This window comes from Nonomuraea sp. NPDC005650 (assembly GCF_040605375.1).
GTDB lineage: Bacteria > Actinomycetota > Actinomycetes > Streptosporangiales > Streptosporangiaceae > Nonomuraea.
In genome coordinates this window covers 1-44,802 of the sequence record NZ_JBEXCR010000074.1, presented here as the reverse complement: position 1 = coordinate 44,802, position 44,802 = coordinate 1, and the positions used below count along the sequence as shown (strand labels likewise).

Below are 44,802 nucleotides of genomic sequence, written 5' to 3'. Positions count from 1 at the left end.
ATCGAACGGGTGCCCAGCATCGCCGCCCGCTGGTCCGCGCCGACCCGGTCAACCCCGGGCAGGCCGTGCAGGAAAGCTCGCAACGCGGCGTCGGACGAAGCGACGTCCGCGAGCGAGGTAGTCAAAGTTGACACCACCACAGCATCGCCGACCAGGGCCGTGAGCTCCAAACCGGACCGCCTTAGGCCGCCGGTGGCCGGGTCCTAGGTATGCCGTAGGGGTCCGCGTACCAGAGATAAGGCATCCACCCGATGTGGCGGGCGGGGCCTTAGCCCGAATCTTGAAGATGTCAGGAAGAAAGCACGAAACAGCAGGAGAAACACCATGCACCCCGAGATCGAGTACGAGCTCATGAAGAACCACGCGAGCGAGCTCCGCAAGGCCGCCGCCGAGCACCGGCGGGTACGCGAGGCCGAGAGGGCCAACAAGTCCGAGCGCCGCTCGGTCTTCGGCAAGCTCCGTTTCTCATGACCATCCCACGAGAGCCCGGCCACCACCTCCCTCGTGGCCGGGCCTCGAAACCCCCGTAAAGGGACCCCCATAAAAGCGTCGAAAGCAACCGATCGGGCATGACATGCTGGATGACATGCGGGGACGTACTGTCAGTCCCGTCTTCGTCGGGCGGGAAGAAGAGCTGGCGGCTCTGTCTGAAAGCTTCGACGAGGCACGAAAAGGCAGGGTGACGGCCGTTCTGCTCGGCGGCGAGGCCGGGGTCGGCAAGACCAGGCTCGTCCACCGCTTCGCCGAGCAGTGCCAGGCGTCCGGCGCCCACGTGCTGTTCGGCGGCTGCGTGGAGCTGTCCACGGAGGGCCTGGCCTACGCGCCGTTCACCGCCGCGCTCAGGCAGCTCGTCAGGGAGCAGGGCCCCGCCGCCGTCGCCGGGCTGCTGCCGGACGGCGCGGAGCGCGATCTCGCGCGGCTGCTGCCCGAGTTCGGCGAGCCGAGCGGCGACGGCGAGACCGACACCGGCCGCGCCCGGCTCTTCGAGCAGTTCCTCACCCTCCTCGAACGCCTGGCCGTCCCTCGTCCCACCATCCTCGTCATCGAGGACATCCACTGGGCCGACAGGTCCAGCCGCGACCTCATCGCCTTCCTCAGCCGCAACCTGCACGCCCCGCAGGTGCTGATCGTCATGACCTACCGCTCCGACGACCTGCACCGCCAGCATCCGCTCCGGCCGGTGCTGGCCGAGCTGGGCCGGGTCAACGGCGTGCACCGGCTCGACCTGCCGCGCCTGTCGCGGGACGAGGTCGAGCAGCAGATGGCCGGCATCCTCGGCGAGGTCCCCCAGTACGCCAAGGTCGAGAAGGTCTACGAGCGCAGCGAGGGCATCCCGCTGTTCGTGGAGGCCATGCTGGAGGGCGGGGAGGACTGCACGTTCCCCGAGTCCATGCAGGACCTCATCCTCAACTCCGTCGAGCGGCTGCCCGAGGAGACCCAGCGCCTGCTGCGCGTCGCCGCCGCCGGCGGCATCCGGGTCAGCCACAAGCTGCTGGCCGCCGTGAGCGGCCTGTCCGACGTCGAGTTGGAGGCCGCGCTGCGCCCCGCCATCGCGGGCAACGTCCTGCAGATCGCCGACAACCGCGCCTACGTCTTCAGGCACTCGCTCATCCGCGAGGCGGTGCACGACGAGTTGCTGCCCGGCGAGCACCAGCGCCTGCACGCCAGGTACGCCGAGGAGATCTCCAAGGACCGCGGGCTGGTCCCGCCCGGGCGCGCCGCCGTGGAGCTGGCACACCACTGGTACGGCGCCCGCAACGACACCTGGGCGCTGATCTCCGCCTGGGAGGCGGCCCGCAAGTCGTTCAAGGCGTTCGCCTACACCGAGGCCGTCCCGCTGCTCGAACGCGTGCTCATGCTCTGGGACCGGGTGCCCGACGCGGCCCAGCTCATCGGCGCCGACCACACCGCCGTGCTCGAACGGGCCTCCGAGGCCGCCTACTCGGGCGGCGACGTGGACAAGGGCATGAAGTTCGTCAAGGCCGCCCTGTCCGAGCTCGACGAGAACGAGGAGCCGGCGCGCGTGGCGCAGCTCATCGTGCAACGGGCCGCGTCCCTCAACTCCAAGGGCCAGCTCGGCGTCATCGACGATCTCAGGCACGCCCTGCGGCTCGTGCCCGGCGACAGCCTCGACCGGGCGGAGGTCCTCACGCCGCTGAGCCGCCACCTCATGCTGCGCGGCGAGATCGCCGAGGCGAACGAGCTCATCGCCAAGGGCCTGCGCCTGGTCAGAGAGCTCGGCGACCGGTGCCTGGAGGCCGACCTGCTGCTCAACCTGGCGCTCGGTCACTCGCTCGACGGCGAGAACGAGTCCACGATCATCGTCAACGAGCAGGCACTCGAGCTCGGCACGGCGGAGAGCTCCGGCCGCCTGATCACCAGGGCGGTCGGCAACAACGTCGACGCGCTGATGGACATGGGCCGCCACGACGAGGCGCTGAGCCTGGCCGCGCACGGCTGGGAGCTGGCCAAGAAGTACGGCCGGCTGCGCGGCGGCGGCCTGTTCATCAAGAACAACTGGGCCGAGGTGCTGGAGGCGGTCGGCCGCTGGGACGAGGCCATCGAGATCATCGAGGGTGCGCTCAGCCACGGGCCCGTCCTGCGGCACAAGTACGCCCTGCTGCGCACGCGTGCCGACATCGCGCTGGCCAGGGGCGAGGTGCAGCTGGTCGAGGGCATCCTGTCCGAGATCGGCGTGCTGAAGGACCGCCCCGAGGAGTTCGTCCAGGACATCATCAGCAACGCCCGCCTGCACATCGGCTGGCACCTGCTCCGGGGCGAGCCGGGGGCCGCGCTGTCCGTGGCCGAGCGCGTGCTCGCCCATCCGCAGCAGCCGAGCAAGGCCATGCTGAGCTGGCGGCTGCTCGCCCTGCTCCGCGTGGTCTGCGACGCCGCGGCGATCACGGAGCCCGGCAGGGCGGCGGCGGTACGCGAGCAGGCCGCCGAGGTGGCGTCCGTGCTGTCGGTCATCGGGCCGGTCGTGGAGGCGTACCGGCTGTCCTACAGCGGCGACTTCGACGCCGCCGCGACGGCCTGGGAGCGGCTCAACCGGCCGCACAACCAGGCCAAGGCCCTGCTGCGGGCGGCCACCGCGGCCGCCCACGGAGGCGACCGCGAGGGGGCGGCGACTCGACTGAGGGTGGCGCTCCCGCTGGCCGAGGCCCTGCGGGCCACTCCGCTGATCGAGGAGATCGAGACGCTGTCGCGCCGGGTGGGCGGGGTTCAGCCCGCCCAGGAGTCCTCCGAGCTGCTGACGCCGCGCGAGCTGGAGGTGCTGCGCCTGGTGACCCAGGGGAGGACCAACCGGGACATCGCGACCGAGCTGTTCATCTCGGCCAAGACGGTGAGCGTGCACGTGTCCAACATTCTGGCCAAGCTCGGCGTCACCACCCGCGGCGAGGCCGCCGCCGCGGCCCACCGCCTGTCGCTGCTGTCCCCGTGATCAGATAAGCGCCTCGGCCAGGAGGACGACGCCGAACACCGCGAACGCCGCCGCGGCGCCGTACCGGATGGCCTTCTCCGGCAGGTGCTTGCCCAGCAGCCGCCCCACCAGGATCGCCAGCGCGTCCGCCGCCACCATGCCGACGGTCGAGCCGATCCAGGTGCCGAACCAGCCGTGCTGCGTCGCCAGCGTGATCGTGGCCAGCATCGTCTTGTCGCCCAGCTCGCTCAGGAAGAACGCCACGGTCACCGCGATCAGGGCGTTCCTGGTGGTGCGCTGGGCCTTCTTCGACTCGTCCTCGGTCAGCTCGTCCCCGCGCAGCGTCCACGCGGCGAACCCGAGGAAGGCCAGCCCCGCCACCAGCGAGATGGCCGTCGTCGGCAACGCGTCGCCGATCAGCCCGCCCACGGCGACGCTGATCAGATGCACGACGGCCGTGGCGATGGTGATGCCCGCGAGCACGGGCCAGGTCTTGAAACGGGTCGCGAACGTCATCGCCATGAGCTGGCTCTTGTCGCCGAGTTCGGCCACGAAGATGACGGCGAGACTGATCCAGAACGCTTCCAACGGTCCCCTTCCGCGCGACCGAGCCGGAAGCGGAGACCCGGGGAGTTTCGGGCACGACTTCGGCCCGGCAGCGTCTCATTGCACAACTGCCAGGCCGAAGGTCTCGTCCGCCCGTAAAGGCCCGCGCGACCGGGCGCGAAAAAGCGCCAGTATGTCGATCACGCGATTGGGACTACTCCCCTTCGGTAATTCCAACACACCATAACAGCCCGTCGGCGGGACCTATTCCCCGAGGGCGCACCCGACGAGCACGGGCTCGTTGACGAGCGTGACCCCGAACTTCTCCCGCACCCCGTCCCGGACCTCCCTGGCCAGCGCGAGCAGGTCGCCGGTGGTGGCGGCCCCGTCGGGGTTGGTCAGCGCGAGCGTGTGCTTGGTGGAGATGCGCACGGGCCCGCGCGCGTACCCCTTCGGGTAGCCCGCCTGCTCGATCAGCCACGCGGCGGGCACCTTGACCGACCCGTCCGGCTGCTGCCAGCGCGGATGCCCCGGGGCGCGGGAGGCCAGCTCCTCGGCCTCCCCGGGCGTGAGGATCGGATTGGTGAAGAACGAGCCGGCGCTGCGGGTGTCGGGATCGTCCGGGTCGAGCACCATGCCCTTGCCGCGCCGCAGCGCCAGCACCGCCTCGCGGGCCCGCGCGAGCGGCACTTTCCCGCCGACCTTGGTCTGGAGCCTGCCGGCCAGCTCCTCGTACGCCACCGGGCCGGACATTTCCGAAATATCCAGCGCGTACGTCACCGCGAGCACCACGTGCCGCGCCAGGTCGCGCTTGAAGGCGCTGTCACGGTAGGAGAACCCGCACTGCCGCGCCTCCAGATCCACCACCTGCCTGGTGCGGCGGTCGTAGGCACGCACGCACCGGATGGTCTGGGCCACCTCCTGGCCGTACGCGCCGACGTTCTGGATGGGGGTCGAGCCGACCAGGCCGGGGATGCCCGACATGCACTCGATGCCCGACCAGCCCTCGGCCACCGCGCGGGCGGCCAGCGAATCCCAGTCCTCCCCCGCCTCGACCGTGAGCAGCACCTGCTCGCCGTCGCGCGAGACCGCCACGCCCTGGGTCGAGACCTTGACGACCAGCCCGTCGAACCCCTCGTCGGACACCACGACGTTGCTGCCCCCGCCGAGCACCAGCGTGGACAGCCCCTTCATGTCGGCCTCGGCCACCAGGGACACGAGGTGCTCCGCCGTGGTCGCTTCGGCGAAGTCACGGGCAGGGCCGCCTAGGCGCAGCGTGGTGTACGGCGCGAGCATCTCCATGGGGCACTAGCTTATGAGGTGCCCAGTATGCGCAGCACGCGGTCGAAGTTCCGCCGCGACTCCCGCACGTCGTAGTCGGGGTCCACGTCGTGCGATCCCAGCCGCAGCACGGGCAGCATGGTGTCGGCCGTGCCGCCGCGCCGCTGGGGGTCACCGGAGAAGCCCAGCTCGGCGGCGGGATCGAACCGGGCGTGCGCCCCGGAGCCGCTCGCCACCTTCTCGACTCGCGCCGGTCGGAGGTGGGCGGGCGGCTTGGCGTCCGTCACAGCGGAGACCGGGATCGATCGGACCGTGGGCCAGACTCGTCGCGCTGCTTCGTTCATGGGCGTCACGCGTACCCGAGACCCGCCCGAACTATCACCCGGCCGGCCGGCGCCTCAGGAGAGCTGGACCACCGCGCGGGCCTTGGACAGCACCCTCTGGTCTCCCGACCTGGCGGTGAGCCCGATGACCACCCGCTTGTCCTCCAGCTTCTCCTCCACGACCCCGCTGACCGTGACCGTCGCCCCGTGATCGTCGTCGGGGACGACCACCATCGACGAGAACCGCACCCCGAAGTCCAGCACCGCCCCGGGATCCCCGGCCCAGTCCGTGACGAACCGCCCGGCCTGCGCCATCGTGAACATCCCGTGCGCGATCACGTCGGGCAGCCCCACCATCTTGGCGAACCGCTCGTTCCAGTGGATCTGGTTGAAGTCCCCGGAAGCCCCGGCGTACATCACCAGGTTGAGCCGGCGCACGTTGTAGTCGGCCTCCGGGAGCTCCTGCCCGACCTCGACCTCGTCGTACTTCACCGTGGCGGTCATCTCAACCGGCCCCTCCGCGCTCGACGATCGTGTTGTAGGTGACGCAGACCGGCTCGCCGTCGACGGTCGTCACGTCGCTCCTGACCGTCAGCAGCTCGTTCCGCCCGGCCGTGCGGATGTCGGTGATCGTCGCGGTCGTGACCAGCCGGTCCCCGGCGCAGACCGGCCGGACGTACTCGAAGCGCTGCTCGCCGTGGACGACCATGGCGAAGTTCAGCCCGAGGCCGGGATCGACGAGCGCCTCGCCGCCGCTCTGCAGGCTGAACACGATGGGGAACGTGGGCGGCGCGATCACATCGGGGTATCCGGCGGCCTGGGCGGCCTCCTTGTCCCGGTAGAGCGGGTTGTTGTCACCGATCGCGGCGGCGAACTCCCTGATCTTCACCCGGCTGACCTCGTACGGCGCGCTGGGCGGATAGGTCCTGCCCACGAAGTCTCGGTTCAAGGCCATCAGTGCTCCCTCGCGTGTTACCAGCCGAGCGCTGCTGAGGCCGACGGTAACAGAACAAGGTTCGGCTGTCGCCGGTGATTATCTTGATTTTGCCCCGCGAACTTTCCCGGCGCACGGGCCTCTCAAAACCCGGCCATAGCCCGTACGGGAACTCCGGGACTTGGACAAGGCCGACCGACCACCGCCATGGCGCCCCGTGGCCACCTCATGGGTGCGACACGGGCGCGAGGAGAGAACCCCGGGACCCTCTGAGGTCTATGCGAAGCCCTGTGCAAAACACGACGAACCGGCGCCCTGTGACAGGACGCCGGTTGCGCGATATGACGAAATGTGGGGCCAGAAGCCCCTGCCCGGATACCCGGAGACCTAGCGGGTCTCGCGGTGCGCGCGGTGGCAGCGGCAGTTGGGGCAGTACTTCTTCAGCTCAAGCCGATCCGGGTCGTTGCGCCGGTTCTTCCGCGTGATGTAGTTGCGGTGCTTGCACTCCTGGCAGGCCAGCGTGATCTTCGGCCTAACGTCGGTGGCAGCCACTTGGGAGTGCCTTTCTACGTTCGGGACATGGACACGCCCGTGCCCAGGCCTGTTGACCTGGGATTGGGCAGTAGCGGAGGCCGGACTTGAACCGGCGACACAACGATTATGAGCCGTTTGCTCTGCCTGACTGAGCTACTCCGCCTTTGAGCCGGTAACGACCCCGGCCCGTAGAGGATACCCGAAGCAGCGAGCACATTCGTAACTCGCCCAATCGGGTGGGGTGCTACCCAGTATGCCTCAGGAACCCCCGACAACCGAAATCCATTACCAATCGGCGATGCTCGCCCCCGAACAGCCGACTCCACATGAAGATCAAGCAGTGGAGGAGGCAAGCGTAGCAGCGACCGGCGCGCGACGCGCAACCCTTGAGGGCTCCCGGATCGCGTCGTGGCGCACAGGCCCCACCCGTCCCCATGACCACGGCGGCCGCCGGGCACGTACCTTGTGAACATGACCTTCGTGGGCACTCCCCGGCCACGTCCGCGCTGGTACCACGCGCACACGGATCTCGAGGACTTCGCGATCGTGAGCTACCGGGTGGACGCCGACGCGCTCGCCCGGCACCTGCCCGAGGGTTTCGCCCCCACGGAGACGACCTTCGGCGACGGCCCCGGAGCCCTGGTCTCCGCCGTCGCCTTCCGCGACCGGGACTTCCACTTCCGGTTCCTGCCGCAGGTGGCGATCGACTGCGGGCAGATCAACTACCGGGCTTACGTCACCGCGTACGGCCAGGCGGGCGTCTGGTTCTTCGGCACCCGCCTGGACCACCCCGTCGTGGCGATCCCGCAGCACCTGTGGGGCATGCCGTGGCGCCGCGACCACATCCGCATCGAGGCCGACTGGCTCAGCACCCCGGCCCACTGGCGCCTGTCGTCCACCGACGCCCGCTGCGAGGCGGCCGAACTCCCCCGGCCTCCGGCGCCGCTGGACGGCTTTCCGGACGATTCGCACTGGCTGGAGCGACTCACCCACCCGACGCAGGGCTGGTACCGGCGCCGGGACGGAAGGGTGGGCGTCTACAGCATCTGGCACCCGGTCATGCGCCCCCGGCACCTGGAGGTCGGCTTCGCCCGGTTCCCCTTCTTCGAACGCCTGGGCCTGATCACGCCGGACACACCCCCGCACTCGGTCCTGGCCCAGGCCCGCATCCCCTTCGACATCCACACCCCACCCCACCGCTTCCACCCGGAGCCGTAACCCCACCCCGCCCCCACAAGGCCGAGCACGGCGCTGCGGGGCTCGCGCGCCGCCGGCACGCGAGCGGGCGGCATCCGGGAGGTGGGCCTGGCGCTGTCGAGGCGAGCCCGGCCCGCAGGGCGCACGCGGCGGCGCTCAAGACCGAGCGCAAGGCGGAGGCGAGGGCCCGGAGCCGAGGGCCAGGCGCAGGGCGGAGGCGAGGGCTGGGGCAGGGCGGCGGGGGGCAGGGCGAAGGGCGGAGGCGGGAGTGGGCGTGGCGGGGCCGGGCGAAGGGTGGGAGGCGGGCGGTGCGGGGCGGGCCATGCGGGGCCGGGTGGGTGCGGAGGTGGGATGTAACGGGTGTTGGGAAATGCGAAACGCCCGGCCCCGCTAGCTGGCGGGTCGGGCGTTGTGGCTGGTCAGAGTAAGAGCCCCCAAACGGAATCGAACCGTTGACCTTCTCCTTACCATGGAGACGCTCTGCCGACTGAGCTATAGGGGCCTGTCCGGCGCTGCGGACAGGTGTAACCATACACGGCACTCACCGATGATGCGAACTCGTTCGGGCCTCCACACGCTCCTCCATCCGCCGCCGCACCGGCAGTTCGATGACTTCGCACAGATCGGCCAGGTCGACGTGTCGGGCCACCTCCGCCACAGAGGTGCAGTCGGCGATCACCCACCCGTGCCGGCGCACCCGCAGCAGCTGCCGCCCGCCGTCCACCACGCCTACGACCTCGTAGCCGTCGAGGCCGACCCATCGCCTGTCCATAGCGGCACAGAGTAGCCGCCAGGTCTCTCAATTTTCGCCACGCCACAGGCGTTACAGGCATACCGAATCAGTTCAGCCGATAGAAGCCAGCGAAGTCCTTGCGCCGGGCGATGTCGTCCACGCGCACCACGGCGCCGGTCTCCGGGGCGTTCATCATCTTCCCTTTACCGAGATAAATGCCGACGTGGTGGGTTTTGACGGCCTTTTCCGTGACCTTTCCGAAGAAGACCAGGTCCCCGGGCATGGCCACCTGCACCCGCCGCATCCGCCGTACATGATCATTGGTGTTCCCCGGCCCCAGCACATCCGACCCGCTCGCCAGCGCGTACACCCACCGCGCGAACCCCGAGCAGTCGAGCCCGCGCGTCCGGGCCGCCGGGCAGGGCTTGATCTTCCCGTGGTAGCCCTTGCAGGTGCCGGTCGACGGGCCGGGCTCCTCGGCGTGGCCGCCTCCCCACGAGTAGACGATCCTGCGCTGCTCGATCTCGTACGCGATCCGCACGACATTCGCCGGCACGTACAGCCCGAGGGGCACGGAGGCCGTGGCGGCCAGCAGGACCAGCGCCGCTGACCCCGCTGCAAGCCGCCACCGCCACCGCCTCATCCTGCCCGCCCCCCGACAAGCTGTTTGGCCCTTTGGAGCCATCCTGCCTTATGGCAGTTTGTGGCGCTTTGTGACTCCGAGCGCCCCGCCCAGGTGTCAGCGGGACTTGAGGGTCATTTTCACAGAGCCCACCGTGACGTACAGCCCGACCGTGCCCTTCGACCTGGACGGCTTCGTGGTGATCGTGAACGTCTTCTTCTGCCCCCGCGCCAGCTCCCCGACCCGGCACACCACCGCCGTGCCGCTGAATGTGCACCCGGACGCCTTCACCACGCGCTGCCCGCCGAACGTCCGCCCCGACACCTTGACGTCCTTGACGGGGTGCGGGCCGGTGTTCGAGACGGTGACCGTGTACGTCTTCCTGCTCCTGGCCGCACCCGAGACCGTCACCTCGGCCGGCGGGTTGGCCAGCTCCTTGAGCTGGGACTCTGAGCCGTTGAACGAGTTCTGCCCGCCGGCCAGCGTGCCCTTCTCCGCCGACTGCCAGAACGTGTGCCGCTTCCAGCTCTTCGGCAGCTCACCGGGGTCGTCGCCCCAGCGGGCGATCCAGAGCGGGTTCGACTTGAACTTGTCGGAGTTCCCCGTGCAGGTCTGCCACCAGCTCGTGGTGGTGTAGATGATCGCGCGGCGGCCGGTCGCCTCGTGGTACTTGGCGGTGAAGTCCTTGAGCCAGGTGACCATGTCCTCGACGGACAGGTCATAGCAGTTGTTCTTGCCGTTCTTGTCCTTGTACGGGTTGTCCTCGATATCGAGCACTCCGGGCAGCGTTTGACCGTCGCTGATCCAGTTGCCGCCGTTCTGCAGGAAATAGTCGGCCTGGGCCGTCCCATCGGATTCGTGCGGTTGCGCAAAGTGATATGCGCCCCGGATCAGCCCCGCTCCGGCGGCGCCGCCGTACTGCGCGTCAAAAACCGGGTTACGGTAGTTCGTACCCTCGGTGGCCTGCACGAACGCGAACTTCCCGCCCCCCGAGGCCACGCTTTCCCAGTCGATCTCACCCGTCCAGTTACTGACGTCGACTCCGGCGATGCCGTCGGCCGCCTCCGCGACTCCGCCCATACCTAAGGCGGCAATTGCCGCAATTACCCACAGACTTTTCACGCGGGAATCATTGCGGAGCCCGACACAACCCCGCAAGTCCCGAAATATCGATTGCTTTTGAGGTGTCGACCCAATAGGTGGTCCCCACTCCCAGCGGCCGTGCCCCCGCCGCCCATTCCGCCCATCGCTCGTCCCCCAGCCGGGTCTCGCCGTGGATCGCATGCCGCACGCGCCGCTCGTACCGGTCCCTGGCCAGCTCGGGCGCTACCTCGCACCAGACCTCGCGCACCTCGGTACGGGCCTCGACCCCGGCCCGATCCAGTCCGGCGAGCACCAGCGGCCGCGTCGGCGCCGGCCAGGGGCTCTCCAGCACCGCGCCCCGCCCGGCGCTCGCCAGCAGCGTCCACAAGCTCTCCACGGCGGCCACGCCCAGCCGCCTGCTCCACTCGCGCTCGCCCATCCCGGGCGGCCGTTCGAGGACGTCGGCCAGCGTCTCCTTGAGATCGTCCTTGCTGAAGACCGGCAGGCCGAGCTCCCGCCCCAGCGCCCGCGCGAGCGTGGTCTTCCCCGCCCCTGGCAACCCGTTCACCAGCACCACCATCCGGCACACGGTCAGCCATGCTGCCAGGCCCCGCCGGGAAAACTTCGCGACACCCGGAAACCCGCACTTCAGCACCCGAAAATCCGCCGTCGCAGAGCGTTGCGGAAAACGGCGTTTCCGCAGGTGAGAGCCGTTTATGAAAGTGACATTCGCGTTTGCCAAACCGGATTGAACCTGCACAAACTTGATTCGATCCTCAATCGCGCCCCCGACCAGGGGTTATTTCGCCATGCCCGGAGGAGGGCGATCATGATCCATGCCCGGGGACTGACCCGAGTGTTCAAAGTCAAGAAGGAGCGGGTGGAAGCCGTACGCGGCATCGACCTGAACGTGGAGGCCGGCCAGCTCGTCGCCTTCCTGGGCCCCAACGGGGCCGGCAAATCCACCACCCTGCGGATGCTCACGACCCTCCTGCCGCCCACCTCGGGCACCGCCATGGTGGCGGGCCACGACGTGGCCAAGGACCCGGCGGGCGTGCGCGCCCGCATCGGCTACGTGGGCCAGCGCAGCAGCGCGGGCGAGAACTACCTCATCCGCGACGAGCTCGTCACCCAGGGCCGCTGCTACGGCCTCGACGCCAGGCAAGCGGCCACCCGCGCCGACGAGCTGCTCGACCTGCTCGACCTCAGAGCGCTGGCCAAGCGGCGCCCCGGCACGCTCTCGGGCGGCCAGCGCCGCCGCCTGGACATCGCGCTCGGCCTCATCCACCGCCCCGACCTGCTCTTCCTCGACGAGCCCTCGACCGGTCTCGACCCGAAGAGCCGGGCCGAGGTCTGGCAGCACATCCTCCGGCTGCGGGAGACGTACGGGACGACGCTGTTCCTGACCACCCACTACCTGGAGGAAGCCGACAACATGGCCGAACGCGTGGTGATCATCGACAACGGCCGGATCATCGCGGACGGCACCGCCGAACAGCTCAAGAACGACCTCGCGGGCGACCACATCACGATCGCCACCAGCACGGAGGAGGAGGCGCGCAGGGCCGCGGAGATCGGCGCCGGCGCCGCCGACGGCACCACCGTGCGCCTGCGCGTCCCCAACGCGCCCACCGCGCTCCCCGACTACCTCAGAACCCTGGACGGCTCCGGCATCAAGGTCACCGCCGCCGAGACCACCCGTCCGACCCTCGACGACGTGTTCCTCGCTCTTACCGGGAGAAGCCTCACCGATGACGACATTCTTTCGTGACACCGCCACCGTTTTCTCGCGCGAGTTCAAGCCGGTCATGCGCGACTCGGTCGGGCTGCTCTTCGACATGGGGCAGCCGCTGCTGTTCCTGTTCCTGTTCGGGTCGCTGCTGGACGGGGCCGTCGGGTCGTCGTGGCAGTGGTTCGTGCCGGGGATCCTGGTCATGATGTGCCTGACGGGCCCCATGTCCTCCGGCTACACCCTGCTGGTCGAGCTGATCGGCGGCTCGCTCGAGCGCCTGATGGTCACCCCGCTCAACCGCACGGCGATGCTGGTGGGCCGGACGCTGAAGACCATGATCGTGCTGCTGGCCCAGGCCGTCCTGATCATCGTGCTGGCCGTCCCCCTGGGGTTCGAGCTGCACCTGGCGGGCGTGCTGGCGGGCCTGGCGCAGCTGGTCGTCTTCGGCGTCGGCCTGGGCTCGCTCTCGTTCGTGCTGGCCATCAAGTCGGCGCCCAGCGGCACGCTCTTCTACATCGTCAGCCAGTCGGTCCTGTTCCCCCTGCTCCTCCTGTCGGGGGTGCTGCTCCCGATGGAGACGGCCCCGGCGTGGCTGCGGGCGGTCGGGTACGCGAATCCGGTCACGTACATCGTCGAGGCTCAACGCGCCCTGTTCTCCGGGAACCTGACGAACCCCTCGATCCTTTACGGGACCGCGGCGGCCTGCGCGATCGCCGCGATCGGCCTGTATCTGGGCAACCGGGCCATGCGCCGGGGTGTCTGAGACCCTTGAGGGATGACTCATCTGACGGTCCCCTGGATCCCCGTACGCCACCGCTTGGACGTGGTCCTGTCCCCAGGCCTCCCGCCTCTGGACAAGACCACGTCGGCGTTCGCGTTCGTCTCGGACCAGACCGGCAGAACCCTCATGACGTGCGTGGACGAGGAGGGCCGCGGGTGGGACATCCCCGGCGGCCACCTCGAACCCGGCGAGACGGCCCTCGACGCCGCGGCCAGGGAGCTGTATGAGGAGACCGGCCTCCGCCTGCCGCCCACCGCGCTGTCCGCCTTCGCCTGGCAGCGCATCGAGCTCCTGGACGCCGCCCCGGCGGATTACCGCTACCCGCCGCTGACGTACATGGCGATGTTCAGGGCCCGCCTCCCGCATCCGGGCCGGCCGACCCAGCCGCCGGCCGGCTCGGAGAGCACCAGGGCCGACTGGCTCCCACCGTCGGAGATCGCCCGCGTCTGCCCTGATCGCACCTGGTTGTCCCTCCTGGACGGGCCCAGCCCGCACTAGCTACTTGGGCGCCTTCTCGGTGAAGAGATAGCCGCCCACGATCACGAACCCGATCTGGAAGAGCCAGAGCCGCACGTCCGCCACCTCGGGCTTCATCTGGGTCCACGCCTGCTCGGGCAGGAAGCCGGGGCCCAGGATGCTGGCCAGGATGACGGTGATCAGCACGCCTAAGTAGACGCCGATGAACCAGCTCCGATGGCGAACCGCGGTCTTCTCCACCAGCTGCACCACCGGCGAGTCCGGGGGCGGCGGGGAGAGATCCACCAGGTCGCTCTTCGGTTGGACGTCCTCGGCCCCCTCGGCCCCGGATCGATCTCCGGCGCCAGACGGCTGACTGGCTCCACTCATGTTTCCTCCATCAGCCCTGTCGTCAGGGCTGACTACGGGGAGGTGCGCTGGACCACCTCAGACTGCGATGGGACTTACCTCGGAGAGCGAGCCACGTGTGCATGCCAGATTTCTGCCGCTTCATGCGGGATTTCTGCCACGCTGCCCGATCGCGCGTCCCTGCGGGATAAGGCACATCCTAGGGGCCTGTGGGATTCGAGCGCGCCTTTAGCCCACATTTCATGATGACGCGACGCGTACCATTTGCCAGAATTACCCGCATATGAGGCGCGGGAGGAGATCTTTCCGCACCGGTATAACGTTCTTGCTTCACGGTGTGACAGGACAACACTCGGTGTGGACCGGACCCGCGCCTCATGGCAAGCCAGCGTGTATAAAAAACATGCACCTACGACGTCGGAGCATCCCCGCCCTCTACTCCACGTGCCCCCTTTCCCCAAAGGGCCAGGAGACATGACCATGACCCGTGAGTCCACCGGCAAGGACAACAGCAATTTCGTGCGGTTGTCCGTCAATCTGAGCCACGAAACCGCGCAGACGTTCAAGACATTGGCCGAGCGCAAGGGCCTGTCGTTCACCGAGGCGATCCGCCGCGCCATCACCATCTGGAAATTCGTCGAGGACCAGCTCGCACAGGGCCACGAGCTGGCCATCGTGGAATCCGACGGAAATCCGCGAAAAATACTCTTCCTCTGACCGACTGTTCACCGGGCCCGCGGCCTCTCCCGTCCCGGCCGCGCCCGGGGTCCCAGAACGCCGTCCGTCGGATCCGGCCCAACCTTTCACCCGTCCCCAAGCGTCGGTACGGGCGAGAGGAGTCATCTTGGACCCCAATGACAGCTTCCGCGAGTTCATGGCCGCCCACCAGCGTTCGCTGATGCGGACGGCGTACCTGCTCACGGGGGACGCCCACCTCGCCGAGGACCTGCTGCAGAGCGTGCTGATCAAGGTACTCGGGCGCTGGCCCAAGCTGGCGCACGTCGCCAGCCCTCAGGCGTACGCGCGCAAGGCGCTGGTCAACCAGTACATCTCCTGGCGCCGGCGGCTGGTCAGGACGGCCGAGTTGCCGAGCGCCGAGCCACCGGAGCGGCCCTACTCCAGCGAGGAGTCCACGATCCTCCGGCTCGCCGTGCGGCAGGCGCTCGCGCAGCTGCCGCCCAGGCAGCGGGCCGTGATCGTGCTGCGCTACTACGAGGACCTCACCGAGCACGAGACCGCGAAGCTGCTGAACTGCTCGATCGGCACGGTCAAGAGCCAGGCCCACGCCGCGCTCGCCCGGTTACGGGCGCTCGCGCCGGAGCTGGCGCCGAAGTTCGCCGCACTGGAGGAGCTGGAGGGGGCACGCCGATGACCTGGCTGCGAGATGTCCTGGACGACCTGGCCGACGACGCGCCCCAGGTGGACCTGACCGAGCGGACGATCGGGGCTCGCGAACGGCGGCGGCGCAGGACCGTGCCGATCGTCGCGACCGCCGCCGTCGTCGTCACCGCGCTCATCGTGACGGCCGTCGTACGGCTGCTGCCGTCGCAACCGGCCCCTGCCACCGTGCCCGGGACGGTGACCGACCTGCCGGCACGCGGGGTGCGGCCGCTGAGCCACGCCTACATGACGTTCTGCGAGCCGGAGGACGGCAAGGCGCCGCCCGGGTGCGTGGACGGCGGGTGGCGGGTCGTCACCCGCGACGGCGTGACCTACCGGGTGGCGCAGGCCCTGCCCGGTCCCGAGAGAGGGCTCCGTACCAGCCCCCTGGCGATCAGCCGGGACGGCGGCAAGATCGCCTACTACGACGCCGCGGCCGGCACCTTCGCGGTGCGCGACCTCGCCTCCGGGGAAGTGCTGACGGCCCCGACGAGGGTGCCCAAGGTCTGGCTCGGGAGCATCGCCCATCTCCTGCTGTCGGACGACGGCCGTTTCCTGGCCTTCACCAAGAGACCGCCGCTGAAGGACCCGGCCATGCTGTTCGACATGCGCGAGCGCATGGTCCGCCCGCTGCCCAACGGCTGGAACCCCATCGGCCTGTCCCCCGACGGGAACACGATCACCCTGGCGGAGTACGCGCCCAAGACCCGGCTGCAGACCATCGGCCGCCTCTGGCAGACGTCCACTGCGGGCAGCGCGAACACCGTCGACGTCACCGGGCGCTACCTGGTCGGCGGGCTCGGCCCCGACGGAAGATCCATCGTCGCGGTGGAGAGCGTGGACGTCCCCGGCACCGACTGCCTGAGAAGCGGCGACGCTCTCGTGCACCTGGACCGGGACACCGGCAAGGTGCTCCGGAGGGTCCCGGTGCGCGGCCTGTCCATGACGAAGAATGACGTCCACCTACGTAGCTGGATCGGCCCTCGGGAGATCATCGCCCTCGCCAAGCCCTTCGTGTGCGGGGACGCGGACACCCCCAAGACCCCGAGAGGAGACCCCCCGTACGTTCCCTTCACGGCCTACGCGGTGGACGTCAGGACCGGCAAGGCCAGGAAGCTCGCCACGTACACCGCCCAGGACTTCTTCCAGCTCGTGCTCCCCGGCTTCCCCGGCACCCTGTGACGCCCGTCAGGGCACGCGGGTGAAGCTCGCGCGGTAGGCCGTGGGGGTGAGGCCGACCCGGCCGACCAGGTGTTTGCGGAGGGAGTCGGCGCTGCCCAGGCCGCTCCGCCCGGCCACCTGGTCCATCGGCAGCCCGGTGGTCTCCAGCAGCTCCCTGGCCCGGTCGACGCGCCGGTGCAGCAGCCACTGGAGCGGGCTCAGCCCGGTCTCGGCGTGGAAGCGCCTGGTCAGGGTGCGCACGCTGATGCTGGCGTGGCCGGCCAGGTCGGCCAGGGTGAGCGGGCGGTCGAGGTGTTCGAGCGCCCAGGCCCGGGTGGGGGCGAGCGAGGTGCCGCGTTCTGGAGGCAGCGGGGTCTCGATGAACTGGGCCTGCCCGCCCGGCCGTACGGGGGAGACGACCGCGAGCCGCGCGGCCGTGTTGGCCACCGCCGCCCCGTAGTCGAGCCTGATCAGGTGCAGGCACAGGTCGATGGCCGCCGCGGCGCCGGCCGAGGTGAAGATGCCGTCGTCCTCGACGAACAGGACGTCGGGCCGTACGTCGACCGCCGGGAAGCGGGCGGCGAGGTCGCCGGCCAGCCCCCAATGGGTGGTGGCGCGGCGCCCGTCGAGCAGCCCGGCCTGGGCCAGCACGAACGCGCCCGTGCACAGCGAGGCGATCCGGGCTCCGCCGGCGGCGGCCTTGCGCAGGGCGTGGAGGACGTCCGGGGGAGCCGGCTCGCCGCCGCTGCCGACCGCGATCACCGTGTCGGCGTCCTCCAGCGCCTCCAGGCCGTGCGGCACCACCACGTCGGGGCCCGCGACGGTCGGCACGGGGCCGGGCCGCGCCGTGCAGACGCGTACGTCATAGTGCGCCACGCTGTTGAACACCATGAGCGGGATCGACACGTCGAAGCTCAGCACGGGAGGAACGATCACTGCGGCGAGGCGGTGCATGGCCAGATCCTCCGGATAGTTGGCATTCCGGCCACTATGCTACGAGGCCGCCGGTCGACACCGTTGTAATCATGAAATTTCATGTGATTGTGGGTCGCGGGGCCACCGCGTCGAAGACCGCTCTCCTGCTGGCCGAGGACGGCGAGCGGGTACGGATGATCAGCCGCACGGGCGGCGGGCCCGACCATCCCCTCGTCGAAAGGGTCGCCGCGGACGCGGCCGACACCGACCGGCTCACCGAACTGGCCGAGGGCGCGGACACCCTGTTCACCACCGCCGTGCCGCCCTACCACGCCTGGCCCGAGCAGTTGCCGATCCTGTCGGCGTCGCTGCTCACCGCGGTGCGGCGGAGCGGGGCCGCGTACGTCATGCTCGGCAACCTCTACGCCTACGGGCCGGTCGACGGGCCGATCACGCCCGACCTCCCGCTGGCGGCGACCGGGCCCAAGGGGCGGGCCAGAGCGCGGGCGTGGGAGGAGGCCGCCGCCTCGGGGGTGAAGGTCACCGAGGTGCGGGCCGCCCAGTTCTACGGCCCCGGCGCCTTCTCGGTGTTCAGCTTCACGGTGCAGAGGCCCGTCCTGGAGGGCAGGCTCGCCCTGGTGCCGCAGGAGCTCGACGTGCCGCACAGTTACTCGGCGATCGACGACACCGCGCGCACGCTGGTCGCCGCGAGCCGCGACGAGCAGGCGTACGGCAGGGCCTGGCACGCGCCCACCTCGACCCTGTCGGTGCGGGAACTGGCCGGGCGGCTCGCGGAACTCGCGGGAGCGCCGGAGCCGCGGCTGGAGGAGATGACCGAACGCGACCTGACCCTTCTCTCGTTCACCGATCCGTTGTGGGGGGAGATGCACGAAGTGCTCATCAAGCCGGGCCACCCGTTCGCCGTCGACTTCGCCGAGACCGAGAAGATCCTCGGCGTGCGCGCCACCCCGGTCGACGACGTGCTCCGGCGACTGATCTAGCAGCGTGAGACCGGCGGCTCGTTGAGGCGGCAGGCGCTCACGGGGCGCCGAGCCGGACCTCCGCCACCGGGCGCCAGTCCCAGGCCGGCTCCGGGCCGTCCTGGTTGACGATGTGGATGCTGCGGATGGTCACCTCGCGCTCGGGGAGCCGCTCCCCGAGCGCGTCGATGATGGGCGCCGCCGGGCCGTCCGCGCTGCTGTAGGCCACCGTCACGTGCGGGTGCCACACGTCATGGGCGAGGACGCCGTCACGGCCCGTCGCCGCCCGCGTGGCGAACCTCGCCGCTTCGAGCAGGGGCCGCAGCCGCTCGGCCGGCCGCGCCTCCAGCGCGACCGCCTCGGGGTGGTAGAGCACCCGCCCCAACGTGACCGTGATCGGCGCGACCCGCGTGAGCTGGCCCGCCGCCTCCTCGGCCATCACGCTCACCTGACGCTCGGTGATCTCGTGCGAGTAACCGGCCACGAACGTGGTCAGGTGGATGAACCGATCCGGCACCGGATCGAGCCCCGCCAGGCCGGCCAGCCGGTCGTGCGCCTCCTGGACGACGGCCCGCGCCTGCGGGTCCTCCCCCAGCAAGACGTGCCAGTAGAGCCGGCCCTGGCCCGGCGGCAGCATGAGCGCTCGCCGCCGCTCCCAGCGATTCGTCATGCGCGTCGGTAGCGGGCTCACGCATCCTCCTCGGTGCGCGCGGGGGCTGGTCTGCTCACGCAGCGTGGTCACGATATCCGACTGGGTGAGCAGAGGTCACGAGGGGAAATGGCTCGGGCGGCGGGACAGCCGCAGATAGGAGCGGTCGTCGAAGCTCTCGGCACCGGCCGCCACCGCCTTGGTGGCCGCGTGCTCCATGATGCGCAGCCGATCGGCCAGCAACGACGCCCGAAGCTCCGCCTCGGCTCCGGAAAGGGTCCGCGCCGGGCCGAGGTAGCCGTCCGACGCCAGCACCACCTCGCACACGTCGTCCGTCAGCTCGAACGTCTCCACGAACCGCTCCGGGACCGGCCGCCCGTCGAGCAGGCCGTATCCGAACGGACCGGCGTCCTCCCGGTTGGCCAGCACGGCCTGGCGCTCCAGCACCGGCCGGATCAGCGCCCGCCCAGGATCGCCGGCCGCCAGGTCCTCGGGGCGCTCTCCTTGCAGCAGCAGGCAGTGCAGGTAGGCGGCCCGGGCACCGGCCAGCACCGTGTCGATCAGCTTCCCGCCATCGTGCCGGCGCCATCCGCCGTCGCGGTGGCCCAAGGCGACATGGACGTCGCCTACCCGCCACGCCAAGTTCCGCCGCGGCCACACCACCGCCGCGACGGCCGCCGGCGCGAGAAGATCGTCGTCCGCGACCGACCATTTGCGGCGCAGCTCCATCAGCTCCGCCGAGATGGCCGCGACCGCCTCCGCCGCGGTGACGTCGGAGGGCAGGGTGGCCAGCGTCTGGGCGACGCGATCGGCCGCCAGGGCTCCGCCGCTCGCCCCGCCGTAATCGCGGCCGGACTTGTCGGTGACGCCGTCGATCACCGCGGCGCAGTGCACGCCGTCGCCGTCGTCGAGGACGACCACCCGATCCTCACCCGGCCCCGCGCCTTTCGCACGCGCCGCCCGCTCGGCCACCCGCCAGCCCGGCACGAGAGCCCGCCGCCGGCTCAGGTCGTCCGGAGCAGCGAGACGAGGTCGTCCCACCGGGCCATGAGCAGGCCCAGCACGGCGCCGAAGACGCCGACGACCGCGACGAGGCCCGGATCGAAGGAGCCGTTCACCAAGGAGGCCCCCAGCCCGAGCAGGGCCACCGCGATGAGGATGCCGTTGCGGACCACGTGCGCCATGCTCAAGGGCGTCTGGGAGGCCCCGAAGCAGCGGCAGGGGACGGCCGCGCCCCTCCTGACCACCATGACGACGGCGACGGTGAGGCAGCCGAGCAGCCCCGCCGCGAGCACGAACGACCCCGATCCGGCCCAGCGAAGGGGGATCGCGGCCAGCACGATGACACCGGCCTCGGACGCCGCCGTCGCCACCGCGGCCGCCGGCGCCTTCGCCCTGTCGATCACCGCCATCGCTCTGATCGACCGGACGAACTCGTTCCAGGCCTGGCGGCTGGAGACCTTGCTCGCCAGCGCGAGGACGAACACGGTGAGCAGCAGCAGTCTGCTCCCCACTTCGACGTACTGCATAGATCGCAACCTGTCATGGCAGAGCAAATCCGGCAAGACCACCGCTGCGTTACTCTCGAAGATCCACACTCTCGAAGATCACGAGCAGGGGGTGGACCGTCGTGCTGATCCGGTTACTCGGCCCGGTGGAGGTGGAGCGCTCGGGGCAGGCCCGGCCCGTACGCCCTCCGCAGGTCGCGCTCGCCCTCGCCGCGCTCGCCTGGGAGGTCGGCCGGGTCGTGCCGGTCGAGACGCTCCTCGCGCGGGTCTGGGGTGAGCAGGTCCCGCCCGGCGCGCGGCGCACCCTTTACACGATCATCACCCGCATCCGGCGCGACGTGCTCGCCGACGACGGCGCCGTCGTCCTGCGGCTCGGGGGCTACCTGCTCGACGTGGACGAGTCCGCGGTGGACGTGCCGCGCTTCCGCGGCCTCGCCGACGAGGCGCTGACCGTGCCCGATCCGGCGCCACCGCTGGGCGCGGCCCTGGCGCTGTGGCGCGGCGACCCGCTGACCGGGCTGCCCGGCGAGTGGGCCGAACGGGCCCGCCACCGCCTGCGCGACGAGCGCAGGGAGATCCTGCTGCGCTGGGCGCGGGTGGTGACCGGCCGCGACGCCGCCAACGCGGTGGCGGCGCTGTCGCCGCTGGCCGAGGAGTACCCGCTGGACGAGCTGGTGGCGGCGGCGCTGATCGAGGCGCTGCACGCGTGGGGGCGCACCGCCGAGGCGCTGGCGCACTTCGCCCTGGTACGCCGGACGCTCGCCGAGGAGCTGGGCGTCGAGCCGGGTACGGCGCTGCGGCGCGTCCACCGGGCCCTGCTGCGCTCCGGCGACGCGCCCGAGACCGCCCGTCCGGTCCCGGCGCAGCTGCCGGTCGGCCTGCGGCACTTCGTCGGCCGCTCGGCCGAGCTGGAACGGCTGGCCGCGATCGCGACCGGCGAACGGCCGGCGACCGCGGCGGTCTGCGCGATCTCCGGGCCGCCCGGGGTGGGCAAGTCGTCGCTCGCGTTGCGCTGGGCCCACCTGCACCGCGACCGCTTCCCCGACGGCCAGCTGTACGCCGACCTCGGCACGATCGACGCGGCCGACGCGGCGGCCGTGGTCCTGCCCCGGTTCCTCGGCGCGCTCGGGGTCACGGAGGCGCAGGTGCCGTCGGGCGTGGAGGCGCAGATCGGGCTCTACCGCAGCATGCTGGACTGCCGCCGGATGCTGGTCGTGCTCGACGACGCCCGCGGCGCCACCCAGGTCCGGCCGCTGCTGGCCACCGCGCCGGGGTGCCTGACGCTGGTGACCGGCCGCGCCGAGCTGTCCGGCCTCGCGGTCACGGCCGGGGCGCACCTGGTCAGTCTGGACGTCCTGCCGGGCGACGACGCGTACCACCTCCTGGTGGCGTGGCTGGGCGAGGCCCGGCCGGCGGCGGAGCCGGAGGCCACCGCGAACATCATCCGCCGGTGCGGCCGGCTGCCGCTGGCGCTGGCGATCGTCGCGGCGCAGCTGGCGCAGCGCACCGATCTGCCGCTGGCCGAGGTCGCCACGGACCTCGAACGGGCCGGGGCGGACCTGGAACCGTTCGCGCACAGCGACCCCGCGATCGACCTGCGCCGCGTGTTCGGGCGCTCGTACCGGGACCTGCCCGTACCGGCGGCCCGGCTGTTCCGGAGGCTCGGGCAGCACCCGGGGCCGCACCTGCCGCTGGCGGCGGCGGCGAGCCTGGCCGCCCTGCCGGTGGACCGCGCGCGGGAGCTGGCCGGGCTCCTCGACCGGGCCAACCTGGTCGAGATCCGCGCGCCCGGCCGCCTGCGCCTGCACCACCTGCTGCGCGTGTACGCGTCGGAGCAGGGCCGGGCCTCCGACACCCGGACGGTACGGCGCTCGGCGACGCGGCGGCTGCTGGACTACTACCTGCACTCGGCCTGCGTCGCGAACGGGATCTGTTACCCGCACCGCGACGCCCTGCCCCTGGACCGGCCGGCGCGGGGCGTCGTGGTCGAGCGGTTCGCCGGCCAGGAGGAGGCCCTGCGCTGGTACGCCGACGCGTTGGCGGTACTGCCCGCGCTGCAGGCGGAGGCGGCCGAGACCGGGCTCGACGCGCACGTGTGGCGGCTGGCGTGGGCGTTCGCGGAGTTCATGCAGCGACGCGGGCTCTGGGAGGAGAACCTGCGCGCCCAGGCGATGGCGCTGACCGCGGCCGAACGGCTCGGCGACCGGCTGGCCGAGGCCCGCTGCCACAACAGCACCGCCCGCGCCCACGCCAGGCTCGGCCGCGACGACAAGGCGGTCGAGCACTTCGAGCGGGCCGTCGAGCTGCACCGGGACCTCGGCGAACCGGTCCTGCGGGCGCACGTCCACCTCGGTCTGACCGTCGTGCTGAGCCGGACGCGACCCGTCGAGGCGCTGAACGAGTCCCTGCGGGCGCTGGAGCTGTTCCGGCAGGCCGGCGACGTCGTCGGAGAGGCGCGGGCGCTGAACAACTCCGGCTGGTTGCGGGCCGAGATCGGCGAGTACGACAAGGCGCTGGCCGACTGCCGGCGGTCCCAGCGGCTCCTCGCCGACCTCGGCTACACCCAGGGCGAGGGCCACGCCTGGGACAGCGTCGCCCACGTCCTGCGCCTCACAGGCGACTTCGCGGGGGCGGTGGCGTGCTTCGAGCGGGCGGCCGAGCTGCTGCTCGACTGCGACGACCCGCTCGCCGCCGCCGAGACGCTGGTCCGCCTGGGAGAGACCCACGTGGCGGCGGGTGACATCGCGCCCGCGCTCGACGCCTGGAAGCAGGCCGCGGAGTTCTTCGACGCGCTCGACGACGCGCAGGCGGCGAAGGTCCGCGACCGCATCGTCTCCTTCCACCATCCGTGACCCACGCGCCGGTGACAACGAGCCTGACCTGCCGAGACCGGCCGTTAAGAATTCGTTGAGAAATCGCTCAGACCTCTGGCGCACGCTGCGACGGGCGGCGGGACGGCGGCGTGGTCCGGCGTACCGCTTCCGCACGGGCGGGCTCGGGCCCGCCGGAACAACCGAAAGGAAAGTTCGATGCGTGTCGTGACCAGAATGGCCGACCGGCTCCTCGAGCTGATCGCGCCGCACACCGTGGCCAGGGCTACCGACTGCGCTTACGAGTGCTGCAGTTTCCCGGCGTTCACCGCGAAGTACTGCTGCTACTACCCGAACGGCAACCGCAGTTGCGGCGGCTGCAAGAGCTACATCTACTGCTCGTGACCGCACGTTGACCGGGTGCCCGGCTGGCGGGCCGGCCGGGCCCTTAATACGGAAGGTTGTCTCATGCCCTATTTGATCGCCGTCGTGGCCCTCGTCGGCGCATTGTGCCTCGTGGATCTGGTGTTGACCCTCGGTGTGGTCCGGCGGCTCCGGGAGCACACCAAGCTGCTGGACGGGCTGTTCGAAGCCGTCGACCTGATGGGCGGCCCTTCCGGGCCGGGCGGAGGGCCGACCGCCGGCGACGTCGCCGGTGATTTCGAGGCGACGACGGTTGACGGGAGCCCTCTCACCCGGGATCTCCTGCCGGACGGGACGGTCGTCGCGTTCTTGTCGCCCGATTGCCGCGGCTGCCACGAGAAGCTTCCCGGCTTCGCCTCGTGGGCCGCGGAGCAGGACCGCTCGCGGGTGCTGGCGGTGGTCGACAACCGATCGGGTGACCCGGCGGACATGGTCAGCGCTCTGAGGCCCGTGGCACAGGTGATCGTGGACAGCGCTGTGAGCAACGCGTTCGGCGTGCACTCGTTCCCGACGTTCCTCCAGGTGACCGCCGGCGGCAAGCTGGTCGCGGTGGCGCCCGAGGTCTCCCGGTTGCCGGCCGGGTCGCCTGCGTGAGCGAGCCGGCGCCGACGCCACGGGGGCTGGCGAGGAGCGCGGCACGCGCCGCCGCGATGGTGTGGCGGTCGGCGCCCGCCCATGTCCTCGCCTACCTGGCGGTCACGCTGGTGGGCTCGGCCACTCCGATCGCCGTGGCCTGGCTGACCAAGGCCGTGCTGGACGGGGTGGCGCTACGGCAGACCGACGCGCTGCTCGCCCTGGCGGTGGCCGTCGCCGCCGTCACCACGGCCGCCGCCGCGGCGGCGCACGCGGGACACTACCTGCGTGCCGAGGTGGATCGCAGGACGGCGCTGCACGCGAAGGACGAGCTGTTCGCGGCGGTCTCCGGCTTCACCGGTCTGGCCAGGTTCGAGAGCCCGGCGTTCCTTGACCGGCTGCGGCTGGCCCAGCAGAGCGCGAGCAACCCCGGCAGGCTGGTGGACACCGCACTCACCGCCATTCGCAGCGCGGTGACGGTCGCCGGCTTCGTCGCGTCCCTGGCACTCGTCAACTCCACCTTCACCATCCTGGTCGTGCTGTCGGCCCTGCCGGCGCTGCTCATCGAGCTGCGGATGTCGCGGCAACGGAACACGATGTTGTGGCGGATCGGGCCGGCCGAGCGTCGCGAACTGTTCTACGCGCACCTGATGTCCACCGCGGACGCCGCCAAGGAGATCCGCCTGTTCGACCTCGGCGCCTTCTTGCGGCTTCGCATGCTGGCCGAGCTGCGCACCGCGAACGCCGAACGCCGCCGGATGGATCGGCGGGAGCTCCGCATCCACGCGAGTCTGTCAGGCGCCTCGGCGATCGTGGCCGGGGCGGGCCTGGTCTGGGCGGTCCTGGCGGCGGGGCAGGGGCGGCTCAGCGTCGGCGACGTGGCGATGTTCGTGGCGGCGGTCGCCGGCGTGCAGGCGGCGCTGGACGGCATGGTGTCGGCCGGCGTGATGGCGTACGAGCACCTGCTGACCCTTCATCACCACGTCGCGATCGTGACCGCCGAGTCCGATCTGCCGTCTCCGGGCGCCCGCCCGGCGCTGCCGCCCCTGCGCCGGGGCATCGAGCTGCGCGACGTCTGGTTCCGCTACAGCCCGGACCATCCGTGGATCCTGCGCGGCGTCGACCTGTTCATCCCGAACGGGCACACGGTCGCGCTGGTCGGGCGCAACGGCGCCGGCAAGAGCACGTTGGTGAAGCTCCTGTGCCGGTTCTACGACCCGACGCGCGGCGCGATCCTGTGGGACGGCATCGACCTCCGCGACGTGCCGCCGGAGACGCTGCGTGCCCGGATCGGCGCGGTCTTCCAGGACTTCGTGTCGTACGAGCTGACGGCGACCGACAACATCGCGGTGGGCGACCTCGCCGCCGCCCAGGACCCGGCGCGGATCGAGCGGGCGGCGCGGGACGCCGGGATCCACGACGTGGTCGCGGCCCTGCCGCGCGGCTACCGCACGCTGCTGAGCCGTGGCTTCCCCCAGGACCCGGAGGAGGACGACGCCGAATCCGGAGTGCTGCTCTCCGGCGGGCAGTGGCAGCGGCTGGCGCTGGCCAGGGCGTTCCTGCGCCGCGACCAGGACCTGATGATCCTCGACGAGCCCAGCGCCGGCCTGGACCCCGAGGCCGAGTACGAGGTGCACGGCCGGCTCGCCACGCTGAGGTCGGGGCGGACCAGCGTGGTCATCACCCATCGCCTCGGCGCGGTCCGCACGGCCGACCGGATCGTGGTGCTGGTCGACGGCGTCGTCACGGAGGAGGGCACGCATGCCGCCCTGCTGGCCGAGGGCGGCACGTACGCCGAGCTGTTCGCCCGGCAGGCGACCGGCTACCGGGACGACGTGGAGCTGTCGCGGTGACCGCCGCGATCGTCCTGCTGGCGGCTCTCGGCGTCGCTCTCGCCGTCGTCCGGCTGCGCCGGCGGTACCTGGTGGTGACCGTCCAGGGGGAGAGCATGCTGCCGGCGTACCGGCCGGGTGAGCGCGTGCTCGTACGGCGGACGCCGCCCGAGTCGCTGCGCCCCGGGCAGGTCGTCGTGCTGAGCGGCTTCGCCCACGCCCGGCCGGGCGAGCGCCGGCGGGAAGCGCGGCAGCAGCTGGGCACGGGTCCGGGCTGGATCATCAAGCGCGTCGCGGCCGTCCCGGGCGACCCGATCCCGCGCGACACCGTCCCCGCGCTGCGGGATGCGCCGGGCACGCGGGTGCCGGCCGGACACCTGGTCGTGCTGGGTGACAATCCGGACCACTCGCTCGACTCCCGGCAGTCCGGCTACCTGACGGCGGATCGCCTGTTCGGCGTGGTGCTGCGCAAGATCGATCAGGCGATGTCGGCGCCCTCCCGGTAGCCGCTGGCCTGGGTGGCGAACAGGTGGGCGTACCGGCCGCCCAGCGAGATCAGCTCGTCGTGGGTGCCCTGCTCGACGATCCGGCCGTCGCCGAGCACCACGATCAGGTCGGCGTCGCGGACCGCTCCGAGCCGGTGCGAGACCAGCAGGCTGGTGTTGCCCGCGCGGTGCTCGCGCAGCCGCCGGTGCACCTCGTACTCGGCCTGCGCGTCCAGGCCGGAGCTGGGCTCGTCGAGGATGAGCAGGTCGCGGCGCTCGCGCACCAGCGCGCGGGCCAGGGCCAGGCGCTGCCACTGGCCGCCGGACAGGACCACGCCCGCCTGCGGGTCGTCGTCGTCCTCGGGGCCGAAGAAGATGCGGCTCAGCATGGTGTCGTAGCCGCGGGGCAGGGCCCGTACGGTCTCGTGCGCGCCCGCCAGCTCGGCGGCGGCCTGGAGCCGGGCGCGGTCGGACATCGCCTCGACCTCGCCCACCCCGATGTTCTCGGCCGCGGTCAGGTCGTAGCTCATGTAGTCCTGGAAGAGCACGCCCATCCTGGCGCGCAGCTCGGCGGGTGGCACGTCGCGGATGTCGATGCCGTCCCAGAGGATCGCGCCGCGGGAGGGGTCGTAGAAGCGGCACAGCAGCTTGATCAGCGTGCTCTTGCCGGCCCCGTTGAGTCCCACCAGCGCGACCGAGGAGCCGTGCGGGATCGTCAGGTCCACCCCTCGCAGCACCCAGGGATGGCTCTCGTCGTACCGGAACCACACGTCATGCAGCTCGATGCCGCGGCGCAGCGCGGGCAGCGGCTCCGGTTCCCCGGGGGTCGGCAGGTCGCCGGGCAACGACATCACCCGTTCGTGGTGGGCGAAGAGCAGCAGCGCCTGGCGCGCGTTCGCGGCGTTCTCCACGGTGGCGATCAGCGCGGCCTGCGTGCCCGCCACGGCGGCGGCGAACGCGGTCACGTCGCCGAGGGTGAGCCGCCCGTTCAGCGCGGAGTACACCGCCCAGAGCAGCCCGGCGCCGCTGACGGCGGCGGACAGCGCCGCGAGCGCCGACTGCGTGAGCGCCTCCCGCCGGTCCAGCCGCCGCTCCCCCGCCTGCAGGACGGCCAGCTCGCCGAGCACCCGGCGCTTGAGGAAGTCGCCCAGCCCGAACAGCCGGACCTCCTTGGCGGCCTCCACGTCGGTGATCAGGGAGGAGTAGAAGATCTGCCGCCGGGCCGCGGCGGACTGCCCGGCGATCATCTTGATCCGCCGCTTCTCCAGGGACATCCTCGCCGCGAGTACGGGCAACGACGCGAGCGCCACCAGGCCCGCCATGAGCGGGCTCAGCACGGCCAGCGCGGTGAGGAGCCCGGCCAGGGCGATGACGTTGCGCCCGAGGTCGAACAGGCCCGAGGTGATCGGCCCCATCGCGTTGCCCGTCGCCTGCACGGCCATGCGCAGCTCGTCGAGGAACACCGGATTCTCGAACCGCGACAGGCCGTGGAACGTGTTCACCCGCGTGTAGAGGCGGTCCTGCAGCAGCAGGTCCAGCCGGCGATCCGTCTCGCCCCGCAGATACCCGGTCAGCTGCGGCAGCACCCCGGCGACCAGCCCCAGCGCGACGAGGCCGGCGACCGGCGCGAGCACGCGTTCCTGATGGCCCGTCGCGAGCCCGTCGACGAGCAGCTTGGTCGCCCACACGGTGGCCGACGGCAGCAGCCCGGCCACGACGGTGGTCCCCAGCTGGAACATCGCCAGCAGCGGCCCGGCCCGCCAGCACAGCAGCGCCAGGGTGGCGGCGCGGCGCAGCGGGGACCGGGTCACGTCGCGGGCGCCATGGCGGCGAGGTCGGTCAGGTCCGTGTCCGCGGCCACGACCCTGCCGTCCTGGTCGGTCCTCAGGAACGTGGGGAACGCGTGGATGTCGAGAGCCCGCACGATGCGCATCGCGTCCTCGCCCGTGACGACGCTCGCCACGCCGCCCACCACGTCGACCAGGTCGCCGGCCTCGTCGGCGGCGCCGGAGATGACCGCCAGGGCGGTCTGGCCCTCGGCCTGCGCGGCGAACTGCGGCGCGCGCTCATGACAGGTGTCGCAGCCGACGTCGAAGAACCCTACGAGCCGCGGTCCCGCCACGTCCTGCGGCAGCGTGCGCCCGACCAGCACGCGGGGATCGTACGGCATGACCGTCGAGGTCCCGGCCAGGCGCTCCAGCTCGGCGGTGTGCTCGCGGAGCCGGCGCAGCACGCCCAGGGTGAGCACCAGGTCGAGCAGGCACAGCAGGCCGACCAGCACGACGGCGACAATCAGGAAAGGCATCGGACAACCCCTCTTCGGTCGGGGGCCGGCGGCGGTGGACGCCGCCGCCGGCCCACGCGTTCTACCTAGCCGCAGATCCTGTACGCGTAGCAGGCCCCACAGCGGGTCGTGCCGCCGGCGGTCGTGCAGATCTGCCTGAAGTCGGAACGCTCCCTGCAGTAGCAGTGCTTGTACCACTCGGCGGCCGCCTTCGCGGACGCCTTCGGCACGAGCCTGTCGAGAATCCTGTCGCCGAGCTTGCCCAAGACAGAAGTCATGTTCGCTCCTCGTATAGCGATGCGGTCAGGCCGAAACGCTATTTGGGGGACATACAGCGACCGATACAGCCGCGCTACACCTGTACGGTGAGCAGCCTTTCCAGCACCGGGTTGCGGCGCATCGCCGGATCCGCGAACAGCTCCTCGGCCCTTCGGGCGTCCCCCGCCGCACGCGGGTCGCCCGACGCCGCGCGGGCCCTGGCGAGCTGGCGGGTGCAGGCGGCGTAGCCGTACGCGTCGCCGATCTGGGCGGCCAGCTCCAGGGCCCTGACCAGGTCGCGCTCGGCCGCGGCGGGGTCACCCTGCCGCAGCCGGATCTCGGACCTGCTGAGCAGCACCTCCCACTCGTCCTCCCGGTTGCCGGCCTCCTCGCAGCGGGCCAGCGCCTCGTCTATCGCGGCCAGCGCCTTGTCCCACAGGCCGAGCAGGCAGTAGGCGCGGCCGAGCGCCGCCAGCGTGATGCTCTCGCCGTTCAGGTCGCGATCGGCCCGGCGGACGGCCAGGCACCGTTCGAAGCGATCCGCCGCCTCGGCGTCCCTGCCCAGCTGGAGCAGGAGCTCGCCCAGGCTGTGGCCGACCAGCCCGACGCGCCTGGACCGGTGCTTCCTGAGCAGCGACAGGCTGTCGCTGATGTGGCCGAGGGCCGCGTCGAGGTCGCCGGTCTGCATGTTCAGCCAGCCGAGGTTGTGCAGCGCCATCCCTTCCTCCTCGCGGTTCCCCAGGTCGCGCCAGAGCCCGAGAGCGCGCCGCAGGTGGCCGTCGGCCGCCTCCCTCTGGCCGGCCCGCCATTCCAGCAGCCCAAGGGTCGCGAGCGTGGACGCCTCCGCGCCGCGGTCGCCGTCGCGCCGCGCCACCTCGATGGCGAGCCGTGCGATGGTCTCCAGCTCGCGCCAGTAACCGCCCTTCATCACCGTGGCCTTGACCAGGGTCATCAGCTCGATGGCGAAGCGCGCCACGTCCGGCTCCCCGCGCGCGGCCTGGACGGCGGCCGCGACCAGGTAACGCAGCTCCGTGTCGAGCCACCGCACCGCCGCCGCGGGGTCGCCCAGCACCAGGCCGGGATCGCGCCGCCGCTCCCGGCCCGCACCGCTGGATCGCAGGTGCGGCTGCAGCAGATCGCGCATCTGGTGGCAGAGGTCGAGGTACCAGTCCAGGGCCCGCCGTACGGCCAGGTCCAGCTCGGCCGGCGAGTCGTGGGCGGCGGCCAGCTCCCCCGCGAAGAGCCGCAGCAGGTCGTGCATGCGGAACCGGCTCTCGCCGACCGGCTCGATCAGGCGCGCCTCGACCAGCTCGTCGAGCGCGGCCTCCGCGGTCTTCTGGTCGGCGTCGGCCAGCGCGGCGACGAGCTCGACGCCCACTTCCGGCACCTCCAGCACGCCGAACAGGCGGAAGGCGGTCTTCGCCGGGCTCGTCAGGGTCGTGTAGCCGACCTCGAAGCAGGAGCGGACGCGCAGGTCGGCCGCCTGCAGCTCGTCCAGCCGCCGCCGCTGGTTGCTCAGGCGCTCGTTGAAGCTCGCCAGCGACCAGTCCGGCCGGCCCGCGAGGCGGGCGCCGGCGATGCGCAGCGCCAGCGGATGGCGGCAGCACCAGCGCGCGATCTCGGCCGCCGCCTCCGCCTCGGCGGCCACGCGCGCCTGGCCGGCCAGCAGCGCCAGCATCCGCACCGACTGCTCCTCGTCGAGCTGGTCCACGGCGACCGGTACGGCGTCCAACGTCGTCAGCGCCGACCGGCTGGTGACCAGCACCGCGCAGCCACCGCCCGCCGGCAGCAAGGGGGCCACCTGGGCGGCGCCGACGGCGTTGTCGAGCACGACCAGGACGCGCCGGTCGGCCAGCACCGACTGGTAGAGGGCGGCCGCCTCCGCCGGCGCCGCGGGAACCTCGCCGGGAGGCACCCCCAGGGCCCGCAGGAAGCGGCCGAGCACCTCGTCGGGGCGCAGCGGCGACAGGGTCGGCGTCGCCCCCTGCAGGTCGACGTAGAGGTGGCCGTCGGGGTAGCGGTCGGTCACGCCGTACGCGGCCTTCAGGGCGAGCGCCGACTTGCCGATCCCGCCGGGGCCGTGCAGCGCCAGCACGGGCGACCCCGCGCCGCCGCCCAGCACGGCGTGGATCCGGGCGAGCTCGGCCGAGCGGCCCACGAACACGGACGGCGCCCGCGGCAACTGGCGCGGCCGGGGCCGCCCGTCGTCGGCGGGGCCCTCCTCGGACAGGAGGGTGGAGTCCCTGCGCAGGATCAGCTGGTGCAGTCTGCGCAGGTCGGGGCCCGGATCGATGCCCAGCTCGTCGGCGAGGACCTTCCGGGCGGCCCCGAACGCGTCCAGCGCGCCGACCACGTCGCCGCTCTGGTAGAGGGCCACCATGAGCTGGCCGTGCAGCCGCTCGCGCAGCGGGTACTGGCCGATCACCTCGCGCAGCCGCTTGGCCGCCGTCGCGTGCCTGCCGAGGGTGAGCTGGATCTCCGTGTGCTCCTCCACCACGTTCAGGTAGTGGTCGGTGAGGCGGGCCACCACCTCCCGCAGCGTCGGCCCCAGCGGCACGTCCTCGGCCGCCATCCCCTGCCACAGCGCGAGGGCCCGGGTGTAGGAGTCCAGGGCGGTGCTGAGATCGCGCCGGCCCACCGCCTGGCGGCCGTGCGCGGACAGCGCCTCGAACTGGAAGAGATCGAACTCCTCTGGCTCGACCCGCAGCAGGTAACCGGCGTCCGAGGTGACCAGCCGCTCCACGGCCGGGTCGGCCGCGGGCGGCATCAGCTTGCGCAACTGCATGAGGTACGTACGCAGGTTCGCCACGGCGGAGCGGGGCGGCTGGTCGTCCCAGACCTCCGCCACCAGGGCCCGGATCGGGACGATGTGACCCGCCCGGGCGAGCAGCATGGCGAGGACGGTCCGCTGTTTGGGCGCGTTGATCCTCGCCCCTCCCTGCGGGGAGTCGGCGCCTTCGATCCGCAGTGGCCCGAGCAGCCTGAACTTCACGTCGCCCGGCCTACAGCGCAGACCCGCCCAGCCGGCGCAGCGCGACCCCGAGCAGGCGATCGGCCGGGAAGAAGCCGCGCTGCCGCGAGTCGACGCTGTGCGGGTTGTCACCGTAGACCACCAGCGCGCCCGCGGGCACGCGCGCCCCGGCTCCGTCCACGTCCGGCGGCACCGGGTCACCGGGGAGGGCGACGGCGCGCTTGATGTTCCAGCGCGTACCGTCCGTCTCCGGCACGAACACCTGCGCGGGATCGGACGGAGGTTCGAGCACCACGACGTCGCCCCTGGACACCTGGTCGGCCCGGCGCCGCCGCACCAGCACCCGGTCTCCGTCGTGCAAGGTCGGAGCCATGCTCATCCCCTCGACGGTGATCACCACGTAGCGCCGGCGGGCCACCAGGGCGCCGGCCGCCGCGACGAGCACCCCGGCGAGCAACCCCATGCTGATCAGCTTCATCCGCTCTTCCACCGCCGGTCCCAGAGAGGTTGATCTTTGCTCGGCTAAAGATCTCCGTTGGCCCGGTGACCTGTCAACCGCGTTCAGCGTGCTTTGGGGAAGGCGGCGCGCAGGCCGGATCCGTTGACGACGAAGGCGGCTGCGGCGAGCACCACGACGCTGAGCGCGCCGTAGGCCGCGACGAGGAGCTTCACCTTGGCGAAAGCTCGCTGGACGGGCGTGGATTCCATGTCCGTTTTGTCCCTTGTTGGTATTTGGAGTGGTGTAGACGTTAGGGAGCGCACGGAAGGCGCGGTATGGGGCTGGACGTACGGATGGGTGGGTCCAGACCCACTTCGGCGCCGATCGGCGGGGAGCGGGCTCCGGTGCGGTGCACAGTGGAAAGCGCCAAGTCGGGGTTGTGAAGCGAGAAGGAAGAGTCATGCGACAGTGGTTGGCGAGCGCCTGGGTGGGGTTCGTCCGCGCGTGGGTCGTGCTGGTCGTAAGCATGCTGGTCCCGGCGGTGTGGGCGGCCGCCGTGGCGCTGTGGATCTGGTGGGGCGCGAACCCGTGGTCGGGGATGGCGCCGTTCGTGTGGGCGTGCATCGGCACGCTCGCCCTGTCCCGCCCGGTGTGCCGGCTGGCCCGCTCCCTCGTCGCGAAGTGGACGGGCACCGTCATCCCCGCCGGATACCGGCAGGCCGGGCCGGTGACGCAGCTGTCGACCGGCTACTGGTGGAACGGGTACTCCTATGAGCGCACCAGCCGGGACGCCCACATGGACCAGCGGTGGCGGACCTGGCTGCGTGACCCCGCCACGTGGCGTGACCTGCGGTTCACGGCGATCGCGCCGATCACCGCAGGCGTGGTCGCGGCCGTCCCGCCGGCCGGGCTCGCGGTGGCGGTCCTCGGGTTCGCCCGGTCGGAGCCGTACGCCGGGGTGCTCGGCCTGATCGTGGCGATCGCCACCGCCCCGTACGCCTGGCGGTCCGTCGAGCCGGTGGCCGTCCGCTTCCTGCGCGCGTCGCCCGCGATGCTGCTGGCGGAGCGGGTGGACGAGCTGACGGCCCAGCGCGCGGACACGACGGTCGCGCAGGCCGCCGAGATCCGCCGGATCGAACGGGACCTGCACGACGGGGCGCAGGCCCGCCTGGTCGCGCTCGGGCTCTCCCTGGCGACCGCGGAGAAGCTGATGGAGACCGACCCCGACCAGGCCAAGGCGCTGCTGCGGGACGCGCGGGTCGGCGCCGCCACGTCACTGACCGAGCTCCGCGACCTGGTCAGGGGAATCAGCCCGCCGGTGCTCAACGAGCGGGGCCTCGTCGACGCCGTACGCGCCCTCGCCCTGGACAGCCCGCTCGAAGTGGCCGTCAGCGCCGACGTTCAGCCGCGTCTGGACCCGCCGATCGAGTCCGCCGTGTACTTCGGGGTCGCCGAGCTGGTGACCAACGCGATCAAGCACGCCCGCGCCTCCCGGGCGCGGATCTCCATCGCGCTCGACGACGACGGCATCGTCGTCGAGGTCGAGGACGACGGCCGGGGCGGGGCCGACGCGCGGGCCGGCGGCGGGCTCGACGGGCTGCGCCGCCGCCTGGCGGTCTTCGACGGCACCGTGGAGATCACCAGTCCGGCGGGCGGTCCGACGCGGGTGAGAATGGTGGTCCCATGCGAATCGTTGTAGCCGAAGACCTCTACCTCCTGCGCGACGGGATGGTCCGCCTCCTGGAGGCGTACGGGCACCAGGTGGTGGCGACGGCGACCACCGGGCCCGAGACGCTCGACGCGCTGCTGAGGTGCCGGGCGGACGTCTCCGTCGTCGACGTCCGCATGCCGCCGACCCAGTCGGACGAGGGCCTGCGAGCGGCCCTCGCCGCCCGCCGCGAGCTGCCCGGGCTGCCGATTCTGATCCTTTCGCAGCACGTCGAGCAGCTTTACGCCCGTGAGCTGCTGGCCGACGGCACCGGCGGCATCGGCTATTTCCTCAAGGAGAGCGTGTTCGACGCCGATCAGTTCATCGACGCGCTGGAACGCGTCGCCCACGGCGGGACCGCCATGGACCCGGCCGTCATCGCCAAACTGTTGTCCAGCGGGCCCTCCAACCGGCGGCTCGGACAGCTCACCGAACGCGAGCACTCCGTACTCGGCCTCATGGCGGAAGGGCTGTCCAACCAGGCCATCGGCCAGCGGCTCTTCCTCAGCGAGAGCGCCATCAGCAAATACACGACCTCCCTCTTCGGGAAACTCGGCATCACCGATGACGACAACCACAACCGCCGCGTCCTCGCCGTTCTCACCTATCTGAACTCGTGATCACACAGGCGGCAGCGGGCCGGGATTCACCGGCCGCGCTCGAACCGGGCCAGATCCTCGGCGACCTCGGCGATCCGCTCCTCCACGAGCGACGCGTCCAGGGGCTCCAGCTCGACCTCGGCGAGGACGTCGCCGAGGAGGCTCTCCGTCTTCCGCTTGGCGTCCCGCTGGGCGCGCTGGACGGCCTCGGTCACCGCGCGGGCGACGGCGTCGCTGCTCAGCCGCATGATGCGCGGGCTCACGGCGATCTCCTTGAGCTGCCCCTCCGCGTCGGTGACAGCCTGTACGAGGGTGTCGTCGCTCACCCCCTCCCCGGTCAGGTGGTCCAGTTCGGCCTGCGCCTGCTGGATCCTGCGCATGGCCTCCTCGGCCTTCTCCACCGCGCGCTCCACGCTCTCCATGTCCTGGTACGACATCGCTCCTCCTCTGCTGCCGGACGCCGAGCGTAGGCGCCACGACAGCGGCCTGCCCGGACGGTTCCAGAAACTTGGAAGCGACTCCTCCCGCGACCCGCGCGGATTATCGTGCGGATTCATGCGAGACGAGCTTTCTGTCGATGTGTCGTCGTTGCGCGCGGACTCCGCCGCGACGCTGCGGCACGGCACGGAGTACGCCACCTCTTCCGGCTCGCTGCACGGCGTGGGCGCGGACTCGTGGGGAGACGACCTGCTGACCGCGTCGTTCCTGCGCGAGCACCTGAACGCCGTGTCGCTGGCCGCCGAGGTGCACGACCGGCTCGCGGGGCTGATGACCGACGTCGGCGCCAACCTCGCCGGCATGGCGAACACCGCCGTCGCGGCCGACGAGGCGGCCATCTCGGCGGTCCCGCCGGCCACAGGAGGCGAGACATGGGTGTGACGCTGCCCGGGTGGGCTTCCACCATGCTCGGCATGGTGGGGATGCCGTGGATCAACGTCGACGCCGACGCGGTGGATCGGCAGGCCGGAGAGCTGTCCGCGGCGGTCCAGCGGATGGGGCCGGTGGCCGAGCAGGTGGATGCCCGGGTACAGGCCGCGGTGCGGCACACGGGTGGCGACGCCGGTCAGGCACTGGCGGACTTCTGGGACAACGCGGGCGTCAAGGCCGGCACCGTGGCCGCGGGCCTCGCCCTGACCGCGACGGCGCCGATCGTCCTGCGCGGCTTCGCCAACGTCGTACGGGGCAGCCAGGCCGCCACCCTCTCCCAACTGGCCAGCGGAATGGTCCGGGCCAATGCCGCCACCGTGGTCGGCGGCCCGCTGGGACGGGCCACCGCCCTGGCGAGCACCCGGCTGGGGGTGGCCCGCATCCGTCAGGCCCTGGCGCATGGAGTGGAGCACACGCTCACGCCGGCCATGCGCCGCCACGTGACCGAACCCCTGAACGACGTCGCCTCCCGCATCGGCCGCCTGACCAACCCGCAACCCCAGTTCGCCGGGCCGCTGCAGATGAACATCGGCAAGCGGAAGCGCGCGCAAGGTTTCATGAGCCACAAGGAGGCCATGACGACCTCCCATTCCGGAAGGTACGCGCGCACCGGGGAGCCGAAATACAAACCCATCCACCAGAACACCAAAAAGCTCTCCGACGAGGATCTGCAGGAGATGGCCAAGAAGAAGGGCTTCGGCTGGAAGTCCTATGTGGACATCAAGCTGGACAAGACCACGTACCGGGTCCACAAGAACGGCAAAGTCCAAGAACTGTGACCCGGTATGCGATCATCGTGCTCATGACGTCGACCAGAAAGGGCCATGCCGCGTAGGCGCCCTTCTGAGGTCCGTACGCGAGGATCGGCGTGCGGGACCCACAGAGCCTTGATCCACCAGGTCCCCGGGCTCGGCCGTCGTCCCATGACGGCGGTGATCGCCCTCGAACACACCCGGATGTGGCCGGGCGAGGTGGCGGCGGCACTGGTGGCCTGGCAGGAGGCGGCCCTCGTCGGGACTTTTGACCGCCGGTTCGGCAGGTGCGAGTGCGAGGAATGCGGCGGGGACGCGCCCCGCCGGCGCCTGCAGCAGGCGCTCATCGCCCTGCCGGCATGGGCCGGACCGCACCTGTACGCCTTGGTCCTCCCCATCGATCGGTACTACCTCCGCCGAACCTCGCCGGCGCCGCCCGCGTCGCCCGATTCCGATTGGGCATGGTGGCAGCGACGACGCCCGCGCCCGGGGCACGGGCCGCCCGTCGGGGCACCTTTCCGGCCGGATGGCTCTTATTCTGTGGCGATGGATGTGGAGTTCAGCAGTGAGATGTGGTTCTGGAGGGGGCCCGCGCCCTGGCACTTCGTCACCGTGCCGGACGAGGAGTGCCGCGACCTGGAAACGACCGCGGCCGCGGTGAGCTATGGCTGGGGCATGATTCCCGTCACGGCCCGGATCCGGGAAACCCAGTGGAAGACCTCGCTGTTTCCCAAGGACGGGCGCTACATCGTGCCGGTGAAGGCGGGGGTGCGGAAGGCCGAAGGGCTCGACGTGGGCGACGTGGTGACCGTCCGCCTGACCGTCGAGCTCTGACCCGGCTGAGCTCTGACCCGACGCCTCGTCCGGCAGGCGCGGCCGGTCAGCCGGACTTCGCGTGCCAGCCGCCAGGTGGGTCCTCGCCGACCCGCCCGTCAACGGCTTCGCGGAGCAGGTCGGCGTGGCCGGTGTGCCGCCCGTACTCCTCGATCAGGTCGCAGACCAGCCGGCGCAGGCTGACGTGGCGCCCGTCGGGGAAGGCGAGGTGGACGAGCTGGTCAAGCCCGCCATCGGCCAGGGCCGCGTCGAGCCTCGCCCGGGACCGTTCGACGGTGGTGTCCCAGAGCGCGTAGAGCGCTTCGGGGGTGTCGTCGGCGGCCGAGCTGAAGTCCCAGTCAGGGTCGGCGCCCCAGTCGACGGTGTCCCATGGCGCGCCGAGCGGGGTGCCGCTGAGCTTGGGGCCGAAGATCTGGTCTTCGGCGCATGCGAGGTGCTTGAGCAGGCCGCCCAGCGTCAGCGAGGAGGCGCCGATGCGGGTACGCAGCCCGGCCGCGTCGAGGTCGTCGGCCTTCCAGCGGAAGGTCGTGCGCAGGCGGTCGAGCGCGCCCACGAGGTGCTCGGCCTCGGTGCCGGCCGCGGGCGGCTCCCACCAGTAGTCGCTGTTGGTCATGACGCCACCGTAGACGCCGGTCCTGACCAGCGCTCCACGAGGTGCTCGCGACCGGCCGGCGGATCGTACGGCTCCGGCCAGTAGTCGACGACCCGGCTGATCAGCCCCTCGTCGGAGAGCTCGAACCAGACGCACGCGTCCTGCTGCCCGGCCCCGACCCGCGCGTCGATCCAGGCCGCGGCGTGGCGGCCGTCGGCGACGATGCGCCGCACCTGTAGGTGCCAGTCACCGGGATATTCCATGTTGAACCGGAGGAAGGCCGGCTTCCCACGGATCCGCTCGCGGGTTTGCGGCATCTCGTAGACCACGTCCTCGGCGAGCAGGGCGCCGAAGCCCACCCAGTCACGCCGCTCGGCGGTCTCGACGTAGGCCTGCGCGGTGCGCCGGGTGCTGGAGGTCACGTCCATGCGGCGGACCTTACCTCCGGGCACCGACAGATTCCGGGGTGCCGGGCGGGGGGGGTGTGCCGGGCGGGGCGTGTGGCGGACCTGCGCAGGGCCCCGGGCGTGTGGCGGGCCGGGCGTGTGGCGGGCCGGGATCGGTGGTGATCTGGATGTAACCGGCAGCGGTCGGCCGCTGTGACATCTCCGTAACGCATGTTTCTTACGTTTTGCGCGTTGGATCTGCCCAGTTCGGCTGCGGCGCGCCCACCGGTCGGGAACGCCGTTCAGGCCCTGTCGAAGGGAAGGGCCGATGAAGGCGACAGACCCGGACAACGCCGGCACGCGGGTGAAGACCGTCTGCTCCTACTGCGGGGTCGGCTGCGGGATCGTCCTGGACGTGGCGCAGGGCGCGGACGGGCGGCGCCGGGTCGTCAAGGTGTCCGGCGACAAGAGCCACCCGGCCAACGCCGGTCGCCTGTGCACCAAGGGGGCCACCAGCGCCGACATGCTCGCCGCCCCGGGCCGGCTGGAGCGGGCGCTCGTCAGGCCCGCCAGGGGCGTGCAGCAGGAGGAGAGCGGGATCGACGCGGCGATCACGGCGACCGCCCGGCGGCTGCGCGCGATCCTGGACGAGCACGGGCCCGACGCGCTGTCGTTCTACGTGTCCGGGCAAATGACGCTGGAGGCCCAGTACCTGGCCAACAAGCTCGCCAAGGGTTTCGTCGGCACCAACCAGATCGAGTCGAACTCGCGGCTGTGCATGGCCAGCGCGGGCAGCGGCTACAAGCTCTCGCTGGGCTCGGACGGCCCGCCCGGCTCGTACGAGGACTTCGACCGCGCCGAGGTGTTCTTCGTCATCGGCGCGAACATGGCCGACTGCCACCCCATCCTGTTCCTGCGCCTGATGGACCGGGTCAAGGCCGGCGCCAGGCTGATCGTGGTGGACCCGCGGCGCACCGCCACCGCCGCCAAGGCCGACCTGTTCCTGCAGATCCGGCCGGGCACGGACCTGGCCCTGCTCAACGGGCTGCTGCACCTGCTGGTGGAGAACGGGCACGTCGACGAGGAGTTCGTCGCCGAGCACACCCGCGGCTGGGAGGCCATGCCGGAGTTCCTGCTCGACTACCCGCCCGCGAAGGTCGCGGAGCTCACCGGCATCCCCGAGGCCGACCTGCGCCAGGCCGCCCAATGGATCGGCGAGGCCGGCGAGTGGATGAGCTGCTGGACGATGGGGCTCAACCAGAGCACCCACGGCACCTGGAACACCAACGCGCTGTGCAACCTGCACCTGGCCACGGGCGCGATCTGCCGTCCGGGCAGCGGCCCGTTCTCACTGACCGGCCAGCCCAACGCGATGGGCGGCCGCGAGATGGGCTACATGGGCCCCGGCCTGCCCGGGCAGCGCTCGGTGCTGGTGGAGCAGGACCGCCGGTTCGTCGAGGACCTGTGGAGCATCGCGCCCGGCACGCTGCGTACCGACGTCGGGCAGGGCACGATCGAGATGTTCTCCCGGATGGCCGAGGGCGAGATCAAGGCGTGCTGGATCATCTGCACCAACCCCGTGGCCAGCGTCGCCAACCGCAAGACCGTGATCGCGGGCCTGGAGGCCGCCGAGTTCGTCGTCGCGCAGGACGTCTTCGCGGCCACCGAGACCAACGCCTACGCCGACGTGGTCCTGCCCGCCGCTCTCTGGGCCGAGGCCGAAGGCGTGATGATCAACTCCGAGCGCAACCTCACCCTGCTCCGGCAGGCCGTAGAACCGGCCGGGGAGGCGCTGGCGGACTGGCGGATCATCGCCAGGGTCGCCTGCGAGATGGGGTTCGAGGATGGTTTCTCCTATTCGAGCGCGGAGGAGGTGTTCGAGGAGATCAAGCGGGCCTGGAACCCCGCGACCGGGTACGACCTGCGCGGCGTGACGTACGACCGGCTACGCGAGACCCCGGTGCAGTGGCCCGCCCCGCCCGGCTCCGGCGAGCGCAACCCGGTCCGCTACCTCAACGACGGCCGCAGCCAGGAGCCGCTCACGCGCGAGGACGGCAGCGGCCCGCGGCTGGCCTTCGCCACCCCCGACGGCCGGGCCGTCTTCTTCCCGCGTCCGCACCTGCCCGCCGCCGAGCTGCCCGACGACACCTTCCCGTACGTGCTCAACACCGGTCGGGTGCAGCACCAGTGGCACACGCTCACCAAGACGGCCAAGATCGCGAAGCTGAACAAGCTCAACCCCGGCCCGTTCGTGGAGATCAACCCGGCCGACGCCGCCGGACACGGCATCGGCGAGGGCGACCTCGTGGCGGTCTCCTCCCGGCGCGGGCGGGCCGTGCTGCCCGCGGTGGTGACGGACCGCGTCATGCCGGGCAACCTGTTCGCGCCGTTCCACTGGAACGACCTGTTCGGCGAGTACCTCAGCGTCAACGCCGTCACCAGCGACGCCGTCGACCCCATCTCCTTCCAGCCCGAGCTGAAGGTGTGCGCGGTCTCCCTCGCCAAGGTCGCCCCGGAGGCGACCGCGGCCGCCTCCGCCCCGGCGTCCGGCCAGGCTCCCCCCGCTGAGCCCACCGGCCCGGCGCGGACGCCGGTCGCCGTCGCCGCGCTGCACGGCCTGTTCGGCCTCGCCGACCTGACCCCGCCGGAGCTCTCCCCGACGGAACGCCGCTATCTGTCCGGGTTCCTGTCCGGCCTGACGAGCGCCCCGCTCGAAGGAGCGGACGTACCGGTGCTGCCGGGTCATGCCCCCTTCGCGCCGGACCACGCCCTGTGGGTGAACGGGGCGCTGGCCGGCGCCTTCTCCCGCATCGTCCTCCCTGCACAGGAGCCCGCGCCCGCCGAACCGGAGACCCCGGGCCGCGAGGTCGTCATCCTGTGGGCCTCGCAGACGGGCAACGCCGAGGAGTTCGCCGCGACCAGCGCCGAGCGGCTGACGGGCGCCGGCCGCAGCGCCCGGCTGGTCAACATGGCCGACTGCGCCCCGCAGGCCCTGACGCCGGACGCGGACCTGCTGATCATCTCCAGCACGTTCGGCGACGGCGAGGCCCCCGACAACGGCGCCGCCTTCTGGGACGCCCTCGCCGAGCCCGGAGCACCGCGGCTCGACGGCGTGCGCTACGCGGTCCTCGCCTTCGGCGACTCCAGTTACGACGACTTCTGCGGCCACGGCCGCCGGCTCGACCGGCGGCTGGAGGAGCTCGGCGCGCTCCGCCTCGCGCCACGCGTGGACTGCGAGCCGGACGAGCACGAGCGCGCCCTGGCCTGGCTCAACCAGCTCCTCCCCACCCTGGCCGACCCCGGGGCGGAGCTGAGCGAACCGGGAACGGCCGCACCGCCGGCCCCGACCGGCTCCCGTACGGCCCCCTTCACCGCGACGCTGACCGGAAACCGGCTGCTCAGCCTGCCGGGCTCGGCCAAAGAGGTTCGCCAGTTCACCTTCGGGACCGGCGGTGAGCTGACCTACCAGGCGGGCGACGCCCTCGGGGTGCTGCCCGCCAACAGCCTCGACCTGGTCATGGAATGGCTGGCCGGCACCGGCCTCAGCCCCGCCGACACCGTCGAGCTCCCCGGCCTGGGCGCGCTGCGGCTCCGCGACGCCCTGCACCACCACCTCGACATCACCAAGATCACCTCTGGCCTGCTGAAGTTCGTCGCCGAACGCACCCGCGACCGCGACCTCGCCCGGCTCCTGCGCCCCGGCAACAAGGGCGAGCTGGACAAATGGGTGTGGGGTCGCCAGGCCGTGGACGTGCTCGCCGAGCTCCCCGCGCGCGCCACGGCCCAGGAGTGGGCCGAGGTGCTCAAGCGGCTCCAACCCCGCCTGTACTCCATCTCCTCCAGCCCGCTCACCAGCCCCGACCAGATACGGCTGACGGTCTCGGTGGTGCGCTTCCGCAACCCGCGCGGCACGACGCGGGGCGGCGCCTGCTCGGCGTACCTGGCCGACAGCCCCGAGGGCACCACCGTCCCGGTGTACGTCCAGCCCACCACGCACTTCCGGCCGCCTTCCGACTCCGGCACCCCCATGGTGATGATCGGCCCGGGCACCGGCGTGGCCCCCTTCCTCGGCTTCCTCGACGAACGCCGGGCCCTCGGCCACCGCGGCCGCAACTGGCTCTTCTTCGGCGAGCAGCGCCGCGCCACCGACTTCTACTACCGCGACGAGCTGGCCACGCTGCACGACGACGGCCTGCTGACCCGCCTGGACCTGGCCTTCTCCCGCGACCAGCGGGCCAAGGTCTACGTGCAGGACCGGATGCGCGAGCACGGCGTGCAGCTGTGGGCCTGGCTGCAGGACGGCGCTCACGTGTACGTGTGCGGCGACGCCGCCCGGATGGCCAGGGACGTCGACCAGACCCTGCGCGACATCGCGGCCCGCCACGGCGGCCTGGCTCCCGACGACGCCGCCGCCTACGTCAAACAGCTCGCCGCGACGAAACGCTACGTCCGCGACGTGTACTGACGGCCTCCCCCGCGCGCCCGGCCACGCCACGCCGGGAGCGCGGCCAGCCACATCGCGCCGGGAGCACGGCCAGCCACATCGCGCCGCACGACCGGCCACGTCGCGCCGGGAGCGCGATCAGCTCACGGATGCCCGACGACGAGCCGGAGCGAGCCGACGAACTCGGGTTGCTCGCGCAGCTGCCCGAAGCGGTCGTCCCAGGCGCCGCTGTCGAGGTCGCGCCGCAGCCGGTCCACGGCCCGCGCCTCCGCCTCGTCGTCGACGAACCCCCAGGCCGACTGGGACGCGCGGACCCGCGGGTCGAGGAACCGTTCAGGACGGGCGTAGAACGCCTCGGTGAAGCCGTCCACGCAGTCGACGGGGATCGCGATCGGCACCACCTCGGCCTGACCACCGATGAGGGAGGCGATCAGATCGAGCGGCGGGTAGCGGCGGCGCTCGGCGGCGATCAGCTCGGGGGCGTACTCGGCGAGCCACAGCAGGTCGAGCGCGTCGCCGTCGAAGGTGAGGACGACGACCGGGCCGCGGGAGACCCGGCGCAGCTCACGCAGGCCCTGTTCGGTGTCGTTCCACTGGTGAACCGTGACCATCGCCATGGCGGCGTCGAAGCTGTCGTCGTCGAAGGGCAGGCGTTCGGCGACGCCGTCGAGGGTCGCGGTCAACCGGGTCTCCCATCGGTTCTAGGCGGTCCGGGGGCATACAGCCCATCATCATCTCATCTGCCATGGAAATACCGAAAAAACCTTGCAGATACGTGTGGACTCGCGCGACGGTGGGCAAGCGAAGGGCAGGCATGACGAGGGCGAGGAGGCGGCCGTGCAGCCAACCTCAATCGATCTTCCCACGGCCGGCCGGCTGTCTCTGTGGGGCGACGTGCGCCGGCCCGCCCTGCTGAGCGTCGCGATGCTCGGCTCGATGCCGCAGCGGGAGACGACGGTCAGCTTCGAGTGCCGCACGTCCGGGCAGCGGCGCCACTACTTCACCGGGCCGCTGCTCCTCGACGTGCTCCGGGCCGCCGAACCGCTGTTCGACCCGGGCGAGCGCAAAGACCGGCTGCGCTACCTGCTCGCGGTGCTGGGGCGCGACGGCCACCGCGCCGTGCTGTCGTGGGGCGAGATCGACCCCGAGTTCGGCAACACTCCGGCGCTGCTCGCCGTCACCATGGACTGCCAGGACCTGACCGAGCAGGGACCACACCTGGTGATGCCCGGAGATCGCTGCGGCTCGCGGCACATCAGCCAGGTCACCGGCATCAGGGTGTGCGCCGCCGACCGGTTATGGGGCTGAACCGTTCACGCGGGGTAGGCGTGGGTCTCGCCGGCCTTGACCGAGGCCCAGATGGTCTGGCCGGGGGTCAGGTCGAGCTCGGCCAGGGCGGCGGGGGTGATGTCGGCGAAGGCGGTGATCGGCCCGTCGAGGTGGACGCGTACGTTGTCGCCGTGCCGCTCGATGCCGTCGATGCGCGCCTCCCACAGGTTGCGCGGGCTCCCGTCCGGGCGGGTGCGGTAGAGGGCCACGGCGGCGGGGGCGAACGCGACGAACACCGGCCCCGTGAGGTGCTCGGTGGTGCTGATCGGCAGCTCGCCGACCTCGACGCGCGCCCCGTCGGCCACGCCCCGGTAGAGGTTGAGCCCGACGAGGCGGGCGACATAGTCGGTACGCGGATGGCGGGCCACCTCGGCGGGGCTGCCCTGCTGGACGACGGCGCCGTTCTCGATGACGATCAGCCGGTCGGCCAGCACCATCGCGTCCAGCGGGTCGTGGGTGACCAGCACGGTCGCGCCGGCGAAGCCGGCCAGGTGGCGGCGCAGCTGGGAACGGATCTCCAGCCGGGTGTGCGCGTCCAGCGCCGCCAGCGG

At 71.6% G+C, this 44,802-nt stretch carries 48 protein-coding genes, 2 tRNA genes and 1 pseudogene; 22 read left to right on the top strand and 29 right to left on the bottom strand.

The window, feature by feature from the left end:
- Window positions 1–125, bottom strand: a pseudogene (locus tag ABZS69_RS63030) (deoxyribose-phosphate aldolase); the annotation flags it as partial.
- Window positions 126–324: 199 nt separating this feature from the next.
- Between ABZS69_RS63030 and ABZS69_RS63025 the strand changes: the two are divergent.
- Together ABZS69_RS63025 and ABZS69_RS63020 are read left to right on the top strand one after the other, a co-directional pair.
- Window positions 325–471, top strand: a complete 147-nt coding sequence (locus tag ABZS69_RS63025; protein WP_192789639.1) for a hypothetical protein — start codon at window positions 325–327, stop codon at window positions 469–471.
- Window positions 472–586: 115 nt separating this feature from the next.
- Window positions 587–3,442 (top strand): AAA family ATPase, encoded by a 2,856-nt coding sequence (locus ABZS69_RS63020; RefSeq protein WP_355393379.1) that lies wholly within the window; start codon window positions 587–589, stop codon window positions 3,440–3,442.
- Here the strand turns inward: ABZS69_RS63020 and ABZS69_RS63015 are convergent, their stop codons facing one another.
- The 7 genes from ABZS69_RS63015 to ABZS69_RS62985 form a co-directional block, all read right to left on the bottom strand.
- Entirely contained in the window at window positions 3,443–4,009 is a 567-nt protein-coding gene (locus ABZS69_RS63015; protein ID WP_355393376.1) for a TMEM165/GDT1 family protein, read from the bottom strand. It abuts the gene before it with no gap.
- A 222-nt stretch (window positions 4,010–4,231) separates the two neighbouring features.
- On the bottom strand, window positions 4,232–5,269 hold the full coding sequence (locus tag ABZS69_RS63010; RefSeq protein WP_355393373.1) for a UDP-N-acetylmuramate dehydrogenase: 1,038 nt from the start codon (window positions 5,267–5,269) through the stop codon (window positions 4,232–4,234).
- Window positions 5,270–5,280: 11 nt separating this feature from the next.
- Window positions 5,281–5,535, bottom strand: a complete 255-nt coding sequence (locus tag ABZS69_RS63005; protein WP_355393370.1) for a hypothetical protein — start codon at window positions 5,533–5,535, stop codon at window positions 5,281–5,283.
- Between the two features lie 111 nt (window positions 5,536–5,646).
- Window positions 5,647–6,075: a MaoC family dehydratase gene (locus ABZS69_RS63000; RefSeq protein ID WP_355393367.1), complete on the bottom strand. Its 429-nt coding sequence runs from the start codon at window positions 6,073–6,075 to the stop codon at window positions 5,647–5,649.
- Window position 6,076: 1 nt separating this feature from the next.
- Window positions 6,077–6,526: a MaoC family dehydratase N-terminal domain-containing protein gene (locus tag ABZS69_RS62995; protein WP_355393364.1), complete on the bottom strand. Its 450-nt coding sequence runs from the start codon at window positions 6,524–6,526 to the stop codon at window positions 6,077–6,079.
- A gap of 366 nt (window positions 6,527–6,892) precedes the next feature.
- Window positions 6,893–7,057 carry a 50S ribosomal protein L33 gene (gene rpmG / locus ABZS69_RS62990; RefSeq protein ID WP_019632658.1) on the bottom strand — a complete coding sequence of 55 codons (165 nt, stop codon included), beginning with the start codon at window positions 7,055–7,057 and terminating at the stop codon, window positions 6,893–6,895.
- Window positions 7,058–7,128: 71 nt separating this feature from the next.
- Window positions 7,129–7,202, bottom strand: a tRNA-Met gene (locus ABZS69_RS62985).
- A 308-nt stretch (window positions 7,203–7,510) separates the two neighbouring features.
- Here ABZS69_RS62985 and ABZS69_RS62980 point away from each other — a divergent pair.
- Window positions 7,511–8,257: a DUF2071 domain-containing protein gene (locus tag ABZS69_RS62980; RefSeq protein WP_355393362.1), complete on the top strand. Its 747-nt coding sequence runs from the start codon at window positions 7,511–7,513 to the stop codon at window positions 8,255–8,257.
- A gap of 408 nt (window positions 8,258–8,665) precedes the next feature.
- On the opposite strand, the gene ABZS69_RS62975 is transcribed toward ABZS69_RS62980, so the two are convergent.
- From ABZS69_RS62975 to ABZS69_RS62955, 5 genes are all read right to left on the bottom strand, one after another.
- A tRNA-Thr gene (locus ABZS69_RS62975) sits at window positions 8,666–8,738 on the bottom strand.
- 39 nt (window positions 8,739–8,777) lie between these two features.
- Window positions 8,778–9,008 carry a transposase gene (locus ABZS69_RS62970; protein ID WP_355393359.1) on the bottom strand — a complete coding sequence of 77 codons (231 nt, stop codon included), beginning with the start codon at window positions 9,006–9,008 and terminating at the stop codon, window positions 8,778–8,780.
- Between the two features lie 67 nt (window positions 9,009–9,075).
- Window positions 9,076–9,612 (bottom strand): NlpC/P60 family protein, encoded by a 537-nt coding sequence (locus ABZS69_RS62965; protein WP_355393356.1) that lies wholly within the window; start codon window positions 9,610–9,612, stop codon window positions 9,076–9,078.
- 96 nt (window positions 9,613–9,708) lie between these two features.
- Window positions 9,709–10,671, bottom strand: a complete 963-nt coding sequence (locus tag ABZS69_RS62960) for a GH25 family lysozyme (RefSeq protein WP_355393353.1) — start codon at window positions 10,669–10,671, stop codon at window positions 9,709–9,711.
- 49 nt (window positions 10,672–10,720) lie between these two features.
- Window positions 10,721–11,254, bottom strand: coding sequence for an AAA family ATPase (locus ABZS69_RS62955; RefSeq protein WP_355393350.1), 534 nt, complete (start codon window positions 11,252–11,254; stop codon window positions 10,721–10,723).
- Between the two features lie 249 nt (window positions 11,255–11,503).
- Here ABZS69_RS62955 and ABZS69_RS62950 point away from each other — a divergent pair, with 249 nt between their 5' ends.
- The 3 genes from ABZS69_RS62950 to ABZS69_RS62940 are packed head-to-tail and all read left to right on the top strand — an operon-like array spanning window position 11,504 to window position 13,685.
- Complete coding sequence (locus ABZS69_RS62950; RefSeq protein ID WP_355393347.1) at window positions 11,504–12,445, top strand: ATP-binding cassette domain-containing protein; 942 nt, start codon at window positions 11,504–11,506, stop codon at window positions 12,443–12,445.
- On the top strand, window positions 12,426–13,169 hold the full coding sequence (locus ABZS69_RS62945) for an ABC transporter permease (RefSeq protein ID WP_355393344.1): 744 nt from the start codon (window positions 12,426–12,428) through the stop codon (window positions 13,167–13,169). The genes ABZS69_RS62950 and ABZS69_RS62945 overlap by 20 nt, the downstream gene beginning before the upstream one ends.
- A gap of 12 nt (window positions 13,170–13,181) precedes the next feature.
- Window positions 13,182–13,685 (top strand): NUDIX domain-containing protein, encoded by a 504-nt coding sequence (locus ABZS69_RS62940; RefSeq protein WP_355393341.1) that lies wholly within the window; start codon window positions 13,182–13,184, stop codon window positions 13,683–13,685.
- Here the strand turns inward: ABZS69_RS62940 and ABZS69_RS62935 are convergent, their stop codons facing one another.
- Entirely contained in the window at window positions 13,686–14,033 is a 348-nt protein-coding gene (locus tag ABZS69_RS62935; protein ID WP_355393338.1) for a hypothetical protein, read from the bottom strand.
- A gap of 459 nt (window positions 14,034–14,492) precedes the next feature.
- Here ABZS69_RS62935 and ABZS69_RS62930 point away from each other — a divergent pair, with 459 nt between their 5' ends.
- From ABZS69_RS62930 to ABZS69_RS62920, 3 genes are all read left to right on the top strand, one after another.
- Window positions 14,493–14,729, top strand: coding sequence for a ribbon-helix-helix protein, CopG family (locus ABZS69_RS62930; RefSeq protein ID WP_355393335.1), 237 nt, complete (start codon window positions 14,493–14,495; stop codon window positions 14,727–14,729).
- Between the two features lie 127 nt (window positions 14,730–14,856).
- A complete protein-coding gene (locus ABZS69_RS62925) occupies window positions 14,857–15,384 on the top strand; it encodes a SigE family RNA polymerase sigma factor (protein ID WP_355393332.1) in 528 nt (175 codons plus the stop codon).
- Window positions 15,381–16,574: a hypothetical protein gene (locus tag ABZS69_RS62920; protein WP_355393329.1), complete on the top strand. Its 1,194-nt coding sequence runs from the start codon at window positions 15,381–15,383 to the stop codon at window positions 16,572–16,574. Before ABZS69_RS62925 ends, ABZS69_RS62920 begins: the two co-directional genes overlap by 4 nt.
- 6 nt (window positions 16,575–16,580) lie before the next feature.
- Here ABZS69_RS62920 and ABZS69_RS62915 read toward each other — a convergent pair whose 3' ends face one another.
- A complete protein-coding gene (locus ABZS69_RS62915; RefSeq protein ID WP_355393326.1) occupies window positions 16,581–17,507 on the bottom strand; it encodes a helix-turn-helix domain-containing protein in 927 nt (308 codons plus the stop codon).
- Between the two features lie 71 nt (window positions 17,508–17,578).
- On the opposite strand from ABZS69_RS62915, the gene ABZS69_RS62910 reads away from it, so the two are divergent.
- Window positions 17,579–18,469: an NAD-dependent epimerase gene (locus tag ABZS69_RS62910; protein WP_355393323.1), complete on the top strand. Its 891-nt coding sequence runs from the start codon at window positions 17,579–17,581 to the stop codon at window positions 18,467–18,469.
- A 37-nt stretch (window positions 18,470–18,506) separates the two neighbouring features.
- On the opposite strand, the gene ABZS69_RS62905 is transcribed toward ABZS69_RS62910, so the two are convergent.
- The 3 genes from ABZS69_RS62905 to ABZS69_RS62895 all read right to left on the bottom strand — a co-directional run bounded on the left by ABZS69_RS62905 (window position 18,507) and on the right by ABZS69_RS62895 (window position 20,626).
- Window positions 18,507–19,139: a 2'-5' RNA ligase family protein gene (locus tag ABZS69_RS62905; RefSeq protein ID WP_355393320.1), complete on the bottom strand. Its 633-nt coding sequence runs from the start codon at window positions 19,137–19,139 to the stop codon at window positions 18,507–18,509.
- Between the two features lie 75 nt (window positions 19,140–19,214).
- Complete coding sequence (locus tag ABZS69_RS62900) at window positions 19,215–20,138, bottom strand: hypothetical protein (RefSeq protein ID WP_355393317.1); 924 nt, start codon at window positions 20,136–20,138, stop codon at window positions 19,215–19,217.
- On the bottom strand, window positions 20,102–20,626 hold the full coding sequence (locus tag ABZS69_RS62895; protein WP_355393314.1) for a MauE/DoxX family redox-associated membrane protein: 525 nt from the start codon (window positions 20,624–20,626) through the stop codon (window positions 20,102–20,104). Before ABZS69_RS62895 ends, ABZS69_RS62900 begins: the two co-directional genes overlap by 37 nt.
- Window positions 20,627–20,727: 101 nt before the next feature.
- On the opposite strand from ABZS69_RS62895, the gene ABZS69_RS62890 reads away from it, so the two are divergent.
- The 5 genes from ABZS69_RS62890 to ABZS69_RS62870 all read left to right on the top strand — a co-directional run bounded on the left by ABZS69_RS62890 (window position 20,728) and on the right by ABZS69_RS62870 (window position 26,749).
- Window positions 20,728–23,457, top strand: a complete 2,730-nt coding sequence (locus ABZS69_RS62890) for a BTAD domain-containing putative transcriptional regulator (protein WP_355393311.1) — start codon at window positions 20,728–20,730, stop codon at window positions 23,455–23,457.
- 177 nt (window positions 23,458–23,634) lie between these two features.
- Window positions 23,635–23,820 carry a hypothetical protein gene (locus tag ABZS69_RS62885; RefSeq protein WP_355393308.1) on the top strand — a complete coding sequence of 62 codons (186 nt, stop codon included), beginning with the start codon at window positions 23,635–23,637 and terminating at the stop codon, window positions 23,818–23,820.
- A gap of 63 nt (window positions 23,821–23,883) precedes the next feature.
- On the top strand, window positions 23,884–24,432 hold the full coding sequence (locus tag ABZS69_RS62880; RefSeq protein WP_355393305.1) for a hypothetical protein: 549 nt from the start codon (window positions 23,884–23,886) through the stop codon (window positions 24,430–24,432).
- Window positions 24,429–26,264, top strand: a complete 1,836-nt coding sequence (locus tag ABZS69_RS62875) for an ABC transporter ATP-binding protein (protein ID WP_355393302.1) — start codon at window positions 24,429–24,431, stop codon at window positions 26,262–26,264. Before ABZS69_RS62880 ends, ABZS69_RS62875 begins: the two co-directional genes overlap by 4 nt.
- A complete protein-coding gene (locus ABZS69_RS62870; RefSeq protein ID WP_355393299.1) occupies window positions 26,261–26,749 on the top strand; it encodes a S26 family signal peptidase in 489 nt (162 codons plus the stop codon). The genes ABZS69_RS62875 and ABZS69_RS62870 overlap by 4 nt, the downstream gene beginning before the upstream one ends.
- Here the strand turns inward: ABZS69_RS62870 and ABZS69_RS62865 are convergent.
- The 6 genes from ABZS69_RS62865 to ABZS69_RS62840 all read right to left on the bottom strand — a co-directional run bounded on the left by ABZS69_RS62865 (window position 26,722) and on the right by ABZS69_RS62840 (window position 32,949).
- Complete coding sequence (locus tag ABZS69_RS62865) at window positions 26,722–28,539, bottom strand: ABC transporter ATP-binding protein (protein WP_355393296.1); 1,818 nt, start codon at window positions 28,537–28,539, stop codon at window positions 26,722–26,724. The genes ABZS69_RS62870 and ABZS69_RS62865 overlap by 28 nt on opposite strands.
- Window positions 28,536–29,033: a hypothetical protein gene (locus tag ABZS69_RS62860; RefSeq protein WP_355393293.1), complete on the bottom strand. Its 498-nt coding sequence runs from the start codon at window positions 29,031–29,033 to the stop codon at window positions 28,536–28,538. The genes ABZS69_RS62865 and ABZS69_RS62860 overlap by 4 nt, the downstream gene beginning before the upstream one ends.
- A 65-nt stretch (window positions 29,034–29,098) precedes the next feature.
- Window positions 29,099–29,290 carry a hypothetical protein gene (locus ABZS69_RS62855; RefSeq protein WP_355393290.1) on the bottom strand — a complete coding sequence of 64 codons (192 nt, stop codon included), beginning with the start codon at window positions 29,288–29,290 and terminating at the stop codon, window positions 29,099–29,101.
- A gap of 74 nt (window positions 29,291–29,364) precedes the next feature.
- Window positions 29,365–32,262, bottom strand: a complete 2,898-nt coding sequence (locus ABZS69_RS62850; RefSeq protein ID WP_355393287.1) for a BTAD domain-containing putative transcriptional regulator — start codon at window positions 32,260–32,262, stop codon at window positions 29,365–29,367.
- 10 nt (window positions 32,263–32,272) lie between these two features.
- Window positions 32,273–32,719: a signal peptidase I gene (gene lepB / locus ABZS69_RS62845; RefSeq protein ID WP_355393284.1), complete on the bottom strand. Its 447-nt coding sequence runs from the start codon at window positions 32,717–32,719 to the stop codon at window positions 32,273–32,275.
- Between the two features lie 83 nt (window positions 32,720–32,802).
- Window positions 32,803–32,949: a hypothetical protein gene (locus ABZS69_RS62840; RefSeq protein WP_355393282.1), complete on the bottom strand. Its 147-nt coding sequence runs from the start codon at window positions 32,947–32,949 to the stop codon at window positions 32,803–32,805.
- Between the two features lie 191 nt (window positions 32,950–33,140).
- On the opposite strand from ABZS69_RS62840, the gene ABZS69_RS62835 reads away from it, so the two are divergent.
- Window positions 33,141–34,379: a histidine kinase gene (locus ABZS69_RS62835; protein ID WP_355393278.1), complete on the top strand. Its 1,239-nt coding sequence runs from the start codon at window positions 33,141–33,143 to the stop codon at window positions 34,377–34,379.
- Window positions 34,364–35,008 (top strand): response regulator transcription factor, encoded by a 645-nt coding sequence (locus tag ABZS69_RS62830; protein WP_355393275.1) that lies wholly within the window; start codon window positions 34,364–34,366, stop codon window positions 35,006–35,008. Before ABZS69_RS62835 ends, ABZS69_RS62830 begins: the two co-directional genes overlap by 16 nt.
- Before the next feature lie 26 nt (window positions 35,009–35,034).
- On the opposite strand, the gene ABZS69_RS62825 is transcribed toward ABZS69_RS62830, so the two are convergent.
- Complete coding sequence (locus tag ABZS69_RS62825; RefSeq protein ID WP_355393272.1) at window positions 35,035–35,424, bottom strand: YbaB/EbfC family nucleoid-associated protein; 390 nt, start codon at window positions 35,422–35,424, stop codon at window positions 35,035–35,037.
- Window positions 35,425–35,542: 118 nt separating this feature from the next.
- Between ABZS69_RS62825 and ABZS69_RS62820 the strand changes: the two genes are divergently transcribed.
- From ABZS69_RS62820 to ABZS69_RS62810, 3 genes are all read left to right on the top strand, one after another.
- Window positions 35,543–35,866, top strand: a complete 324-nt coding sequence (locus ABZS69_RS62820) for a hypothetical protein (protein ID WP_355393270.1) — start codon at window positions 35,543–35,545, stop codon at window positions 35,864–35,866.
- A complete protein-coding gene (locus tag ABZS69_RS62815; protein WP_355393267.1) occupies window positions 35,857–36,693 on the top strand; it encodes a hypothetical protein in 837 nt (278 codons plus the stop codon). The genes ABZS69_RS62820 and ABZS69_RS62815 overlap by 10 nt, the downstream gene beginning before the upstream one ends.
- Window positions 36,694–36,837: 144 nt before the next feature.
- Window positions 36,838–37,500 (top strand): DUF1905 domain-containing protein, encoded by a 663-nt coding sequence (locus ABZS69_RS62810; RefSeq protein ID WP_355393264.1) that lies wholly within the window; start codon window positions 36,838–36,840, stop codon window positions 37,498–37,500.
- Between the two features lie 46 nt (window positions 37,501–37,546).
- Here ABZS69_RS62810 and ABZS69_RS62805 read toward each other — a convergent pair whose 3' ends face one another.
- A complete protein-coding gene (locus ABZS69_RS62805; protein WP_355393261.1) occupies window positions 37,547–38,113 on the bottom strand; it encodes a DUF664 domain-containing protein in 567 nt (188 codons plus the stop codon).
- Complete coding sequence (locus ABZS69_RS62800) at window positions 38,110–38,520, bottom strand: nuclear transport factor 2 family protein (RefSeq protein WP_355393258.1); 411 nt, start codon at window positions 38,518–38,520, stop codon at window positions 38,110–38,112. The genes ABZS69_RS62805 and ABZS69_RS62800 overlap by 4 nt, the downstream gene beginning before the upstream one ends.
- Window positions 38,521–38,806: 286 nt before the next feature.
- Between ABZS69_RS62800 and ABZS69_RS62795 the strand changes: the two genes are divergently transcribed.
- On the top strand, window positions 38,807–42,943 hold the full coding sequence (locus ABZS69_RS62795) for a bifunctional nitrate reductase/sulfite reductase flavoprotein subunit alpha (RefSeq protein WP_355393255.1): 4,137 nt from the start codon (window positions 38,807–38,809) through the stop codon (window positions 42,941–42,943).
- 122 nt (window positions 42,944–43,065) lie between these two features.
- Here the strand turns inward: ABZS69_RS62795 and ABZS69_RS62790 are convergent, their stop codons facing one another.
- On the bottom strand, window positions 43,066–43,605 hold the full coding sequence (locus ABZS69_RS62790) for a methyltransferase domain-containing protein (RefSeq protein ID WP_355393252.1): 540 nt from the start codon (window positions 43,603–43,605) through the stop codon (window positions 43,066–43,068).
- Between the two features lie 154 nt (window positions 43,606–43,759).
- Here ABZS69_RS62790 and ABZS69_RS62785 point away from each other — a divergent pair, with 154 nt between their 5' ends.
- A complete protein-coding gene (locus ABZS69_RS62785) occupies window positions 43,760–44,230 on the top strand; it encodes a hypothetical protein (protein WP_355393249.1) in 471 nt (156 codons plus the stop codon).
- A 5-nt stretch (window positions 44,231–44,235) separates the two neighbouring features.
- Here ABZS69_RS62785 and ABZS69_RS62780 read toward each other — a convergent pair.
- Window positions 44,236–44,802, bottom strand: a 567-nt coding sequence (locus ABZS69_RS62780; protein ID WP_355393246.1) for a TOBE domain-containing protein, incomplete at its 5' end; no start/stop codon positions are given.

Excerpts from the sequence above, each read along its gene's own strand:
- ABZS69_RS62840 (WP_355393282.1), bottom strand. The coding sequence starts at position 32,949 with ATGGAATCCACGCCCGTCCAGCGAGCTTTCGCCAAGGTGAAGCTCCTC.
- ABZS69_RS62795 (WP_355393255.1), top strand. The coding sequence starts at position 38,807 with ATGAAGGCGACAGACCCGGACAACGCCGGCACGCGGGTGAAGACCGTC.
- ABZS69_RS62835 (WP_355393278.1), top strand. The coding sequence starts at position 33,141 with ATGCGACAGTGGTTGGCGAGCGCCTGGGTGGGGTTCGTCCGCGCGTGG.
- ABZS69_RS62860 (WP_355393293.1), bottom strand. The coding sequence starts at position 29,033 with ATGCCTTTCCTGATTGTCGCCGTCGTGCTGGTCGGCCTGCTGTGCCTG.
- ABZS69_RS62880 (WP_355393305.1), top strand. The coding sequence starts at position 23,884 with ATGCCCTATTTGATCGCCGTCGTGGCCCTCGTCGGCGCATTGTGCCTC.
- ABZS69_RS62820 (WP_355393270.1), top strand. The coding sequence starts at position 35,543 with ATGCGAGACGAGCTTTCTGTCGATGTGTCGTCGTTGCGCGCGGACTCC.
- ABZS69_RS62930 (WP_355393335.1), top strand. The coding sequence starts at position 14,493 with ATGACCCGTGAGTCCACCGGCAAGGACAACAGCAATTTCGTGCGGTTG.
- ABZS69_RS62945 (WP_355393344.1), top strand. The coding sequence starts at position 12,426 with ATGACGACATTCTTTCGTGACACCGCCACCGTTTTCTCGCGCGAGTTC.
- ABZS69_RS63010 (WP_355393373.1), bottom strand. The coding sequence starts at position 5,269 with ATGGAGATGCTCGCGCCGTACACCACGCTGCGCCTAGGCGGCCCTGCC.
- ABZS69_RS62910 (WP_355393323.1), top strand. The coding sequence starts at position 17,579 with ATGAAATTTCATGTGATTGTGGGTCGCGGGGCCACCGCGTCGAAGACC.
- ABZS69_RS62965 (WP_355393356.1), bottom strand. The coding sequence starts at position 9,612 with ATGAGGCGGTGGCGGTGGCGGCTTGCAGCGGGGTCAGCGGCGCTGGTC.
- ABZS69_RS63000 (WP_355393367.1), bottom strand. The coding sequence starts at position 6,075 with ATGACCGCCACGGTGAAGTACGACGAGGTCGAGGTCGGGCAGGAGCTC.
- ABZS69_RS62970 (WP_355393359.1), bottom strand. The coding sequence starts at position 9,008 with ATGGACAGGCGATGGGTCGGCCTCGACGGCTACGAGGTCGTAGGCGTG.
- ABZS69_RS62980 (WP_355393362.1), top strand. The coding sequence starts at position 7,511 with ATGACCTTCGTGGGCACTCCCCGGCCACGTCCGCGCTGGTACCACGCG.
- ABZS69_RS62950 (WP_355393347.1), top strand. The coding sequence starts at position 11,504 with ATGATCCATGCCCGGGGACTGACCCGAGTGTTCAAAGTCAAGAAGGAG.
- ABZS69_RS62915 (WP_355393326.1), bottom strand. The coding sequence starts at position 17,507 with ATGCACCGCCTCGCCGCAGTGATCGTTCCTCCCGTGCTGAGCTTCGAC.
- lepB (WP_355393284.1), bottom strand. The coding sequence starts at position 32,719 with ATGAAGCTGATCAGCATGGGGTTGCTCGCCGGGGTGCTCGTCGCGGCG.
- ABZS69_RS62815 (WP_355393267.1), top strand. The coding sequence starts at position 35,857 with ATGGGTGTGACGCTGCCCGGGTGGGCTTCCACCATGCTCGGCATGGTG.
- ABZS69_RS62830 (WP_355393275.1), top strand. The coding sequence starts at position 34,364 with ATGCGAATCGTTGTAGCCGAAGACCTCTACCTCCTGCGCGACGGGATG.
- ABZS69_RS62995 (WP_355393364.1), bottom strand. The coding sequence starts at position 6,526 with ATGGCCTTGAACCGAGACTTCGTGGGCAGGACCTATCCGCCCAGCGCG.
- ABZS69_RS62825 (WP_355393272.1), bottom strand. The coding sequence starts at position 35,424 with ATGTCGTACCAGGACATGGAGAGCGTGGAGCGCGCGGTGGAGAAGGCC.
- ABZS69_RS62800 (WP_355393258.1), bottom strand. The coding sequence starts at position 38,520 with ATGGACGTGACCTCCAGCACCCGGCGCACCGCGCAGGCCTACGTCGAG.
- ABZS69_RS62895 (WP_355393314.1), bottom strand. The coding sequence starts at position 20,626 with ATGCAGTACGTCGAAGTGGGGAGCAGACTGCTGCTGCTCACCGTGTTC.
- ABZS69_RS62960 (WP_355393353.1), bottom strand. The coding sequence starts at position 10,671 with ATGGGCGGAGTCGCGGAGGCGGCCGACGGCATCGCCGGAGTCGACGTC.
- ABZS69_RS62855 (WP_355393290.1), bottom strand. The coding sequence starts at position 29,290 with ATGACTTCTGTCTTGGGCAAGCTCGGCGACAGGATTCTCGACAGGCTC.
- ABZS69_RS62810 (WP_355393264.1), top strand. The coding sequence starts at position 36,838 with ATGACGGCGGTGATCGCCCTCGAACACACCCGGATGTGGCCGGGCGAG.
- ABZS69_RS62955 (WP_355393350.1), bottom strand. The coding sequence starts at position 11,254 with ATGGTGGTGCTGGTGAACGGGTTGCCAGGGGCGGGGAAGACCACGCTC.
- ABZS69_RS62935 (WP_355393338.1), bottom strand. The coding sequence starts at position 14,033 with ATGAGTGGAGCCAGTCAGCCGTCTGGCGCCGGAGATCGATCCGGGGCC.
- ABZS69_RS62885 (WP_355393308.1), top strand. The coding sequence starts at position 23,635 with ATGCGTGTCGTGACCAGAATGGCCGACCGGCTCCTCGAGCTGATCGCG.
- ABZS69_RS62805 (WP_355393261.1), bottom strand. The coding sequence starts at position 38,113 with ATGACCAACAGCGACTACTGGTGGGAGCCGCCCGCGGCCGGCACCGAG.
- ABZS69_RS62940 (WP_355393341.1), top strand. The coding sequence starts at position 13,182 with ATGACTCATCTGACGGTCCCCTGGATCCCCGTACGCCACCGCTTGGAC.
- ABZS69_RS62920 (WP_355393329.1), top strand. The coding sequence starts at position 15,381 with ATGACCTGGCTGCGAGATGTCCTGGACGACCTGGCCGACGACGCGCCC.
- ABZS69_RS63020 (WP_355393379.1), top strand. The coding sequence starts at position 587 with ATGCGGGGACGTACTGTCAGTCCCGTCTTCGTCGGGCGGGAAGAAGAG.
- ABZS69_RS63025 (WP_192789639.1), top strand. The coding sequence starts at position 325 with ATGCACCCCGAGATCGAGTACGAGCTCATGAAGAACCACGCGAGCGAG.